This window comes from Ciceribacter azotifigens (assembly GCF_048159625.1).
GTDB classification, from domain to species: domain Bacteria; phylum Pseudomonadota; class Alphaproteobacteria; order Rhizobiales; family Rhizobiaceae; genus Allorhizobium; species Allorhizobium azotifigens.
Map to the genome: position 1 here is coordinate 1 of NZ_JBLQTA010000022.1, position 57270 is coordinate 57270.

Below are 57270 nucleotides of genomic sequence, written 5' to 3' on the forward strand. Positions count from 1 at the left end.
GCTTCTACCTGCTTTCGATCCAGCCGACCCTCTTCGGCGGCGTCTCCCTCGTCCGCAACTGGGGCCGGATCGGCACGGCCGGACAGGTCAAGATCGAGACCTACGACCGGCCTGACGACGCACACCGCGCCTATCGCCGCCTCGAACGCGTCAAACGCCGCCGCGGCTATGTCGACCCGCTTCCGGTGGGGTGCAATCTTATTTAGAACGAAGTATAGAATGGCGGTTGCACACGGTTTCTCCCGTATTCATCCTGATTCGGCGACAGATTGACGCTATACTGCAGCGAGCGATAAGGATCCGTATAGATGCATGAGAGTTCGGAGGTTGTTGCAGCCTTAGAAGACCTGATCATCGGCTATGCCGACGAAACGGGCCCGGTTGCACACATAGCCTTTCGAGCGAAGACCGCGATCGAGGAGCTGATGAGCGAAATCGAAGAACAGGAGGCTACGATCAAACGTCTGACCTCCCTGATGAAGCAGGCAGGAATAGAGGTTCTTCCATGAGTGTTGTTAGACCGCCCGACGACATCGGTTCCGGACAGTCTCGGCCAGATGGCAACGCGCAGGTGATCTTTCTCGCGATGGGCTATCCCTATGTTGTGATGGCCTTGAACGCCGCGCGCAGTTTGCGCGCTTCGGGAACAAATGCGCACCTGAAGCTGATCACTAACCTTCCGATCCGTCGTATCCTTCGCCAGGATCAGGCAGTTTTTGACTCCGTCGAGGCTGTGGACTGTGAGACGGATACAAACAGGTGGATCAAGACGAGCATCATCCATCGAGCGGAGGGCGACTGGAACGCATTCCTCGATTGTGACGTCGAGGTTCTAGCGCCTCTCAACCCTGTTCTGTCGCTCCTTGAGAACTTTGACGTCGCAGCACGAAATCTGCCCTTCGAGACCAAGGCCAATGTGGTTCTGGAAACGGGCCGAAGCATCCTTGATCTGTCGATGAGTGAGGTCAATACCGGCGTCGTGTTCTTCAGGAGAAGTGCCGGCGCGATCGATTTGTTCGATCGATGGCATCGCAACTTTCTCGAAGGCGGCCACCCCCGCGACCAGCCCTCCTTTCTCAAGGCACTGCTGGAAGCACGCGAAACGCGCTTTCTGGCTTTGCCCCCCATGTGGAACGCGACGCCTTTCAAGATCGTCGACCTGGCCCAGATGAAGCGGACACCCGACAAAATACGCATCCTGCACTATCGAGATCCGACCTTCTGGCCCACGGTCGCTCCAAGACTGGCTGCTGCCCATGACGAAGCGGTCTTCGAGTTGACCCATCCATCTTCGAGCTTTGTCGAACAACGTGAAAACTATGCGGACGTCGCACGACGTTACCGGAGCCCATTGTTCCAGCATGCGGCAGGTCGCGTCTCCATGTATCTCATGCGTCGCCTGACAAAGGATCACAAGGGCGCGCGCATACGGGTCTACGGATTGAAGAAGGTTCCGGTACCGGTGGAATGAGTAGACACGACAAGGTTGCGACTGCCTGTGCAAACGATATGCAGCTTAATTTACCTGAGCCAGGTATGACGCCACGGGGGCGATGCCGGTGATCACAAGGCGGTCCGACATTCAGGGTCTGCGCGCCGTTGCCGTGCTGGCAGTCATCTGCTTCCACGCCTTTCCCCGAGGCCCCCTGCCGGGAGGTTTCATCGGGGTCGACATCTTCTTCGTCATCTCAGGCTTTCTGATTACCAACGTCATCCGTTCAGCGCACAGAGATGACAAATTCTCGTTTCTCGATTTTTATCGGAGGAGGGCGCGACGACTGCTGCCGGCTTTGACGCTTGTGGTCTTTTGCACACTCTGCGCTGGCTATTTTCTGTTGTCGCCTGGTGGTTATCTGCATCTCGCCCGGTCGGTCCTTCCTGCATTTGCCTTCGTTTCAAACTTCTATTTCGCAAACAATGTCGGATACTTCGACGCTGCAGCAGAGACGCAACCGCTTCTCCATACCTGGTCGCTCTCGGTGGAGGAGCAGTTCTATCTCTGGTATCCCATCCTTCTGATCGCTGTTCTCAAGCGTGGTGAGAGCACACGTCTGCGCTCGCTTTTGGCACTCACGCTGGCGGGACTGGCCCTTTCTGAAGCTCTCGTGCGATATGACCCGGACTGGAGCTATTTTGCCTCTCCCTCGCGAGCATTCGAACTCTTCATCGGCTGCTTCGCGGCCCTTCTAACCTCGAGGACGGTTCTGACCGCTCGGGCCGCGGATCTTGTCTCTGCAGCGGGCGGAACCCTGGTCGCTGCCTCACTCTTGATTATCAGCGACAGCGCATCCTTTCCCGGACTTTCGGCTGCGATGCCCTGTATCGGAACCGCCGCCATTCTTGTCGCGGGAGCAACCCATCGACCGATCGTCTCACGAATCCTGTCGAACCCGGTGCTCGTGTCGGTCGGAAACGTCTCATACTCCATGTATCTCTGGCACTGGCCTTTCCTCGCCTTTGCGAGGACGTTCTGGGGACTTGACCTTCCCCTGGAGGTGGCGGGGAGCGCGGTCCTGATGACGATCGTTGCGAGCTATATCTCCTACCGGTGGGTCGAGCAGCCGTTTCTGAAACCGACAGCAAACCTTTTGCCGGTGTTCCGGCTCGCAGGCGCATCGTTTTTGGCAATGGCAATCCTGTCTCTCGCGATACGGCAAGCCGATGGCGTCCCCGGCAGGTTCTCACCAGAGGCCAACGCCTTGTTTGCATCCTCGAAGGACATCAGCCCCGAGCGGGCGCGATGCCACGCCTCGTCGCGGCGCCCGTTGAGGCAGGAGGATAACTGCGTCTTCGGTGATCTCCCGCCCGAGACTGCGGTCTGGGGAGACAGTCACGGCGTGGAACTGGCCTATGCATTGGGAGAACGTGAAAAGAGGCCTCATCACGGCGTCGTCCAGATCACATTGTCGGCCTGTCCGCCGGTCCTAGGGTACGAACAGCCGGGTCGCCCTCTTTGCGCTCAGCATAATGCCGCGTCCTTGAAGACAGTCGTCGCCACAGAGAGCATCCGTACCGTCGTCTTGTCCGCATATCTTCAGAACCCAAAATACGGGGATCGAGCTTTGCTTCTGGAAGGCTACGAAAAGACGGTGCGCGCGCTCGCGGACGCACATAAGGCTGTGGTGCTCGTCGTACCAATTCCAACTTATGACATCGATATTCCGGATCGGCTTGGCATATACAGCGCCATGGGACTTGATCCGGCCACGGTCGGAATGCCGCGTGACACCCATGAGCAGGCCATTTCCTCCATTCGCGACTTCATGCTGGGACTGGCCTCGAAATACCCGAACACGACCGTTTTCGATCCGGCTTCGGAACTTTGCGATGCGGTGATGTGTCATGCATACAGTGAGGCCCGCGGCGCACTCTACTTCAACAAGGACCATATCAGCCTTGCCGCGGCACGCAGTCTCGCAGATCGGCTTTCAACGACGATCGAAGGCGCTACAAGTGAAAGACAAGTTTCCGTCGCTCCACCTCTCGTTAGGTGATAACAGCGTAGCGAACGCGATTAGGGGCTCAAATCAGGATCTGCGAACATGGGCAGCAATGAGAAATTCCGAGACTTTGCCGAGATCTTGCCGAAGCTCGAGTTGAAAACGGTCTTCGATATCGGCGCGAATGTCGGCGACACTGTAGACGAGACTCTGGGTGAGTTTCCGCATGTGCGCATCCATGCGTTTGAGCCGGTCAGCGCGACGTACGAGCACCTTTGCCAGCGATTTCAAGGAAATGCGAGAATTACTTGCCATCACTTTGCACTTGGCTCATCCACGACATCAGCGCTGATTACCGCGCGAGGGACGGCAACCGGCAACCGTATCGTTAGCGACTTGGGCGAAGCCGCGGATGTTCCGGTCGAGACCGTAACCGTCCGCGACGGAGATTCTGTCCTGGCTGAGCTTGGCATCGATCGCGTATCGTTCATGAAGATCGACACGGAAGGCTTCGACCTGGAGACCCTCAAGGGCTTTGAGAAAGCGCTCGGCGAGCAGCGCATCGACGTTTTTCAGGTCGAGGTGGGGATGGGCCCACAGAACAACAAGCACGTTCCCCTCCACGCCATCCAGGATTTCGCGGGCGGTCACGGTTATTGGCTCTTCCGGCTCTATAACCAGGCCTGGGAGAAGAATGGAAAACCCGTGGCGCGGCGCGCGGATGCGGTCTTTATTTCAGACAAGGTCGCAACACAGAACATTAGAGCAAAGCGCCAGTCGTTGCTCAAGCGCATCGCTCCAATGTTCAAGCGTTGATCACCGTCTCGGCCGCCTGAGGAACCTGCCGCAGCGCTGATGAGCAGGATGCGCAGCAGGAAGAACGCTGTGCGCCCGGGTGGGCCGTTCCGCGGCTGAGCACGCGGCGGCGCGCTCGCTTTTGACCGGGCATAAAGGCAAGCCGTCAGAACTGCCGATACCGCTCCAGCGGCAGACCCTCTTGATCCGCCCAGACGTTTGAACTGGCGATCGCTTTGGCGTTTTCCCGTCGCCACCGGTCGGCAATCGACTCGACTTTCGCCTGCCGCGTGCAGGCGTCCCCAGCGTGTGAGAGGCGCGGTTCGAGTGATTTCGCTTCGTCCACAGAAGCATGTTTCGGCGAGATAGCAGCCGATGTCTTGTACGTGAGATCTGGCGACATTCGCTCACCCCCTTTGATTACGAATGATGCACGCGCATGTGCCTTTCGCGCAAGTACACTGTGGGGCTGTATGGCATCTTGCCCAATACTCCCATCTTGACTAATTCATTCGTTTGATTTAATTGTGTGCCATGAAGACGTCGAGCCCCTCCCCCCGAGACAAGCGCCCCGAGCGCGGAGATGCGACACGCGACCGCCTGCTGACGGCTGCGATCGACGTCTTCGGCCGCAACGGTTTCGACGCGACGACCACGCGTTCGCTCGCCGAAGCGGCGGGCGTCAATCTTCAGGCGATCGGCTATTATTTCGGCGGCAAGGAAGGCCTCTATCTCGCAGCCGCAGACCACATTGCGCAATCCGTGGCGACCCACGTCGGAACGGTCCGCGAGAGCCTAGAGGTCCGCCTCGCGGTGTCCGATGGTTCGGGCACCCTTCCCTCGAAGGAAGAGACGCGGGCCATGCTCGCCGACATCCTGGCCTCAGTGGGGAGGCTCTTCACCAGCCGCGAGGCGGAAGCCTGGGTGCGCTTCATGGTCCGCGAGCAGATGGCTCCGACCGAAGCCTTCGAGCGGGTCTATACGAACGCGATGAGGCCCATCCTCCAGGTGGTCGGCAGGCTCGTCGCCCGCCTGCTCGGCGAGGATACGGCATCCGAACACGTGCGGCTCAGGACCCTGTCACTCGTCGGTGGACTGCTGATCCTCCGCGTCGCGCAAGGTGCGGTAGAGGCCCATCTCGGCTGGAAGAATTTCGGAACTCACGAGACTGACGCTGTCCAGGAACTGGCACGGGAACTGGCCGCCAGTGTCGCCCGGGAAGGGGAAAAATCATGAAGAGAACAGTCGTCGTTCCCGCCCTGCTGCTCGTCCTTGGCGCGGGCCTCGCCGGAGCCTTATGGACGGACCTTCCGGCCAGGCTCGGATGGGAAAGCACGACGGCAAGCGATCTGACGCTTTACGGGAATGTCGACATTCGCCAGGTACAGCTCGGCTTCCGCGTCAGTGGCCGCATTGCCGGCATGAAGGTGGAGGAAGGCGACGCCGTCCATCGCGGCCAGACACTCGCCACCCTCGACGCCGGCCCCTACGAGGATTCCATGCATGCCGCCGAGGCGCAGGTCGCGGGACTGAAAGCCGCACTCGACAAGTTTGTCGCCGGTCCGCGGCCCGCCGAAGTCGATCAGACTCGGGCGGTGCATGAGGAACGAACCGCCGAATTGCAGCTCGCCCAACAGGCTTTCGACCGCGCCCGCCAGTTGCGGCCGTCGGACGCGATCTCGCAGGCCGATCTCGACCAGGCGGCGGCAAACCGTGCCGCGGCAACGGCCCGCCTCACCTCCGCACGGGAATCGCTGCGGCTTCTCGAAGAGGGCTCCCGTCCCGAAGATATTGCCGCCGCCCGCGCCAATCTCGAGGGTGCCGAGGCGAGCCTTGCCGGTGCGCGCACCGCGCTTGCCGATACCGAACTCAAGGCTCCGGCAGACGCGATCGTGCTCTCCCGTGTCCGGGAGCCGGGATCGATCATCTCGCCGAGCGACACCGTCTACGTGCTCTCGCTCGCCGAGCCGGTCTGGGTCCGGACCTATATCGCCGAACCAACGCTCGGGATGATCCGTCCGGGAATGCAGGTCTCGGTCCATTCCGACAGCGCGCCGGAGAAGCCCTATCGCGGCCGCATCGGCTTCATCTCGCCGGTTGCCGAATTCACGCCGAAGTCAGTCGAGACGCCGGAACTCAGGACCGACCTCGTCTACCGGCTCCGGGTGATCATCGACGACGCCGATCCCGGTCTCCGGCAGGGCATGCCGGTCACCGTCCGCATCCCGTCTCCCGCACCGGCGGAGTAAGACGATGGGTGAGACGCTCGCCCGCTTCGAGGCCGTCACGCGGCGCTTCGGCAAGGGGGCGCCCGCCCTTGATGGCGTGAGCGGCGAGATCGGCGGCGGCGAGATCACCGGGCTCGTGGGCCCTGACGGCGCCGGCAAGACCACCTTGATCCGGCTGATGACCGGGCTGATGCTGCCGGACATAGGTCGCGTCGAGGTGCTCGGCATCGATACCGCCCGCTCGCCGCAGCTCATCCAGAACCTGATCGGCTACATGCCACAACGCTTCGGGCTCTACGAAGACCTCTCCGTTCAGGAGAACCTCGACCTTTATGCCGATCTCCGCGGATTGCCGCGCGACGAGCGGCCGGCCGCCTTCGACGAGCTTCTGACCTTCACCGACCTCAAGCGCTTCACCGGGCGGCTCGCCGGCAAGCTCTCGGGCGGCATGAAGCAGAAGCTCGGGCTCGCCTGCGCGCTGCTGAAGAAGCCGCGGCTACTGCTGCTCGACGAACCGGGTGTCGGCGTCGATCCGATTTCGCGGCGCGAACTCTGGGCGATGGTCGAGGACCTGACGAAGGAAGGGATCGGGGTCGTCTGGTCGACCGCCTATCTCGACGAGGCGGAGGCCTGCGACCGCGTCCTCCTCTTGAACGGCGGCAGACTGCTCTTCAGCGGCGCGCCTTCCGAGCTGACCGGTCGCGTCGCCGGGCGCGTCTACAAGATTCTCGACATCGACGGGCGTCGCCGTCAGGTGCTGACGAATGTCCTGCAGCAGCCGGGCACGGTCGATGGCGTCATCCAGGGTGAGGCGATCCGCCTCGTTCTGGCAAGTGATGCGGTGCCCGCCGTCGCAGAGATCGCCGGCCCGGGCGCCCGCCTCCGGCCGGCAGAACCACGTTTCGAGGACGCCTTCGTCGACCTTCTCGGCGGCGGGCCTGACGGTCGCTCGAAGCTCGCAGAGGCGACGACACCCCTTCCCGCCGACGACGGCCAGCCGGTCATCGAGGCGCGCGGGCTCACCAAGCGCTTCGGCGATTTCACCGCCGCCGAGGACATCAGCTTTGCCATCCCCCGTGGGCAGATCTTCGGGCTGCTCGGGCCGAACGGCGCCGGCAAGTCGACCACCTTCAAGATGCTCTGCGGCCTCCTCAGGCCGACGAGCGGGGACGGCCGTGTCGCAGGCTTCGACCTCCGCCGCGACACGGCCGAAGCCCGCAACCGGCTCGGCTACATGGCCCAGAAATTCTCGCTCTACGGCGATCTGAGCGTCGCGCAGAACCTCGATTTCTTCGCCGGCGTCTACGGCCTCGGCAAGAACGGGCGGCGCGAGCGCATCTCGCTGATGACGGAGATTTTCGATTTCGGCAGCTATCTGAAGATGTCGGCGAAGGACCTGCCGCTCGGCCTCAAGCAGCGGCTGGCGCTCGCCTGCGCGGCGCTCCACGAGCCGCAGGCTCTTTTCCTCGACGAGCCGACCTCCGGCGTCGACCCGATTACCCGGCGCGAATTCTGGGCCCATATCAACGGCCTCGTCGAAAAGGGCGTCACCGTTCTGGTGACCACGCATTTCATGGAGGAGGCCGAGTATTGCGACCGGATCTCGCTCATCTATCGCGGCCGCTCGATCGCGCTCGGCTCGCCGGACGAGCTCAAGGCGCGCGTGGCGAGCACCGACAATCCCGACCCGACGATGGAGGATGCCTTCGTCACGCTGGTGCGCAATTCGGACCTGGAGGACGCGGCATGACGGATCTCCCTGTCCCCTCCGCTGCTACCGGCCGGCGCCGCCGCTTCCTCGCGCTGATGCGCAAGGAGACCTACCAGATCGTCCGCGATCCGAGCAGCATCCTGATCGCTTTCGTGCTGCCGCTCGTGCTGCTCTTCATCTTCGGCTACGGTGTGTCACTCGACGCGACCCGCACCCGCGTCGGCGTGGTGGTCGAGGCCTCGACGCCGCTTGCCGACGACCTCGCCGCGAGCTTCCGCGCCTCGCGCTATTTCGATGCAATGATCGGCCGCGACCGCCGCGCCTTCGAGGAGGACCTGGTGCTCGGCAAGATGCGCGGCATTCTTGTGATCCCCTCGACCTTCGCGCTCGACGCGGCAAGTGGCGGCAGTCCCCGGATACAGGTGATCGTCGACGGCACCGACCCCAACACCGCGAACTTCGTGCAGAACTATGCCAAGGGCGTGGTCGCCACCTGGGCCGCGATCCGCTCGGCCGAGACGGCGCTTCCCCCGCCGAAGATCACCGTCGAACAGCGCTTCTGGTTCAACCCGGAGCTCAGCAGCCGCTACTTCCTCGTCCCCGGCTCGGTGGCGATCGTCATGACGTTGGTCGGCACGCTTCTGACCTCGCTCGTCGTCGCCCGCGAATGGGAACGCGGGACCATGGAAGCGGTGATGGCGACGCCGGTCGGCGCGCTGGAACTGCTCGTTGGCAAGGTCGTTCCCTATTTCCTCCTGGGTCTGGTGGCGATGAGCCTCTGCGTCGCCGTCGCGGTGCTCCTCTTCGGCGTGCCCTTCCGCGGATCATTGCTGGCGCTCTACGCGCTGTCGGCGAGTTTCCTCGTGCCCGCGCTCGGCCAGGGACTCCTCATTTCCGCAGCCACCAAGAACCAGTTCCTCGCCTCGCAGCTCGCCCTGCTTTCCGCCTTCCTGCCGGCCTTCCTCCTGTCGGGCTTTCTGTTCGAGATCGATTCCATGCCGGCGCCGATCCGCCTCATCACCGCGATCGTGCCGGCTCGCTACCTTATCCCGTGTCTGGAGAGCGTCTTTCTCGCTGGCGACATCTGGCCAATGTTCCTGCGTTCGATGGCGATCATGCTCTTCATCGGAGCCGTCCTGCTCGCGCTTGCCGCCCGCAGCACCCGCAAGAGGATCTCCTGACATGTGGTGGCTCCGGCTGAAGGCCCTGATCGTCAAGGAACTGCTTGCGGTGCTGCGCGACCCCAAGGGCCGGGCGATTGTGATCGGTCCGCCAATCATCCAGCTCTTCGTCTTCTCCTATGCGGCGACGCTGGAAGTCCGCAATGTCGACGTCCTGTTGCTCAACCGGGATGCCGGACGATGGGGTTACGAACTCGTGCAGCGGATTGACGCCACCCCCTCCTTCCGCGAGATCATCCGCGTCAAGACGCCGGCCGAGATCAGGGAAGGCATCGACCGGCAGCAGGCGATTGCCGCGGTCGTCGTCGGCCCGACCTTCTCGCGCGACATCGAGAGCGGCAGGCCCGCCGACCTGCAGATCATCCTCGACGGGCGCCGCTCGAACGCCGCGCAAATCGTCGCCGGCTATCTCGGCGAAATCGTGGCTGCGCTCTCCGCAGACATCCCGGCGGGAGGCCGGCCGAAAGCGCGGGCGGTCGAAGTCGTGCCGCGTAACTGGTTCAACGCGAACCTCACCTATCAATGGTTCATGGTGCCCAATCTGATTGCCGTGATCGCGATGCTGATGGGGATCGTCGTGACCGCGCTGTCGATTGCCCGGGAACGTGAACTCGGCACCTTCGACCAGTTGATGGTCTCGCCGCTCAGGACCCACGAGATCCTTACCGGCAAGGTCATCCCGCCGATGCTGATCGGAGCCTTCCACACCACCGTCTACGTGCTCGCGGCCGTCTTCTTCTTCCACGTGCCGCTTGAAGGCTCGCTTCTCTATCTCTACGGCGCCGCCTTCTTCTACCTGCTTTCGGTGGTCGGCATCGGCCTCTTCATCTCGGCGATCTCGATGACGCAGCAACAGGCGATCCTCGGCGCCTTCCTGTTCATCGTGCCTGCGATCCTTCTTTCCGGCTTCGCGACCCCGATCGAGAACATGCCGGACTGGCTGCAGCCGGTGACGGCCTTTAATCCCGTCCGCTATTTCCTCGTCGTCGTCCGCGGCGTCTTCCTCAAGGATATTCCCTTCGGCGAGGTCGTGCGCAACACCCTCCCCCTCCTCGCGATCGCCTGCACGACACTCACCGCTGCTGCCTGGCTCTTCCGGAGGCGGCTGGAGTAGAGTGGATCAGGTGCAGTCGATGGCGGATGCCAACGCGATCCTGCGTTGTGCCCCCATAACAACCCTCTGCGAAATGGATGCACGATCTCTTGACTTTCACCGGCGATCGGACGAGACACTCACTCACTGAACGCTGTCGCTCATCGCCTGCATGCCCAACACCTGCGAACCGCTTGGTGCGCTGCCGCGGCGATGATGCTGAACGGTGCTTATTTTTGACACGAAAGCTGCTAAAAGAGCTATTGAGGTCGTCCACCAGCAGCTTGACGAGGGCACGTGTACTATCTTGCTACCCACCTACGTGTTGTCGCCGCGCTCGTGATCCGCGAGATGTCGACCCGTTTTGGGACAAAGCCAGGCGGATATATCTGGGCTTTTCTGGATCCGGCCGCCCACATCGCGTTCCTGTCGTTGATATTCATGGCCATCGCGCATGCGCCGCCGTTGGGAACAAACTTCCCCCTCTTTTTTGCCACCGGCTATATCGCCTTCCAGTTTTATCAGAGCATGGCGGGCTATCTAAATGGCGCGGTGAGCGCCAATCGCGCCCTCTTGAGCTATCCTAACGTAGCACCCATCGATACGGTGCTCGCACGATACGTCCTGCAATTTGGAACAACGGCCGTTGTCGGCTTCTGCGTGTTCTCAGTCCTGAGTCTCGAGCTGAAATCGCCCTTGGATATCCAATGGTCATTCATCATCGAGGCCGCGTTTGCCGCGAGCCTGATCGCTCTTGGTAACGGGCTGGCGAACAACATACTTTTCGCCAAGTACCCGCTCTATGAGAAGTTTTACGATATCATAACTCGGCCGCTGTTTATGCTGTCGGGGGTCTTCTATCTGCCGCATATGTTGCCGCACCCCGCGCGAGAGGTCATTCTGATGAACCCGCTCGTCCATGCGGTAATGTTGTTTCGGAGAGGATTCTATCCAGAATATCGAGCGATCGGATATAATGGCGTATACATGTACGGGGTGGCGTTCACGTTCCTGTTTTTCGGACTCTTTGTCTTCACCAGCTCAAGAGGCGTGTTGAGAGGAAGATGATAAAGCTGGAACGCGCGACGAAAACCGTTCGCATGAAGGGCGTGTCAAAGGCGATCATCGATGATGTCTCCTTCATGATTCCACGCGGAAAAAGTGTCGGTCTCCTAGGACGCAACGGCGCCGGAAAGTCGACACTCCTTCAAATCATCGCCGGCACGCTGGAACTGGACAAGGGCCGCGTCATTCGCCGCGGCAAGGTGTCCTGGCCGCTGGGTTTCCAGGGCAGCTTTCAAGGCAGCCTAACTGGGGAACAGAATGTTCGATTCGTGGCCAGGATATATGGAGTCGACACCAAGGAACTGGTCGAATATGTCGCGGACTTCGCCGAACTTGGCGCATTCTACCATGCGCCGGTACGTACATACTCATCGGGTATGAAAGCACGACTTGCTTTCGGCGTCAGCATGGGGATCAAGTTCGATTACTATCTTGTTGACGAGATTACGGCTGTCGGAGACACGAACTTCAAGCTGAAATCGCAAGAGGTCTTCAAGGGTCGCCTTTCCGATTCCGACGTGATCATGGTTTCACACAGCTCATCGACGCTGCGGGACTACTGCCAATCGGGAATAGTTCTCGAAGGCGGAAAACTCACCTATTATGACAATCTCGAGGATGCGATAACCGTTCACGAGAACAATATGAAAAGGCGATAGACGTGGCTGACCCGACCCAGAGCAAGAAGACCGGAGAGGCAACCGCCAGCCTTCGTGTGGTTACGCCTCAGAAGTCGCCGAAATCGAAGAGTCCTTTTCTACCCGAGAGATTTTTGAAGGTCTACTCGCGGCCCGACGATCCCTCTTTCGATAAAGCCGCGCCACGCGCGAAGAAGAAGAAGCTGGTACTTGGCAAGCTCCACAAACTGCGTCTCCGACATTTTGTCATTGCGGGAAGTTTCGTAGCGCTCGTCACCACACCCGCGACCATCGCATCGCTATACATGGCGTTCATTGCCGCTGACCAGTATCACAGTTCCGCTTCCTTTTCTGTTCGAAGCATGACTTCGGTACAACCGCTCGACCTGCTCGGAATGTTTTCGCAGGGCGCCGGCAGCAGCACTGCCGCCGACTCTTACATGCTGCTCGACTATATATTAAGTGAACGCATGGTCCGAGCCGTCGATGACGCCTTTAGCCTCGAAACAGTGTATGCGCCGCGCGGAATGGACTATTTCTACGGGATTGGCGAAGATCTTCCCATAGAAGAGAAGCTCAACTATTGGCGAGACATGGTCCGCGTGAACTTCGACGTGGCTTCCGGTATTATCAACCTCCAGGTCAGGGCGTTCACGCCGGAGGACTCGCAGAATATTTCGGCGTTCGTCATCGGTCAAAGCGAGAAACTCATAAACGATTTGTCGCTTTCGGCACGCGACGAAGTCGTCAAGATGGCCGAGGGCGAGCTCCAGACAGCAGAAGAAAGGCTGTCTCGTGCACGAAACGCGCTGAGGCTGTATCGAGACTCATCGCAAGAAGCCGACCCGGTAGAAGGCGCCAAACTCGCGATGGAACTCGTTGCGGGGTTGGAAAAGGAACTCGTCGCGCTGAAGACCGAGCTCTCCACTGCCTTGACCCAGATGGCCGGTGATACGCCGCGTATCCGCGTGATCCGGTCCCAGATAAGGAGCCTGGAGGACCAGATTGCGCGCGAGAAGCAGCGGTTCGGCAGCGGCATGGTTACGAAGCAGGCCCGCAACAGCGTGGACCCGCCTTCTGATGTAGCAGGACGAATACAGCAATACGAAACATTGGAGACGGATCGCGAGTTCGCGGAGCGTGCCTATACGGCATCGCTTGCTGGCCTTGAGAAGGCGAGACTGGAAGCAACGTCGAAGCAGCGTTATCTCGCCGTGTTCATCGAGCCGACCTTGTCGCAGCTCGCACAGTATCCCACAAGGATCCTGAATGTCGTCCTGGTGTTCCTTGCGGGGCTGTTCGCTTGGGGCGTAGCGGTCATGGGTTACTACAATATCAGGGACAGAAATTGAGAGCCGAAACTGTCCCGAGATACAACCCGATAGCTCGGGAGTTTGGATGGTGCTGCGCGCCGAAAGATAATGTGCTAGCGTTGGCTGAGTGAGCGTACGGAGAGCGTGATTGACTCTTTCTATTGCAGGAACGAAGAGAGGCGAAAGTCGTCGCGCAGAGAGAATTGCCTTCGTTTTCGGCTTTCGGCCTTGGCGAAGCCGCCTCAGGCACTGGCTTGATAATCGCAGCATCTACAGATTCGATAACAACCTGATCGCTGTCGCTTTCGCGCTCTTCATTATTCTGCTATTTCGAAATAAATCCGAAGTATATGTGTGGGGTTTCAAGCACCCTGCTTTTCTCGAAATATTCTGCTTGAGGCTTGGGGTTCCATTTATTCGTGTAGAGGACGGCTTCGTTCGATCAATAGCGCTCGGTCGGACCGGAAGCACCCCACTATCGCTGTGCTTCGACCGAACCGGCATCTATTTCGACCCGTCTCGGCCCTCTGACTTGGAAAACATCATCCAGAACTACAATTTCGGCGCGGACAGCGCCTTGAAGGATAGAGCCCAGCGGTGCCTAGGCCAATTGATCGCTCACCGTTTAAGCAAATACAATACTTCACCGCAAGCGAACGTTGACGACATCTACGGTCCGAAGAACGTCAAGAGGATACTGGTCCTTGGACAGGTCGAAGGAGACATGTCCCTGATCAAGGGGCTTGATCGGGCCATCGATAACAATGCGCTGGTCAGAATCGCAGTTCGCGAGAATCCAGGGGCACAGGTAATATACAAGCCTCACCCCGAAGTTCTCTATGGGACACGCCGCGAGCCACCGCAATCGAACCCCGATGACGTCCGCGATATCTGTCAGGTGCTAGAACAAGATATTGCATTATCGGACACACTCCAAACCATCGACCACGTATATACGATGACCTCGCTATCAGGTTTCGAAGCCCTGATCCGAGGAATCAAGGTCACCTGCTTAGGCGCGCCATTCTACGCTGGCTGGGGTGCAACCGACGACCGCCAGGCCATACCTCGGCGGACTGCTCGCCGCTCACCCTTGGAGATTTTCGCGGCGGCATACATCCTATATCCGCGGTACTTCGATGTCCGTACCGGGGTTCGAATAGAGGTGGAGGGAGCGCTGCAATTGCTAGGCGAGATGCGTTCCCCCGGGAGCACCAACACGGAAACGGACCATTTCCCCAGTTCAGTAGGCAAGCGGTACGTAGGCTCCAACAGATTATCTTGACGCGCTCGAAAAACGGATTATTAGACCTATCCAGAGGCTGACTCCACGAAAAAGAAACGACTTCTGATTGTGAATAGAACGAGCTTTGGCGTACGCCACAGGGGAGTCTCGCCGTGCGGATCGGATATACGCTTGTTGACTTGGACAAGCGACGATACGAAGAGCGTCTCTTCAGCGGAAATGCCAAACCTAACGTCACGAGAGGATAGACATGTCTGAAATCCGTCACCTCGTACCGCCGATTCATTCGGTTGAAGCGTGCCTTGTTGGTGGTGAGGCAACGGTCTTGGATGCGATCCGGGCGATAGACGCTGGCACCCAGCAGATCGCGCTCGCAGTCGATCCTGACAGAAGGCTACTGGGGGTCGTCACCGATGGAGACGTTCGTAGGTCTATTCTTCGCGGCCTCGCCCTAACCTGCCCCTTGAGCGAGGTTTTAAACCGAACGCCGGTCGTCTGTAAGTATCCGCCGACACATGATGAACTTGCGCAGATTTTGCTCGGACACCACGGCATTACGCGGGTTCCGGCAGTCGACGGTCAAGGGCGCGTCATCGGGTTGTATCGGACCGAGGATCTCGTAGAGGGGGAACTGAACCGCAACTTCCCTGTCGTGCTCATGGCCGGTGGTCTCGGCACACGACTACGGCCTATTACTGACACTGTACCAAAACCCATGATTGACGTCGGGGGTCGTCCGATACTCGAGCACATCATCAGACGCTTCGTCGACCAAGGCTTCAAGCGGTTCTACATATCAGTCAACTATCTCGCTCACGTCATCAAGGATCATTTCGGCGATGGAGAGGCGTTCGGAGCAGAAATTCACTATTTGGAGGAAACTGAGCGCCTAGGCACGGCAGGCAGTCTTCGCCTGCTGCCGAAGGAAGCAGAGGGGCCATTCTTCGTCATGAACGGCGACCTGTTGACGGCAGCGAATTTCGCAGCGATTGCGGACTATCATCTGGAATCCGGTGCGGACGCGACAATGTGCTTGCGAGAGTACACAGTCCAAGTGCCATACGGCGTGGTCGAGCAGATCGGCGGGCGTCTCGTCGGCATTCAGGAAAAACCTATGCACCGCCACTTCGTCAACAGCGGCATTTACGTTCTGAATTCCTCATTGCTGCAATTGCTGCCGGAAAAGGGCTATTTTGACATGCCGTCCCTTTTTGATCGACTGACGCAGAAGGACCCGGGCGCTGCGGCTGTGTTTCCTCTACGGGAATATTGGTGCGATATCGGCCAAGTGGCGGATCTCCAACGCGCTCGTAGTGAAGTTGCTAAACTAGCGGCTGTTTAGTGGCCCTATTTGGGAAATGTCCGCGATAGGCGGAACAAAAATTTACCAAAGCGGCGGCGGAACCCAGTTTTCTTAAATACGAACTCGGCGCAACCGGAAGTGACAGTGCACAAATGCGCCAATCAATTAGATACGTCAGAAGAATCATAATCCAGAAAGCTGTCAGAACAGAAATACGTGCCACGAAATTTGCGGCATCGATAATTTTACGTTGCTTCGGAGTGGATTTAGCCTCGATATACTTTATATATTCTCCGTTCGTCCGCCATGCGCCAGAAACGGCCATATGGCTCTATCACAAGATCCACGAACAATGCGGTTCAGCGGCGGCAGCTCACTTCGCCATTTCCTTTCTTTCGGTGCGTCCCCGCCCTAAAGATTACGGTTTGATGCTCGTCGCAACAGGAGAACGACGGCCGAGCTCAGCAATAATCGGCAAGAACATTCCTCATCTCGTCTCCGCTGCAAGTAGGAGTGCAGGCTCGCCGGTCGCGCTCGTTTCGTCCCTCATCTCTCGCGGGGAACTTAATCTTGCCATGGAGGTTATTGCCGAACACGGGAAAACCATTGGTGATCAAGACACAGTAGATTGGTCCGCGGTGCTCTATTCCCTAACTCCGCATCCGCTATCAGACGCAACGACCGCAACGCAAACATTCCGTCCACCACAAACAGCGACGTTTCCACGTGGAGAAAGCCGCCTCATTATTTTCGATGAGGAACTTCCCCCGGCTGTTATCAGGAGTCTTGCAACAGGCGCGGACAGCATTTCTCTTTTGCAGTATAGGGATCTCTACGGGCATGTGGATCTTTCATCTGTCCAGACGGAGATCCCTCACTGCGAGATCCTAATTGAACACGCTCGTTCTCGTGTCCATCGGTTTCACCAACGCTATTATGACATTCATCAAAAGACGCTACATGCTGCCGAGGAACTGTCCAAGAGCTTCATACAGAATTCACCATGGCTGAGACAGTTCGTTCGGGATCTCCAGAGCTTTGAGAAAGACCTAACACTCGAACTTAGCGACAAATTGTTCTTTAAGGCGCTCCGCCTTGAAGGAGTGCGTAGCGCAGCGCTCGACCCGAGCTTCGACAGCGTCATCGTTTTGTTCGGAAACGATCCGGAACTTTACAGGCTCTTCTTCGCCGACTCCATGCTGTGGCGCAATCGGCGTATAAAAGGTTGTTGCCGATCGCAAGATGTTGAGACGCTTGTCAACTATGCGAACCGCATCGCCGACTTGCAGAAAAACGCCAGAGATCACACCTCGACTGGTGACAGGGTCGCGCCCTCGCAAAACGACGAACGAGTGGTGAAGCAAGTTCACTTGCCCAAGACCGTGCGGGACTATCTCTTGTCGGCGAACCGCATTTCAACGCCTAAGGTGAGCCGAGCGTCGGGTCATGCCGATATTGCGTTCGTCATGCACGAGGGGAGAGCTTACGGCGCCACCGCCGTTCAACTGGCGACGCACCTTAACACGCACTTCAACGTGGACGTGGTTCTCACGGCAGGCAGTAAAGACAGACTACAGAAGGATCTAATTTCTGCCCAAAGCGATCCCCATCTCCGCTCGGAGCATAAGCGTCGTCCGCCAAGATATATGAAGTTGGCTCCCCCGTTCGCAAGCACAGCAACCAAAAGGGCCTTTTCAAGTCTATTTGCTATAGCGACCCGCGACGCTGCTAAGGCCGCCCTGGCGAAGACCAGAGACGACTGTGTGGTGAACTGCGCAATTGGCTTTCTGCTTTCTGACGAGTTGCCGCGAGCGGTACTGCACAGCATTGCAAACGCCCATGCGATTTCAGCCCTATTTGGCAAGCGGCAATACGCAGCCGTCGTGATCTCGCCGATTCGCGCACCTCGCAATTCGCAGTTTGCGAGTCTTGCGAGAGAGTTTGGCATCCCGACGCTAGCCGTGGAACCGCACCTTCTGAATGCTGCCTATTGCCGGTACGGCACAATCCCCAGCGACTACGCTGCGCTCTATTCAGAGTACTTTGCACAAGAATACGCGCGTCACTTCGGGATTCCAAGAGAACGATGCTACCTCGTCGGGTCACCCCGCATACTGCAGCCGATGAATTATAACCCTATTACGGGGCGAATCGAGGCGAGAGCGAGGATGGGATTTCAAGAGGGTGCCCCCCCGATCATTGCATTCCCGACCCAGCCGATGCCCTCGAAATACAGTCTCGCGATATGGCGAATGGTCATCCGATCGGTCAAGGCTCTCGACATACCCGTCCGCGTGGTACTAAAACCCCATCCGGAGGAAGGCGCGGGACACGTGGCGAGGTACGAGCAAGTTTTGTCGGAAGAAGGCGCCGCAGAACTTTGCGTCGTGAGAAGCGTAGATATCAAAGACCTTCTGATTGCGAGTGACCTCGTGCTGAGCTGTTACAGCACGACCGCAATCGAAGCGATCGTTTTGGAACGCAATGTTGCGGTTGTCGGTTTGGAAGGCGTCGATTATCCCATGCGATGGCATGAAATCCTTGATGTTCCGAAATGCAACGATTCTGAGCATTTGGCTCAGGTAATTCTCGAGTCTCTATCGACCGACGGTTCAACACGCCCATCTCTCTTCAAGGAGCAAAATCCGGCCCTCTTCACTGACGCGACCTTTGATCGTTTGGCCCAAGCCGTGGATCAGGTCGTCCATAAAGGCACAAGTGGCATCCGCGGTCGCGACGAACTCCCCACCTCCCTCTTTGTCACAGCTCCGTTCCGGGAATATCTGACATGAATACAACCTTCGCAATTGGTGATCGAGTGGTCGGCGCAGATCATGCCTGCTTCGTAATCGCTGAGATAGGCGTCAATCATAATGGCGATCCTGATCTCGCCGCCAGGCTGATTACGGCCGCGAAGGAAGCTGGCGCAGACGCCGTGAAGTTCCAAACCTTCCGCGCCGACCGGCTGGTCGTTCGCGCGACGCCTACTGCCGAATACCAGAAGGTCAATACTAGTCTCACTGACCAGCATGCAATGTTGGCAGCACTGGAGCTTAGCGAGGCCTCACATCAGAGGCTTCTTGAGCAATGTCGCACAGAAGGCATCATTTTCCTGTCATCACCCTTCGATGTGGACAGCATCGATATGCTGGACAGGCTTAATGTCCCGGCCTTCAAGGTGCCGTCACCCGACTGTGTTTCTCAGTCCTACCTGGAGCATATGGGCTCCAAGAGGCGCCCAGTGATCTTGTCTACAGGCATGTGCACACTCGAAGAAGTTGCGTTCGGCGTCGAGACACTGAAGAGCGCCGGCAGCGACCAGATCGTGCTTCTACACTGCACCAGCTGCTATCCGGCTCCACCCGAGGAGCTCAATCTCCGTGTTATTCCTGCGCTCTCAGAGATCACTGGCCTGCCAGTCGGCTATTCTGACCATTCCGACGGCATTGCGGTATCGATCGCCGCCGTTGCTCTCGGTGCCTGTGTGATCGAAAAGCACATGACGGTCGACCGGAATCTCCCCGGCCCCGACCACAAAGCCTCCCTCGAAGTCCACGAATTTGCCGCGATGGTATCCGGGATCCGCAACGTGGAGCGGGCCCTTGGCCGCCCCATTAAGGCTCCTCAGCCTTGCGAGCTCTCGTCGCGACAGCTCGGCCGGCGGAGCGTTGCGGTAACTCGCAATCTCCCTGCGGGACACAGACTCACAGCCGACGACCTGGCCTTGCTGCGGCCTGGAACAGGCCTTCCTCCGAGAATGGAACGCTTACTGCCAGGTCGTATCCTAAGTCGATCGATCGCAGAGAATACGCTTATTGCCCTCGAGGACCTGGGATGAGAAAACCGAACGGACTTATATTGCTTGGAGCCGGGGGCCACGCAAGAGTTGTCGCTGAACTTGCCCGTTCGACAGGTTGGGAGATCGCCGGCTTTCTTGCCCCAGATAATGGATTGCGTGGGGTTAGTCTTGCCTCGCCTTTGTTGGGCGATGGCAAAGATCTGATCGCCGATCCATCTTGGCTGAACGAGCACGACCTGTTTCCTGCAATCGGTGATGGCGAGATTCGCTGGCGGGAATTTGTGCGCCTCACTGCCGCCGGCGCGCGCATTCCCTCGCTCATCCATCCGAGCGCCGTTGTCTCTCCCTCGGCGCAGGTGGATGCTGGCGCCGTGGTCATGGCCGGCGCCATTGTCCAAGCTGGTAGCGTAATCGGACCAGCGGCAATCATCAATACAGGTGCGCAAGTCGACCATGATTGCCGGGTAGGAGCGGGCGCGATGATTGCACCCGGAGCCACTCTATGCGGCGACGTTCATGTCGGCGATCATGCATTCATAGGAGCGGGCGCTGTCTTAGTTCCACGCATCCGAGTAGGCCGTAGCGCGTTTGTAGGGGCAGGCACGGTTGTAGCGAACGACCTTGCCGACGGGTCGCATCTAAAGACGACTCGCCGCGTCTCCGCATTCCCAAAACCGGAGTAAACAGGATGATAGAGTTTCGGCCTTACAAGGATGGCGATGAGCTTGCGATCACCGAGCTGTTTGCCAAGGTGTTCGGTCGCCCCATGAGCACATCCTATTGGCGATGGCGCTTCTTACAGCATCCGTCAAGCGACCCAATGATCATGCTCGCTTTTGACGGCGAGACTCTGGTGGGAAACTACGCAGCTAGCCAAGCTCCGTTGAGTTTGGCTGGAGAGGTTTTTCCCGCTTGTCTTTCGATGACCACGATGACCCACCCGGATTGGCGGGGTCAGAAGCTGTTCGAGAGGACCGCTGAGGCGCTGTACGAAACATTGCCCTCCCGCGGCAAATTTGCGATCTATGGCTTCCCGAACAGCGTTTCTCATACGCTCTTCAGGAGCAAGGTCGGCTGGGCTGATTATTGCGACGTTGCAACCTTGGTCTTGGAGACAGACAAGCTTTTCAAGCTACCCATTGCCGATTCGGCTGTAAAGCAGGTCGAGAACGTTGATGAACGGTTCGGCCTGTTCAACGCCAAGGTTGCCGCCGGCCTACCCATTGTCGCCCACCGGAGCACTGAGATCCTTTCCTGGCGCGTCGATCGTAATCCTGACAATACCTACGCCCGGTTCGTGCTGGAGGAAGGCGACGAGATCGCCGGTTATGCGATAACCAAGGCGTATGGGACCGAGATGCTTGATCTTGTGGAACTGCGTTGTGCCGACACAGCCGTGACGCGCGCCTTGATCAACGCGGTCACTGCCCATGCCGTCGCAGAAAACCGGACGCGAATCGCCACTTGGTGCCTTCCCATGGACGTTCATCGCGTGCCCCTGGAAATGGCAGGCTTCAACGCGACCGCGCCGGTAACCTATTTCGGCGGCCGGACATTCACGACACTTCCGGCAGATCTGACCGATAGCCGGCTATGGCGGCTCTCGATGCTGGATTCCGATCTATACTGAATGAAAGCAATATGACCAGAACAGTCCATTTCCTGACCGGAATTCGCTCCGAATACGACATTCTCGCGCCCATCATCGCGGCGGTCGACGCGCAGCCGGACCTCGACGCCGGCGTGATCGTCACCGGAGCCCATCTGACTGGCCTGCACGGCCAGTCCGCGCGCCAGATCGAAGCCGACGGCTATCGCATCGCCGCCCGCATCGATTCGCTGCTCGCCTCCGATGGCCTGGGCGGTCGGGTTAAGGGCATGGCCCTGCAACTGGCCGGCCTCACCGATCTGTTCGCCCGCGAGCGTCCGGACTTCCTCGTCGTGATGGGCGACCGCGAGGAGGTCATGACCGGCGCCGTCGCGGCCATCTATCACCACATCCCGGTCGTCCATGTCGGCGGCGGCGACCATGCCGACGACGGCAATGTCGACAATCTCGTCCGCCACGCGGTGTCGAAGATGGCCCATCTCCACATGGCGACTACCGAAGTCAGCGGCCAGCGCCTGCGCCAGCTGGGAGAGGAGCCGTGGCGCATCCACGTCACCGGCGCCTCCGGCCTCGACCGGATCATCGCCACCCCGGACATGACACGTGACGAACTCGAGACCGCACTCGGCGTCGACTGGCATGGCGAGCCCTATGCGGTGCTGCTCTACCACCCGACGATCACCGACTTTTCCGAAGCGCGGGCGCACATGGCCTCGATCACGCGGGTGCTGGAGGCGAGCGGCCTGAACATCGCCGTGATGGCCCCTAACTCCGATCCCGGCAACCAGGCGATCAGCCTAGAGATTGACGCGCTGATCGCCCGCTGCCCGAGGGCGAAAGCCTTCAACTTCCTGGAACGCAAGGTTTTCATCAACATGCTGCGCCATGCGCGCGTGATGGTGGGTAATTCGTCGGCCGGCATTCTCGAGGCGCCGAGCATGGGCCTGCCGGTGGTCAATATCGGTGTCCGCCAGCGCGGGCGCGAGCATGGTGACAACGTGATCTTCACCGACTACGACGCCGGGGAAATCGCCGCGGCCGTCACCAGGGCCACGACGGACGAAAGCTTCCGCGCCTTGGTGGCACAGCGGCGAACGCCCTATGGCGATGGCAAGGCCGGGCAGCGGATTGCCGAGGTCTTGCGCGGCGTCGAGCTGGGCCGCGGCCTGCTCGATAAGAAATGGGTTCAGGGAGTACGATAATGCTGTTGGAGAGCGGACGTGGACCGATTCTAGTCGTGGCCCCCCATCCGGACGACGAAACCCTGGGCGCCGGCGGTCTCCTGCTGCGCGCGCGCGCGGCCGATCGGCCGATCCACTGGCTGATCGTCACCGGCATCACGACGGAACAGGGCTGGCCGGCCGAGAAGGTGGCGCGCCGTGAAATCGAGATCGACGCGGTCGCCAAGGCATTCGGCTTTGCCAGCGTCCATCGGCTCGACCTGCCGTCGGCCAAGCTAGAAACCCTTGCTCTCGGCGAGGTGATCGGCCGCATCGGCAAGGTCGTCAACACCGTCAAGCCGGAGATCATCCTGGTTCCGCATCGCGGCGACGCCCATTCGGACCACCACGTGGTCTATGCGGCGGCGACGGCCTGCGCAAAGTGGTTCCGCTATCCCTCGGTGCGCTGGACCCTAGTCTACGAGACCCTGTCCGAGACCGATGCCGGCCTGTTCGCCAGCGATCCCTTCCTTCCTAACATCTTCGTCGACATCAGCGAACAGCTGGAGGACAAGCTCCGCATCACCACGATGTTCAACGACGAGATCGGTGAGTTCCCCTTCCCCCGCAGCCTGGAGGCCATCCGGGCGCTGGCGATGACACGGGGCGCCGCGTCCGGAACCAGGGCGGCGGAAGCCTTCATGCTGTTGCGCGGCCGGTTCTGACCCCCAGGGCGCCGCGGGGAACAGCCCCCACGGCAAGCCCTCGAAACTTGCCACGCAACGATGCATCCACTAAGCCTTTGATCGTAGGAGAGGCGGCGCCTCGAAACGCCGCGCGCCGCGGCAAAGACCACAGGAACAACCCCGACGACATGCTTCCGACTTATTCCCACATACCCGGCAGACTCGGCCTGGAGGATAGCTTGCGCAAGATCGGCCAAACCGTGCGCTGGTGGATGGAAGGAGCGCCCGGCCGGCGCGAGCGCAAGAAGTATCTCCGACTCTATGAGCAGGGCGAGTTCGAGGAGGCAGCACTCGCCCTTCGCGATGCGTTGACCGCCGCGCCCAACGATCCGGAACTGATGCTGCGGGTGGCGAACCTCTCGCGCTTCGGCCTCCTGCCCCTGGAAGACGCCCTGCCCCTGCTCCGGACCGTGATCTCCAAGGCGCCGCCTGCTCTTTCACGCCGGGCGCTGATCCAGCTTTTCAACCTCCTGTGGGAACGCAAGGGGGCCGAGACGGCTATGGCCTGGTTTCCGCATCTCGTCCGCGAGAGCGAGAAATCGCCCCGCCTGCTCTTGCGCGCGGCTGCGTTTGCCAATGAAGCGGGACAGACGAGAGAGGCATTCGATCTCCTGGCCAGGGTCGGTCGCAGCGATCCTTCTGCGCTTGCCTCCATGGGCTACCTCGACCTCATCCTTGCTGCGGCGGACGCTGGCGCAGCCGAGCTTCCGCAAGCGCCGCGCGCACGCGCCATTGCCGCCCACCTGTCCCACTTCAAGGGCCGTTTCGCCCAGATGATCGCCGGCGCATCGGGCGACGTGGCGGTCGTCGCCAATGGCCCGTCGATCCTTGGTCTCGGTCTCGGCAGCACGATCGATTCGCACCAGCTCGTCATTCGTTTCAACAACCACGCCGCGCTGTCCGGACCGGCGGACTTGGGGCGTCGAACGGATATCTGGTTCCGCCCGACCGAATTCACCCACGTACCGCTTCCTGCAACACCGGCTGCCAATCTCGCAGTCCTAACTGGCTGCAATATCCGGAACCGCTATTCGAACGGCCTCCAGGTTCTCGAGCCCTATTTGCAGAACAGTATGGCCATCGAACTGGTTCCGACTGCGCTCTATGCACGGCTGTTCGCAGCGCTCGACGCCTCACCGAGCGCGGGTCTGATCGGGCTCGCTTGGACGCAGGAAGAGATCGGGAGAAAATTGTCTCCGAGACAGGTTTTCGGCTATTCGCTCGGCCAGAATACTTCCGCCGTTTCGCACTATTATGGTAGACGGCATGTGGGCTCCTGGCCGAGTCGGCATAACTGGCAAGCTGAACAGGTGTACTTCGGCACCCTGCTGCGTAACGATGATGAAGTTTCGAATCGCGCGACAAATCCAGAACATTTCCAACCCACCCGCAGCGACGACCGCTCGAACTTCGAAGGAGAGAACCGGACATGAGCAACCTGTCTGGTAAGACCATTCTTGTGACAGGCGCCGACGGCTTCATCGGCTCGCATCTGGTCGAGCATCTGGTGCGCCAGGGCCTCAAGGTCCGCGCCTTTTCGCTCTACAACAGCTTCGGCACCTGGGGCTGGCTCGATCGCGTCTCCCCGGACGCGCAGGGTTCGTTCGAGGTGTTCAGCGGCGATATTCGCGATCCGAACGGGGTCGCGACCGCCATGCGCGGTTGCGATGTCGTGCTGCACCTGGCAGCCCTGATCGCCATTCCGTATTCCTATCATTCGCCCGACACCTATATCGACACCAACGTAAAGGGCACGCTCAACGTGCTGCAGGCCGCCCGCCTGCTCGGAACAGATCGGGTCGTCCACACCTCGACCAGTGAGGTCTACGGCACTGCTCAGTTCGTACCTATCACCGAAGAACATCCGCTGGTCGGCCAGTCGCCCTACTCCGCCTCGAAGATCGGCGCGGACCAACTTGCGCTATCATTCTACCGCTCTTTCGGAACACCGGTGACGGTAATCCGCCCATTCAATACCTTCGGCCCGCGCCAGTCGACACGTGCGGTTCTGCCAACGATCATCACCCAGCTCGCCGCAGGCAAGAAAGAGGTCCGACTCGGCAAGCTGAGCCCGACGCGCGACTTCACCTACGTCGCCGACACCGTCAGGGCCTTCCAGGCCATGGCTGAAAGCCCGAACGTTCTCGGCGAGGTTGTCAACTTCGGCAGCGGCTTTGAGATCTCGATTGAAGACAGTGTCCGCACCATCATCGATATCATGGGCGTGGACGCGCAAATCGTCTCGGAGGAACAGCGTCAGCGTCCTGAACTCAGCGAAGTCGATCGCCTCTGGGCTGGCATCGAGAAGGCGAAGCGCCTGACCGATTGGAAACCTGGCTATTCGGGCCGCGACGGTTTTGCCCGCGGCATTCGCGAAACGATCGAATGGTTCAGCAATCCAAGCAATCTGGCCCTGTACAAGGCCGACACCTACGGAATTTGAGATGGCAAACCTGAATATCGCACGCGCCGTCCAAATCCTGCGCGAAACCGCCGCCCCCAACGGCCAGCCCGTCGTCCTGCACGAGCCGCGCTTTGCCGGCGCGGAATGGGAATATGTCAAAGACTGCCTCGACACGGGCTGGGTTTCATCCGTGGGCTCCTATGTCGACCGCTTCGAAATCGAACTCGCCGACGCGTTCGGCGTTCGCCGCGCGGTGGCCGCGGTCAACGGAACCGCCGCCCTGCACATCGCGCTGATGCTTGCCGGTGTGAAGGCGGGGGACGAGGTCCTGGTGCCCGCGTTGACCTTCGCCGCAACCGCCAATGCCGTCGCCTATTGCGGCGCCATCCCGCACTTCGTCGACAGTTCAATGGAGACGCTCGGGCTTGACCCAGACGCACTCGACGCCTGGCTGACCGAGATTGCTGAAAGAGGCGAGGACGGTCCGACCAATCGCGAAACGGGCCGCCGTTTGGCGGCCGTCGTGCCGATGCATGCCTTCGGCCACCCGATGGCAATCGATCGGCTACTCGAGGTCAGTGAAACGTGGGGCATTCCCGTCATTGAGGATGCTGCGGAATCGCTCGGCAGCCTCTCGAACGGCCGTCCGCTCGGCGGGCGCGGCAAGGTCGGCATCACCAGCTTCAACGGCAACAAGATCATCACGACCGGCGGCGGCGGAGCGATCCTGACCAATGACGAGGAACTCGGTGCGCGCGCCAAGTACCTGACCACGACGGCCAAACGCCCGCATCGCTGGGCCTTTTGGCATGACGAGCTCGGCTACAATTACCGCCTTCCGAACCTGAACGCGGCACTCGGTTGCGCTCAGCTTCAGCAATTGCCCACTTTCCTTGCCGCCAAGCGCCGACTCGCCGAACGCTATCGGAAAGCATTCGATCGCGTCGACGGGCTTCGCTTCTTCGTCGAGCCCGAGGGTGCAGAGAGCAATTATTGGCTTAATGCGGTGATCCTCGACGACGCCGGGCAACGCGACGACTTCCTCGCCGCCACCAACGATGCCGGCCTAATGACTCGTCCGTGCTGGGCACTGATGTGCGACCTGCCGATGTACGAGAAGAGCCCTTCCATGCCTCTGCCCGTCGCCCGCGACATCGAACAACGGCTCGTCAACATTCCGAGCAGTGCGGCACTTGCAGTGGAGACGACAGAATAGGTTCCAGACAACGAACGTCGCGGTTCGTGGAAACCGAGCAGCATTTATCTAAGATTGGAGGACTGCTGTCTGAAGGAAACAAGTCGAATCAGTATGAACAGGATCTGTTCGTGGACTTTACGACTATAGATTTTCAGATGGTTTAACTCTCAAATCCCTCCACTCCAGGCTCTTAAACGATCGAAATCTCGAGAAAGCATGATAATGGCGCCCACTCCCTCGTCCCCGAAATTCGTCTGCACGATCTGCGCCCGTGGTGGCTCAAAAGGTGTGCCGGGCAAGAACGTGCGCATGCTGATCGACAAGCCGCTCATCGCGCACTCGATCGCACAGGCGAAGGCGACCGGTCTTTTTGAAGCTGTAGCGGTCAGCAGCGACAGCCCCGAAATTCTTGAAGTCGCCGGGCGATACGGTGCTGATATCCTGATCCGGCGACCGGACGAACTGGCGACTGACGAATCCGGTAAGCTGCCGGCAATCCTGCACGCCCTCGGAGAAGTCGAACGCCAGCTAGGCTTCGAGACAGACTATCTGATTGATCTCGACGCCACGTCCCCGCTTCGTTTTCCTGAAGATATTAAGGCGTGCGCCGACATTCTCACAGACACCGGATGCAGTTGCGTATTGACCGGCTATCCCGCCCATCGGTCACCGTACTTCAATCTGCTGGAGCGAGCCAAGGACGGAAGCATTTCTCTCAGCAAACAACTTCCAGACCCCGTGTTACGCCGTCAGGACAGCCCGGAGTGCTTCGACATGAACGGCTCGGTCTATGGGTGGAAGCGCGATGCTCTGCGGGTGGATCCGGGCATCTTCTATCCCGACACGAAACTGTATGTCATGCCGCGGGATCGCTCGATCGACGTAGATGAAGAGCTGGACTTCGAAATCATCAGTATGATCCTGGAGCGTCGCGCGAAGAGCTGACAACTGGCAATGGCGACACTTTATCGTCGTGTCACGGCTCTCGGTTCATCTTCTCAAGTGGACATGCTCCGATTATCCCCCACCATTCGCTGCAGGAGCTCCAGAGCTTCTTCGAACTCGAGGGGCTCGCCCGAAGACGGATGCCGGTACTGCGGGTACAGAATGTACGCAGCCGCAAATATGGCCTCGACCGTCCGGCGCGCGGTGCGACGAGGACAAGACTCTCTGTCCTCCGTGGCTCCCCAGCCGGAATAGAACGGCGAGCCAAAACAGGTCACAGGAATACCCCGGATGAGAGCTTCAAAACCGGAGAGGGACGTCATTGTATAGACGCGATCGACCGTCTCGAACGCGTCGGCCAGTGCGATATCTTCGTTCAAAACGAGACAGATCTCGCGGACCTCGTCCGGATTTGACTGACGCGGTCGCCTGCGAAGACCCCTCAGGACTTCCGGATGCGGCTTGTAGATCACCTGGGCATGAGGATTTTCTGCGACGACCTCGCGGACAAACGCATTATTGGTTAGCTGCCGCCTCATCCCCTTCTTCATGGACATGTCACCTTCGACCTGCCCGACAATGAGGATGCGAGGCTTGGTCTTCGGCCCGTATAGTACCTGCACGTCCGCCGCTCGTCCCGCATTGTATTTGCTGATTCGTGAGGAGACGAGCGCGGATATTCCCCTACGTGCACGATGAATAAGCTCCGGACTGCTTTCGAAGTCGTACGACAGCAAAATGTGCTCCAGATCGCTTTCGACGGTCGCATCGAAGTAGAGCGCCTTCTTGGCGAAACAGAGAGAGAGTGGTGGCGTTTGCTCCGACCCAAATCCGACAGAGCGTAGAAAGCCGTCCTCGACTCGCACCAGGGGCACGGAATAAAAGCGGCAAAGGAGTTCGACGTACCAAGGTGCGGTATAGCTCCAGACGTAGATGGCAGACGACCTGCTTCTCAGTATCTGCGGGATTCGTCTGAGAAAGTCGGGCAAGGACAGTATCCCGGTCGCGCAGCGAACCACGTGGCTTTCTGGCAGCCAACGAGGCATGAACACCTTCCAAGGCTTGAATCCAACCAGGAAGACTGTGGGCGTGTTGCCTTGATCCGGTCGGTTGGAAGTACGATCGGGCGGGTTCTCGCTCATTCGGATCCAGTCTCTTCTGCCGCATCATGCAATTACCCACAGATGCGTCCGATGGCAACTAGCGCGGGGAACTCGGTGGGTCACGTTAGGACGGAATGTCGACGGATGACGCTTTGGAAGGATAAGCGGAACAATCCCCTATTCTCATCTCGTCGGCAACCTCATGGCTCAAGAGCTTCATTTCGTCGATATCTTGAGGTGCCACAATGCGAGAGCATTTCTACATCGGTGGACGCCGCTCTTGCGGCCTTGCCTATTGCCAAGTGTGCAAATGTCTGTAGGCATGACAAAAGATTCAAGTGGGTCGTGGAGTGCGTACTCCGGAGATGACCAGTAGAGCGCGGCGAACAAGCCGAAAATTCTCCTAGTGCCACGATCCCGGCGCAATCGACATTGGCGGATGAACTGAGGCCTTACATGCAATCAAAAAGCAAAATCACGACTGTCGAGCGCGCGCCCTTGTCCATGAGCGATTTTCGCAGCTTGATCGGCACGACTATCGGTGTTTCCACCTCGTATCGCATCGGCCAAGACAAGATCGACGCCTTTGCCGACCTTACTGAAGACGCCCAGTACATCCATGTAGACATTGAGCGGGCAAAAGCTGGCCCGTTCGGCGGTACCATCGCACATGGGATGCTGTCGCTGTCCATCATTAGCACAATGTTCTTCGAAGTAGTGCCTCCCTTAAAGGGCTGTGAGCGTCCGGCGAACGCGTTTTCGGGTGTCGAGAGATCGAAGCTATAGGCCGCGTTTCACCTCATCGGCCATGACGCGGTCGATTATTTCAGGATCGCACTGTGTGTCGATGAGGAACTCGCGGATACCGCCGTCCCACGTCCTGATGTCGGCGAGCAGAGCTTGAAGATCGTCAATTCCGTTTTCGGTCAGGCCTTTTGTGCCATCTTCACTGCCATCGCGGACATACACCAATTCGCCCTCGGCGATGTTGTCCGAGTTGGCGGTCACCTCCTCGATGAGTTCGAGGTTCTCGCCGATCATGACGGCGACTTCCTTCAGCGTGTAGATGAACCTTGAGCGTGCCATCAGGCGGCCTCGCATCGAGCGTTTGCTGGCGTCCAATTCCAGGGCAACAGGTCTTCAAGTCGGTCCTTGGGATGATCCTGGATCCGGGTCAGGACATCTGTCAGATAGACCTCCGGATTATGGCCGTGCAATTTGACCGTTTCGATGATGGTCAGGATATTGGCGATGCGCTCACCGCCCTTGTCCGAGCCGGCGAAGAGCCAGTTCTTCCTGCCGATTCCGAGCGGACGCATGGCTCGTTCAGCGATGTTGTTGTCGATTTCGACACGGCCATCATCGATGTAGACGCTTAACGCCGCCCAGCGCGAGAGGGCGTATCGCATCGCCTCGGCCAACCTCTGCTTCTGTGGCAAAGTTGAGAGCGTGGTTTCGATCCAGGCCTTGAGTTCGTCCAGAACGGGCCGGGCATGGTGTTGGCGCAGAGTACGCCGCTCGTTAGCCGACATGCCTCGGATACGGTTCTCGATATCGTAGAGAGCGCCGATGCGCGACAACGCTTCCTCAGCGATCGGAGATGGCTTCAGCTTGATCACATCATGGAACTTGCGGCGCACATGCGCCATGCAGGCGGCTTCGATAATCTGGTTGCCGTAGAGTTTCTTATAGCCTCCATAACCGTCGGCATGCATGACGCCGCTGAAGCTTGCGAGGTGGTCAGCCGGATGCGCGCCCTTGCGGTCAGGGCTATAGTAATAGGCGATGGCTGCGGGAGTGGCGGCTTGATAGCCACTCCCGTCGAAGACGTAGACCCAGACCCTCCCGGTTTTTGTCTTGCCCCGCCCGGGGTCGAGAACATCGACCGGGGTATCGTCCGTATGTATTCGATCGAGCGCGGCGATATGGGCCCGGATCAGCACGACGAGTGGTGTCAGCAAAGCGGATACGCGGCCGACCCAGTCGGCCATCACGGATCGGGAGATGTCTATCCCCAACCGGTCATACATCTCGGACAGGCGGTAGAGGGGGATGTGATCGTCGAATTTGGCGATCATGATATGGGCGAGCAGTCCCGGCCCGGGTTTGCCGCGCTCGATCGGCAAGGTCGGCATCTCGCCAGCCACTGTCGTATCGCATTCCCTGCAGATCATGCGCTTTTCGACATGTCGGACAATCTTGACCGACGCAGGCACGTGCTCCAACACCTGGACCACCCTGTCGGCCGCCTTCAGGAACGAAGTGCCACCGCAGGTCGGGCAATTACAGGGAGCCGCATAGACCAGTTCTTCGGCTGGAAGACCATCGGGCAAAGGCTTGCGCTTCGGCTTCTCGGATGCGTCGTCCAACTCCGGCAAAGGAGTTTTCCCGGAGCGCAGTTCAGCCTCGGCACGAGAGGCCTCGATCTCCTCCAGCATCAGCTCGAACTGCTCTATCTTCCGGTCGATCTTTTCCGAAGAGGCGCCATGCTGCCGATGTCGTAGCAGCTCCAGTTGCGCCCGCAGAAGCCCGATTATGGAGTCACGCTTGATGACCTCGGCTTCCTGGCTCTCAAGCTTTGCCGCCTGTTCCGCGACGAGTGCGCGCAAAGCAGTGAGCTCGTCCTGACTGTCCAGCGGCGCTGTTTCCATACCTGCAAATCTAGCCGATTTGCCTCTGACGCGCCAGCGTTAAGCCTCGGATGCCCCTGCAAAATATAGCTTTTATCCCGTTCGACCAGGGGCTGACGTCCATGCCGGACGTCGCCAATCGATCCCCTCAACGAGCATCGAAAGCTGCGCCTGCGTCAGGTGCGCTACGCCCTCTTTCGCCGTCGGCCAGGGAAAGTATCCGCGCTCCAAAATCTTGTAGAACAGGCAGAACCCCTGGCCGTCCCACCAGAGAAGCTTGATCCGATCGGCGCGCTTGCCGCGGAAGCCGAAGATCGCGCCGGAGCCCGGTGCCTCCTGCACGACCGTCTCGACCAGCGCCGACAGACCATCAATGCCACGCCGCATATCGGTCACCCCGCAGGCCAGATAGACCCTCACATTCCCGGACGGTCCGATCATGCCGCCTCCACGCAAGCGACCAGCGGACCAAGCAGCTTCAACTCAACGTCAGCCGGAACCTTCAAGCATCGACCGTTTCGTAGCGAGATCTCAATGACCGCTGGCGTCGGTCGCGTATCAGGTACCGAGGTAGCGCTCACCTCCTCGGTGATTTCCACCGGAAGGAACATCGCCGGACGACCGACATAGCTGAATGACTGTCGCCACAAACGGATCTGGGATGGGTAGATATCATGCCGGCGCGCCACCTCGCCAATGCGAGCACCGGGCTCATCAGCTTCCGCGAGTATCCTCAGCTTCGCCTCGTCCGACCAACGTCGTCTGCGTTCGGTACCGGACATGATCTCAATGCGAGCCATGCAACCTCTTTGTTCTGGTATTAATGTCAGCATTAATGCTGGTTCGAATGCCAGAACATCGCCTGATTTGCCCGATCAGCAAAAACAGCTCACCGGACGCTCACAAAGGGCTCGACAATGGTCGTGAACTACGGATTCGATAAAGTGCGCTTCATCTCTCCAGTCCCTTCCAGCGCCGATATCCGCGGTTCCTTTGTTCTCGACGCGATCGAAGAACGCGACACCGGACAATTCCTGTTCCGATACACGGTGACAATGAAAATTGCGGGCACAGCCAAACCGGCCGTGCACGCGGAATGGATCATACTCCACGTGCTTGCATGATTTCCTGCGTGGCGTCCTGCAGTTCAGAGAAACGGCCGATTGCTGAGCCTCAAAGACGAAGACATGCAAGGAAGTTCGCACATCAACAACAGCATAAAATTCACGCGCTGGGTGGAACGATCGCGGTGGCGTCCCCGAGAATATAGTCCGCCATCTTTTCGGCAGTACGGCTGACTTCCTTGGTGGATGGATGAAGAACCGGCGGCCACACTTCAGCATTGTACATGGACCTATTATTAAATCTGGAAGGCATCGTGTGGTTCGGATGCAACACGTAGGAGAGAAATGCGATCGTGTTGCTTCGGACGTCGGCGAGCAGTTCCTTGTCGATCTTGCCCAACAAGAACTCCTCGAACCTCTCCCTTGTGTCAGGCGTGAGGTGTCCTACGGGGACATCCATTGAGCCGTAGTATCCACAGATCATCGATGGGATCCCAAGCAGTCCCAGTTCTACCGAGGAATTGCCGCCCCACATGAGAACCCCGTCAGCCCAATCCCTGAGAGCAGGAATTGGATAGGCACGCCGATCCAATATTATGGGGTGAAATTCCTTTGGAACGTCTTCGAGCAGTTCGACGAACTCCTGGTTTACATAGAGAGATACCTGGCTCTTGGTCTCGTCTGGATGCGGTTTTAGGAGCAAATTGATCTGGTGTGTGTGAGCAAATTGGCAGCAATCCGCCAGCCATTCCTTTATATCGCTGTGCAAGAACCCGTAGTCGTTCGGCCTTGCCAAGTCCGGTAGGATCTTCCCCAAGAGTACGATAATCGGACGGCCGGGAAAACGAAGCTCCTCTGCGAGTGGTCTTCTGACGGCAGTCTCATCAACGCGCGTGGCATATGCAAGGGCTTCCGCCGACGCCTTCTGCTCGGGCGTAGCGTTGGTGAACCACTCACGATACACGTGAACAGATGGACGATAGGCCAGACTGACTTCGGGATGTCGACTAACGTTGGCTATACACTGAAACTGCGCCGATTGGGACCGTACTAGGTTGGAGTGATACGCCTCAAAGCCATTGCAGATGTGAAAGAGCTCAACGTAGTCGTGGCTCCCCGCCGTTTCCGCGATCAAACGCAACGCATGAGAAATACCCTGTTGGATCTCTGTCAGGATGACCTTCACCTTACGTCCGGTTTCCTGGGAAAAGCGCACCAGTCGCTCATGCTTGTCAAACATCGCCTCAATCGCGACCTGGTATCGACGTACATGACCCAAGACGATGGGATCACGCCACGCCACATCGTAGCAGCGGAAAATGATACCCATTGTATTATGAATCGTATAATAAAAATTAATTCCGTTGTACGCGATGTTTTTCTTCTCTGGATCAAATACCCACTCTTGCGAAGGCACCTTCTTCAACGTTGCCTTGTCGGAAAGGTAGTGTGGAAATATTGAATTGGACACGTTCTCGTCGATGTCCGGTGAGACCTCGTCTGACTGGATGCAGCCAGGCAATAGTGATATTATCGAGCAGCCGCGTGAGCGTAGCTCGGCCAAAGCATGGACGGGCATTTGGGTGAACGCACTGAAGCTCGACGGGCAGATTACGACGACGGAGTCATCGACAACGCCGCGGGGACACGATTGCAGCAACGTATGCACGGACCTGATGTATTCGAGTTCGTCGCTTGTACGGCTAGGCCAGAAGCGGGACATGATTGTAAACCTGTCAGCCGGAGGCTTGTCGCTCGCACGGGCTAAGAGGTTCTCTGCCGCATATGCGTCGATCTCGGCATATTTCTCGGCAGCTTCATCAAACCGTCCCATATAACGCAACAAGAACGCTTCATCGTTCTTGAGGCTTAGGGTGCTTCGTTTTCGCTTGCGCAGTAAGTTCAACGCGCGACCGTACCTACCAAAGCGCTGCAATTGTGCAACAATATAGGGACTGAACGTGTCGAACTTGTTGTTCAGGAGAAACTTCCTGTAGGTGTTGTTCCACAGGCCATAGAATTCATCATTCCCGGCGATCACCGACGTTTCCACCATCTGCGTTTGCAGGCGCCCGCGCCTAGTCTTGTCGGTCTCGCGGCGGCGTTGCCACTGCAGATAGTCGAGTACGGCCATGCCATACTGCGGCCGACCAATGGCAGTTGCTATGGCGACATCCTTGAGGAGGGTATTGGGGTTTCGGTGTCTCCGGCCGAGCCGGCTCATAATCTTTAACTCTGCTTCGCGGAACGCAGAAAAGAGCAGCCTCTCGATCTGATTCATCGTGCGGAACCTCGAGGGGACGAAGTACTCTCTTCTCGCAAAGAAGGCGCGGCCTATGTCGATGGCCAAAGGCTGGATGCGCGAATAGGTTTTGGGGTGCAGCCGAGCCGGATAGGCGAACCATCGTATGATCTGGTAGACGTGCTGAGCGGTCAGATGGCGCGTTGCATTGTCCCTCAGGATGGTTAAGACACGGACACAGATTGATTCGTAGAGGTGCCGCTCGACCGTGTCGAAGCGAGCGCGGCATAGCCCGAGCGTCAACATAAGATACCGAAAATCCTTAAATGGAAGGCTGCCCCTTCGGCTTTTGTCGTTCGGCGGGAGGTCCTGATAAGTGGTCTCAAGCGTGCGGCTGATCATCTCGAAGACTTGGGGTGCTGACACCAGCCTCGCTCGCCGAAAGCCGACATAACACAGCGCATCAAGGCTTTCCTCTAGGTCTTTCAGGATTTCCCTGGTTGCCGGATCGAGCGCATCTTCCTTCCGGCCGAGAATCTCGGCTACCGTATTGTCGATTAGATCGGCGACGTCCTGATGTCGGTCGTTGCTACGAGTCGCCAGGACTGCAAAAGGCAGAACCGACTTACGGCACCGAATATCGAGGAGATCGGTTGAGAAAGGCCTTTTGGTTGGCTTCCCGTCGGCGATCCAAGTCGCGAGGCCCTGAAAAAACTCGGCCACGGCAATGTCGGTTACTGTTTGCGCTGTCTGAGGCATCAGGATCCTTTCAGGCGGCTTGGGTAATCTTCGCTAGTTTCCGCAGCCCTATTGCCAGATAGGACGCCGCCGATCAACAATTCATGCGCGCGGTCGCGCAACTCCTGCCAGAGGGCTCGGCTCGCCGCGAAATCCAGAGTTTAAACAGATTCTCATGAGCATCGAGAAATCTCCGGAGCCGAATCTGTCGCCGCCCAACACATCGGGTGCTCAGCTACACAGTGATTGCTCCTACGAAAGGTGCGCGTTTGGAGGACTTGCCTAGTTTTCGCCACTGGTTATTGTCGTCATCATTCGGCGCAAGACGGGTGCTCCTGTGATGAGAAGGTCCGTTTGGCACCACCGCCTTCAGACTAGATCGCGGCCAAGACCAGATGAGAACCGCCGGCGGAAGAGTGTTGCCAACTTCCGACCGGAATCTACTACGATGAAACTACAATTGTCGGACGCAAAATATGTCATACCAACCATTCAAAGTCACACAGGCTCACCTCGATTTTCTTCGAGAGAATAGAATTTCGCATTCGACCAACGACGACGACGCAGGCTGGCTAAAGGTCGGAGCGATCTACAAGCCTGCACGCGAATGTCTCCTCGAACCCTATACGTGCCAACGTGTTGGCCCCTATTTCAATTCGATGGGGGCTTTCAGCTACAGCCGCTCACTCTTCGCAGGGCTCGCGACAATTGGTCGATATTGCGCAATCGGAGAGTGGGTGAGGGTCATGTTGGCGTCGCACCCGATGTCGCGCGTAGGGATGTGTGGTTTTGACTATGCCTACGCCTCTCCCTATAAAATGTTTGCCGATGACAGAGGCGTCACATTCGAGCGGACGCCTGTGATAGAGAGCGACCCAATGATCGAAATCGGTCATGATGTCTGGATCGGTAACGAAGCGCGCCTAGCGCGCGGCATCAAGATCGGGACGGGGGCGGTGGTGGCGGCCTTTGCCGTCGTCACCAAGGATGTAGAACCCTACACTGTCGTCGCAGGAAATCCGGCTAGGCCCAAAAAGCGACGTTTCTCAGACGAAATGTGCGAGCAACTTTTGGCTTCAGAGTGGTGGTGCTATGCTTTCACTGACTTTGTAGGGATGGATACCCTCCATCCCGAGCGGTTTCTTGACCAGTTCGGCGAAGCCGTTAGTTCCGGGGTGATCAAGCCGTTTGTCACTGAGAAGATCAATCTGCACCGAGAGTTCGCGCGCGTTACTGCGGAGCAGGAATCTCGTTCGAACGTTCCTGCGCCGCAGTATTCGAAGAAGAGGCCCGGGACGTCATTTCTGTCTGGCCTGAAGAAGTTCTATGGCCGCTCCTGACTGCTGCGCTCCCCTTTGTGGGGGGCGATTAACCAACTCGTTGGATTCCTGCCATAGACGGTTGGGCGGCAGGTCCAAGCAGCGCCCAAATAATCGACCGAGCCGTAGATTGCGCTCGTTCGGAACGAGGTGAAGAGCCGAGCGCCGTTTGCGGAAATAGCTCGACCCCGGGGAGATCAGCGCCGCCCACTATTTGACTCCCGCCCCATCCTCGGTATACCTTCTCCTCAAATTGGCTTGACCACCTGACGACCTGATTGGAAAGTCGACGCGATGGTGTCATCGATGTTCACGGTCATGGAGACACGGCGGCTCTATCGTCAGGTTGCGGACCAGATGCGCAGCCTGATCGAGCGGGGCGAGTTGCCGGCAGGTTCGCGGCTGCCGGCCGAGCGCGACCTCGCGCAGCGCCTCGGTGTTTCGCGTCCGACGATCCGCGAAGCCCTGATCGTGCTCGAAGTGGAAGGCCTGATCGACATCCGCATGGGCTCCGGCGTCTATGTCGCCGCCCGAAAGGCGCAGCCCACGGGTGCACCACCGGAAGATTTCGAAGGACCCTTCGAACTCCTGCGCGCGCGCGCGGTGGTGGAATGCGCGGTCGTCGAGGAGGCCGCACGTCTCGCGCGGCCCGAGCACGTCGCGCTCCTCGACCGGAACCTCGAAGAGATGGCGGCGGCGATCGACGACCGGCACCGGGCGCTGACGCTCGACCGGGAGTTCCACGTCATTCTTGCCAGCATCATCGCCAATGCGACGCTCAACCGCTTCGTCGGCAGCATGCACGACATGCGCATGACGCCCTATTTCGAGAAGCTCGCGAGCTATTTCGAGAACCGCCGGACGTGGCAGGCGGCGACGGAGGAACACCGCGCGATCCGCGACGCGATCGCAGCAAACGACCCGGCCGCCGCGCGCGCGGCAATGCGCGCCCATCTGCAACAATCCGAACTCCGGCTTTCGGAAAGCTTCGGGGAAGATCATATGCCTGACGCCGCAACTGCGACGGGAGGACAGGCCGGAGGACTTTAACGACACGTTTCAGCGACTTCAACTTGGGAGGAGAAGAAGATGAAGTTCAGACTGACGATGCTACTTGGTGCGACTGCTGCAATTCTCGCCTCGGCGATCACCGCCAACGCGGAAACGGTGCTCAAATGGGCCCATGTGTACGAAACATCAGAACCCTTCCACACAGAATCCGTGTGGGCGGCGGAAGAAATCGCCAAGCGCACGGACGGGCGCTACAAGATTGACGTCTTCCCGGCTTCCCAGCTCGGCAAGGAAGCTGACATCAACCAGGGCCTGAAGCTCGGCACCGTCGACATCATCATTTCCGGTTCGAGCTTCGCTTCGCGTGAATATCCACCGATTGGCGTCACTTACTATCCCTATACCTTCCGCGATCCGGCGCACCTGATCGCCTATACCAAGAGCGACGTCTTCAAGAAGCTTGCGGCCGGCTATGAGCAAGCCTCCGGCGGCAACCATATCACCGCCGTCAGCTATTACGGCACCCGCCAAACCACCTCCAACCGGCCGATCGCGAAGTGCGCCGACATGGCCGGCCTGAAGATCCGCGTTCCGGACGTTCCGGCCTACCTCGCAATGCCGCGCGCCTGCGGTGCCAACACGACACCGATCGCGTTTGCCGAAGTCTACCTCGCGCTGCAGAACGGCACGGTCGAGGCGCAGGAAAACCCGCTCACCACCATCGAGGCGAAGAAGTTCTATGAAGTCCAGAAGAACATCAGTCTCACTGGCCACATCGTCGATCACCTCAACACGGTGGTGTCCGGCATGCTGTGGGCGAAGCTCTCGGACGAGGACAAGAAGATCTTTACCGAGGTGATGCAGGAGGCCGCCGAGCGCAGCACCAAGATCATCGAGGAGCGCGAAAACGCGCTGGTCGAAAAGTTCAAGGAGCGGGGTCTCACCGTGACCGAGGTCGACAGGTCCGACTTCGAGAAGACCGTTATGGAGAAGGTAAGCTTCGAGGAGTTTGGCTACGACAAGGCCGACTGGGAAGCCATCCGCGCCGTGAAGTAGGCCGGCATGCCCATCGCGTCCGGTGCAGTGTCGCCGGGCGCCCTACCCCTTCCAGAAATCGGCGGAGTTCTCCGATGAACGAACGACAGCACGCCCAGGCCAGCGTCGAGGAAATGGCGCATGCCTTCGAGGAGGATGCCGGCCCGGCAGACCTCTCTTCCTATGCAGCGGAGGACTGGCTCAACATGGCCGTCTTCTGGCTCATGGCGGCCTGCGTCTTCCTGCAGTTCTTCACCCGCTATGCGCTGAACAACAGCCTCGCCTGGACCGAGGAGATCGCCGCGAACTGTCTCGTGGTGATCGTGTTCCTCGGCTCGGTGATGTGTGTTCGCATGGCACGGCACATCCAGGTGGACCTTCTCTACCGCTTCCTGCCGCCGGGGATCAGGCGGCCGCTGCAGCTCCTCGTCGATTTCATCGTAATCGGCTTCTTCGCCTACACGACCTGGCTGATGTGGCGGTATATCGCTATCGTCGGCAACGAGCGGATGGTGACGGTCAACCTGCCGCGCGGCTATGTCTTCTACACCGTGTTTGCCGCTTTCGCGCTGATGCTGGCGCGCGCCGTACAGAACTTCGTCAAAGACATGATCAACGAAAAGACCGTTCGCGAACAGGCGAGCGAATCCGGCATCGAGGGGATCTGACCAGTGCTGCTGCTTATCGGATCCTTCCTCGCCCTCATGATCATCGGCACGCCCGTTGCCGTCTCGCTCGGGGTCTCCTCGCTCCTCTACCTGCTGATTTCCGGCGTCGCACCAGACATCATCGCCGCCCAGCGGATGATTGCCGGCGTCGAGAGCTTCCCGCTGATCGCCGTCCCCTTCTTCATCCTCGTCGGCAACCTCATGAACATCGCCGGCGTCACCGGCCGCATCTATCACTTCGCGCTGTCCCTCGTCGGCTGGATGAAGGGCGGTCTCGCGCAGGTCAACATCATCGGCTCGGTGGTCTTCTCCGGCATGTCCGGAACGGCGCTCGCTGACGCCGCCGGCATCGGTACGATCGAGATCAAGGCGATGAAGGACCACGGCTACCCCGTCGAGGCCGCCGTTGGCGTCACCGCCGCCTCCGCCACGCTCGGGCCGATCTTCCCGCCGTCACTGCCCTTCGTCATCTACGGCATGATGGCGAACGTCTCGATCGGCGCGCTGTTCATGGCCGGCATCCTGCCGGGCATCGTCATGACGGTCCTGATGATGCTGACCGTCGTCATCTTCGCCCATCGCAAGGGATGGGGGTCCGATACGCCGTTTGAGCTCAGGAAGCTCGGCGCCGCCTCGCTGGAAGTCGGCATCGTGCTCTGCTTCCCGGCGGCGGTCTATCTGCTGGTTCTTGCCGGTCTGTCGATCAATATCGCCGTTCTCATCGCCCTCGCCGCGCTCATCGCACTTGACTGGTATTTAGATTTTCACGCGGTCATGGCCCTGATGACGCCGGTGCTGCTGATCGGCGGCATGACCATGGGCTGGTTTACCCCGACGGAAGCCGCGGTCGCTGCCGTCATCTGGTCGCTCTTTCTCGGGCTTGTGCGCTACCGCACCATGACCCTGCGTACGCTGGCGAAGGCGAGCTTCGACACGATCGAGACCACCGCCTCGGTGCTCTTCATCGTCACGACGGCGTCGATCTTCGCATGGCTTCTGACCGTCAGCCAGGCGGCCCAGCTCTTCTCCGACTTCATGTTCTCGCTGACGGACAACTGGTGGACCTTCCTCATCATCGTCAACGTCCTGCTCCTGATCGTCGGTGCCTTTCTCGACACGATCGCCGCGATCAGCATCCTGGTCCCGATCCTGATGCCGATTGCCGCGCGCTACGGTGTGGACCCGGTCCACATGGGTCTGATCTTCACGCTGAACCTGATGATCGGCCTCCTGACCCCGCCGGTCGGCATGGTGCTCTTCGTGCTGTCGCGAATATCGAAGCTGTCGATCGAACGGACATCGATGGCGATCCTGCCGTGGACGATCCCGCTATTCGTGGCCCTGTTGCTGATCACCTTCATCCCGGCGATCACCCTCTGGCTGCCGACCGAACTCGGTCTGTTGCGGTAGGGGTCGTCGGAATGCAGACACGGTTCGCGCGCCTTTACGGCCGTCATGATCTCAAGGTCGAGGAGGCGCCGCTTACGCCGCCCGGGCCCGGCGAGGTCCTGCTGAAGATGGCGGCCGGCGGCATTTGCGGATCGGACCTCCACTACTACCAGGACGGCGGCTTCGGCCCCGTCAGGGTGCGCGAGCCGATCATCCCCGGCCACGAGGCTGCGGCCCATGTCGCCGCCCTCGGCGCCGGGGTCACCGGCCTGTCGATTGGCGATCTCGTCGCCGTCAACCCGGCCAGGCCCTGCGGCGCCTGCCGCTTCTGCCGGGAAGGATTTCCGATCCACTGCCTCGACATGCAATTCATGGGAAGCGCCATGCGCCTTCCGCACGCGCAGGGCATGTTTCGCGACTGGCTCACCATGCCGGCACACCAGTGCCTGCCGGCGGGCACGCTTGTCGGCCCGGACGAGGCGGCGTGCGCCGAGCCGCTCGCCGTCTGCCTTCACGCGGCTGCGCAAGCGGGTGACCTCGAGGGCAAGCGGGTTCTAGTCACGGGCGCCGGCCCGATCGGGGTCCTCACCGTCGCCGCCGCCCGGTACGCCGGCGCCGGGGAGATCGTCGTGACCGACCTTGCCGACGCCGCGCTCGACCGAGCGCTCGCGATGGGCGCGACCCAGGCGGTCAACGTCCGCCGCGATCCTCACCGACTCGCCGCCTTTGAACGCGACAAGGGCTGTTTCGACGTCGCTTTCGAATGCTCCGCCGCCGAAGCCGCACTCCGCAACGCCATCGCGACGGTCCGCCCGCGCGGCACGATCGTCCAGGTCGGCGTGACCGGCGACATCACCCTCCCCCTCAACGCGCTGGTCGGGAAGGAGCTGCGGCTCGTCGGAACGCAGCGCTTCGACCGCGAGTTTGGGCTGGCCGTCGACCTCATCGCCGACCGGCGCATCGATGTCCGGCCGATCATTTCGCATAGCTTCCCTCTCGAGGACGCGGTCGCGGCCTTCGAGCAGGCCGGCGACCGCTCGCAGGCCTGCAAGGTCCAGGTCACCTTTTTGCCCTGAGGCAGTCCCAATCACGGCCGGATTTTGCGGTGACGGCGGAATTCAGGCCGCAGATTTGCGGCCGATGCAGGCCACCCATGCAAAATTTGATCTCCTGTTTTTTCGGCGAATGCCTAAATAGAGGGCGTCAGATCGAAGGACAAATGCTATGAAAATCGGCAGTGCAATCACCGAATACTTCCGCCTCCGCAAGGCCTATCGCGAACTCTCCCGTCTCGATGATGCGTCCCTGAAGGACATCGGCGTCTCGCGGTCGCAGATCCGCCAGGTCGTCTTCGGCCGCTGAGGCGAAGAGGCCCGGCGACGGGCTGACCAAAATTGCCGGCTGCATGCCCCCATCCCCGGCATACGACGAAAACCCGGCCATGGCCCTGAGAGCCAGCGGCCGGGATATTTTTTTGAAGTGTCGCCGAAACGGCTTGGGCCTCCCCCGCCCGTCCCCTTTTGCCATCCCGACCCGGCGCCCGTTCGCCCCCTTGTCCCTGCGGCATTCGGCCTCACAGGCTTCCGCCCGTCGCCTTTCCACTCATCGGCAGCCGCGACGACCCGTCGAAACCGGCACCGTCGGCAATTGTGGACAGCGCGAACCGGGCCAAAAACTCTTCCGCGAACCCCTCTTGCTTTGTCAGAATTCAAGTCGTAGCGTCGGCGCACGTGCAAGTATTAGCTGTCTTCCCCAAAAGGAAGCCAGCTTATTCAAGCATTTACGAACGTCAAAACCCCTGGGGAAGACGGCTCCTCAGGGCTGATCAACTGACGAAACAATAGGGGAAATAACAATGAATGCTTCAATCAGGCGTACCCTCAAGGCGGTTCTGCTTTCCAGCACGCTGCTTGCCATGACCGCCAGCCTCGCTTCCGCCGAAACGGTCATCCGACGCGGCAATGGCGGCGAACCGCAAACCCTCGACCAGGCGCATATTTCCATCGACATCGAAGGCTTCATCGTCCGCGACTTGTTCGAGGGCCTGACCATCTACAACCCGAAGGGTGAGGTCATTCCGGGGGCTGCCGAGAGCTGGACGATTTCGGACGATGGCACCGTCTACACGTTCAAGCTCCGCGAAGATGCCAACTGGTCGAACGGCGATCCGGTGACCGCCGATGATTTCGTCTTCGCCTGGCGCCGCATGGAAGATCCGAAGGAAGCCGCCGAATACGCCAACATCCTCTACCCGGTGAAGAATGCCGAAGCCATCAACACCGGCAAGGCCGCCGTCGATACGCTCGGCGTGAAGGCCGTCGACGCAAAGACCCTGGAAGTCACCCTGGAACGCCCGACGCCTTACTTCCTGCAACTCGCCTCGCACTACTCGGCGTTGCCGGTCAACCCGGCCGTCGTTCAGAAATTTAGTGCGGAATGGACGAAGGCCGGCAACATGGTCTGCAACGGCGCCTATTGCCTCACGGAAAACGTTCCGAACGACCACATCACCGCCGTCAAGAACGACAAGTATTGGGATGCGGCCAACGTCAAGATCGACAAGGTGATCTACAATCCGTCCGAGGACCAGTCGGCGACCGAGCGCATGTTCGAGGCCGGCGAGTTGGATGTCGTCTATAACTTCCAGACGGACCAGAAATCGTTCCTCGAAGAAAAGCTCGGCAAGGACCAGGTTCTGGCAAGCACCGACCTCGGCACCTATTACTACGTCTTCGACACCCGTCACGAGCCCTTCAGCGACGTGAAGGTCAGGCAGGCGCTGTCGATGGCCGTCGATCGCGACTTCCTCGCGGAGAAGATCTATGCCGGCGCCCAGCTCGCGGGCTATTCCTTCGTTCCGCCGGGCATGGAAGGCTATACCCCGGCCGCGCCCGAGTGGGCCACTCTGGATCAGCTCGACCGTGAAGACAAGGCCAAGGAACTGCTGAAGGAAGCGGGTTACGGCGAGGGCGGCAAGCCGCTGAAGATCGACATTCGCTACAACACCAACGAAAACCACAAGAAGGTCGCGACCGCGGTCGCCGACATGTGGAAGGCCGTCGGTGCGGAGGTCACGCTGCAGAACCTCGACGTGAAGTCGCACTATGCCTACCTGCAGGAAGCCGGCGCCTTCGATGTCGCACGTGCCGGCTGGACGGCCGACTACGCCGACCCGGAGAACTTCCTCAATCTGATGGTGTCGAGCAATACGAGCTTCAATTACAGCCACTGGTCGAATGCGAAGTATGACGAACTGATGAAGGCCTCCTACACGGAACGCGACCCGGCCAAGCGCATGCAGATCCTCCATGACGCCGAGCAGATCGCCATGGACGAACAGGCAAACGCGCCGTTGATGGTCCACGCCTCGACCTGGCTCGTCTCCCGCAAGGTGAAGGGCTTCGAGATGAATGCCGTCAACGAGCACCTGACCAAGTTCCTCTCCATCGAATAAAGCACATGCAGGACAGGCGGAATCCGGGACGACCGGTTTCCGCCTCTTCGCGTTTTTGCGCGTAGGCTGGAGGAACCCTCCGGCTTGTCCTGCTGTTTCCGGTTTTCAGGAGAGAGCTATGCTGTCATTCATCCTGCGACGACTGCTGTCGTCGATACCCACGATCTTTATCGTGATCACCCTTTCCTTCTTCATGATGCGGCTGGCGCCCGGCGGCCCATTCAACCTGGAGCGACCGCTCGAGCCGCAGGTCCTCGCCAATCTCAACAAGGCGTTCCTGCTGGATCAGCCATTGCCGGTGCAATACCTCCATTATCTCGGCAACCTCCTGCACGGCGACCTCGGACCGAGCTTCGTCTACCGGGATTTCACCGTCGGTGAGTTGATCGCCAAGAGCCTGCCTTACTCGCTGATCCTCGGCTCCTGGGCACTCGCCGTCGGCGTCACGGGCGGCATCATCCTCGGAAGCTACGCCGCCGTGCGGCAGAATTCGGCCTTCGATCATCTCGTCATGAGCTTCGCCAATATCGGCATCACCGTGCCGAGCTTCGTCGTCGCCCCCATTCTCTCGCTGGTCTTCGCCGTCATCCTGCGTCTTGCGCCGGCAGGCGGCTGGGGAGACGGCGGGTTCAACAATCTCGTTCTGCCGGTGATTGCGCTCGCCCTGCCGCAGCTCGGCATCTTCGCCCGTCTCACCCGCGGGTCGATGATCGAGATGCTGCGGGCCGACCACGTTCGCACCGTGCGTGCCTACGGCCTTCCCGCACGCAGCATCATCGTCGTGCATGCGCTGCGCGGCGCCCTGATGCCGGTCATCTCGTATTTCGGGCCGACGGCCGCCGCCGTCCTCACCGGTTCCGTCGTCGTGGAAACGGTGTTCTCGCTGCCCGGCGTCGGGCGCTATTTCGTCCTCGGCGCCCTCAACCGCGACTACACGCTGGTCATGGGAACGGTCGTTCTCATCTCCGTCTTCATCGTGGTCTTCAACCTGATCGTCGACATTCTCTATGCGCTGCTAGATCCGAGGGTCCGCTATGAGTGAACCACACATCCAAACCGGATCCGCGGCAGCTCCCTTCGAGACGGAGGCGCGAGAGGGGCTCAGCCTCTGGAAGCTGGCCCGCATCCGCTTCCGCCGGAACACCGCCGCCATGCTCTCGCTCGGCTATCTTCTGCTGATCGTCGTCTTCAGCTTCGGCGGGCCGATCTTCTGGCCGCATCGCTACGACGCGGTGTTCACGAGCTACGTTGCCGTGCCGCCGTCGCTCTCGCCGTACCCGCAGGAGGCGACGCTTGAACAGGTCATGACGAAGGCGGTCGAGCGGGCGCGGGTGAGCCTGAACGCCTTCGACGTGTCGGGCTCCACCTATACCGCCACGATCTCGTCCGACAAGGCGATCGACGAGCGCGTCCTGCGCTATCTCGACCGCCCGGACGAATTCGACGGCGCGGCGCTCCAAGAAACGCGGGACGACGGCAAGACCCTCGTCGTTACGGGCAGGGTCAACGGGCAATATTTCCCCTTCGGGACCGACCGCAACGGTCGCGACCTCCTGCCCCGCGTCATGCTCGGCGGACAGGTCTCGATCGTCGTCGGCCTGCTTGCGACCTTCGTGTCGCTGGTCATCGGCGTCACCTACGGCGCGACGTCGGGCTTCATCGGCGGGCGCGTCGACAACGTCATGATGCGGTTCGTCGAGATTCTCTACTCGCTGCCGTTCATGTTCTTCGTCATCATGCTTGTGGTGTTCTTCGGGCGCCATTTCGTGCTGATCTTCGCGGCGATCGGCGCCATCGAATGGCTGGATATGGCCCGCATCGTGCGCGGCCAGACCCTGTCGCTCAAGCGGCGCGAATTCGTCGAGGCCGCGCGTGCCATGGGGCTTTCCAACTGGCAGATCATCCGCCGTCACGTCATCCCGAACACGATCGGCCCCGTCGTCGTCTTCGTCACGGTGCTCGTGCCCAAGGTGATCCTGCTCGAGAGCTTCCTCTCCTTCCTCGGGCTCGGGGTGCAGGAGCCGATGACCTCGTGGGGCACGCTGATCGCCGAAGGCACGGCCAGCATGCAGTCCGCATCATGGCTGCTGATCTTCCCCGCGATCTTCTTCGTAAGCACGCTGTTCGCGCTCAATTTCGTCGGCGACGGCCTGCGCGACGCGCTCGATCCCAAGGACCGCTGACGATGACCAAAACGGATATGCTGCTGCAAATACGCGACATGCGGGTCTGGTTCGACACGCCGCTCGGCAAAGTCGAGGCGGTCAAGGCCATCAGTCTCGACGTCAAACGCGGCGAGACGCTGGCGATCGTCGGCGAGTCTGGCTCCGGCAAGAGCCAGACCATGATGGCGATGATGGGCCTGCTCGCCGCCAACGGCTCCGCCTCCGGTTCGGCGAAGCTCGACGGCGCCGAAATCCTCGGCCTGCCGCTGAAAGGGTTGAACCACATCCGCGGCGAGCGGGTGACGATGATCTTCCAGGAGCCGATGACGTCGCTCGATCCGCTCTACAAGATCGGCTACCAGCTCGCCGAACCGATGATCCATCACAAGGGCCTCTCGGCGAAGGAGGCGCGGGCGAAGGCGATCGAGCTGCTGAAGCTCGTCAAGATCCCCGACCCGGAACGTCGCATCGACTCGTACCCCTACGAGCTTTCCGGCGGCCAGCGCCAGCGTGTGATGATCGCCATGGCGCTCGCCAACGATCCGGAGCTTCTGATCGCCGACGAACCGACGACGGCGCTCGACGTCACCATCCAGGCGCAGATCCTGGATCTGATGCGCGAGCTGAAGGCGCGGATCGGTCTCTCGATCATCTTCATCTCGCACGATCTCAACGTCGTGCGGCGGTTCGCCGACCGCGTCGCGGTGATGAAGCTCGGCGAAGTGGTCGAGCAGGGTCCGGTCGAGGCGATCTTCTCGAACCCGCAGCACGACTATACGAAGATGCTGCTCGCCGCCGAGCCGACGGGCCACAAGGACCCGGTTCCGACCGACTCACCGAGGCTGCTCGAGGGTCGGAACGTCGCCGTCACCTTCACCGCCGGCGGCGGCTTCCTCGGGCGAAGAAAGCTGGAAGTGAAAGCGGTCCGCGACGTCAACATCACGCTCCGCAAGGGGCAGACCATCGGTATTGTCGGCGAATCCGGCTCGGGCAAGTCCACCCTCGGGCGGGCGCTTCTCCGCCTCTTCGACAGCGACGGCCGGATCATCTTCGACGGCCAGGACATCTCGAAGGCGAGCCCGCAGCAGATGCGCGCGCTGCGCCGGCAGATGCAGCTGGTCTTCCAGGACCCGTTCGGTTCGCTGTCGCCGCGCATGACCGCCGGCCAGATCGTGACGGAAGGCCTGCTCGTCCACGAGCCGCAGATCAGCCGTGCCGAGCGCGACCGGATCGCCGTCGAGGCGTTCAGGGATGTCGGCCTCGACCCGGCCTCGCGCAACCGCTATCCGCACGAGTTCTCGGGCGGCCAGCGCCAGCGCATCGCCATCGCGCGCGCCATGGTGCTGAAACCGAAGGTGCTGGTGCTGGACGAACCGACATCCGCGCTCGACCGCTCGGTGCAAAAGCAGATCATCGAGCTTTTGCGCGATTTGCAACGGAAGCACGGTCTTTCCTATCTCTTCATCAGCCACGACCTCGCGGTCGTGCGGGCACTCTCCGACTATATCGTCGTGATGAAGAATGGCGTGATCGTCGAGGAAGGCGAAACCGCGGCGATCTTCGACGCGCCGCAGCAGGCCTACACGAAGGAACTGATGGCCGCGGCCTTCTGAGAGGTGCATGAACTATCGCTGACGCCGGCGGCTACAGCGCCGGCGTTGGCAGATCGATGACAATGGAGGGCTCCCTGACCTCCACGGAGGGAGGTTCGTCAGCCCTTTGCACGCGGGCTGTTGTTGCCTGGATCGGAAACATCGTCCGAAATCGCGCAGACGGTCTCCAGGAGTTCGATCGTCATCGCCTGCGCCTGCTTCGGAACGTCGGAGAAGCGCTCACGATAGCGAAGGCTCATCATCACGATCTCCGCGAACTACGGGTCCATACGGGGGATCGGTCGCCGATACATGACGCCGATTGACGCTCAGGTGTCCTGAACGGCATGGCGCAGTCCAGTCTGCGATGTTCCTGCTCCTTCGAGATCATCGAGGTGCGCAGCGCAGATCGCGGCGGCGGTTTCCTGCAACAGCGTCACACGCTCGACCAGCCAGGCCAGTTCCTCGCCGGTGATTTCGTAGTCGCGCGAATAGCGGGCATCGACATAGGCCCGGTCGAGGCGGGCGAAGTACCGGCGGGCAAAACGGCTCTCTCTTGGCCAGACGGCGGTCAGCGTGGGTGCTGCCCTCTCCGCATGCGTTCGGAGGCAGGCCAGCCTGTGGGATTTCGGGCTATGGCGCGTCAGGACCTGCAAGACTACGTGATAGAGCCGTTCAACGGTCTGATGCAGATCGAATGCCGCTTCGTTGTCGTAGCCGCGTGCCATGGCCTCTTTCGCCAGTGCGAAGCGACGCGCGGCAATCGGGAACCAGTGCTCGAATTGCCGGCGCGCTTCGGCTTTGACGGCTTCCGGGTCCAGTGGCTTCGGCGTGACGAGCGGAAAACCCGGCGCCTCGTAGAGCATGATGCCGTCGCGGGCGATGTCGACGAAGAAGGGCCGGCCATGGGCGAGCTGGTCGTTGAGGTCCATGATCGAATGAACGATGAAGTTGACCGGCGTTGCCAGATGCCGGGTGACCGTCAATTCCCGTTGTATGCGCTCCGTGGCTCGATACCAGTAACGCGGATCGGCAAAGGTCTTCGTGCTGACGACGACGAGCAGGTCAAAGCTGGAACGATCATCGCTCTTGCGATCCTCGCCCCGATCACCCCGCGCATGGGAACCGAAGAGAACAAGCTTTAGGATACGACCGCCCTTCCTCTTGACCGACAGCTTGCCCCTTTGCGCGTCCTCGAACTCTTCGAAGAGGATTCGAGCGACCCGTTCCAGTTCGCGACGCTTGTTCCGGGGAAGATGGCCGAGGCGTTCGGTTAAGGTCACCTCCACCACAGTCCCCCGACCGGGCTGCTCATAGCGTAGCGCGGTCGGCCCCATGCCTCCCTATGCGCGCGAGGTCATCAAGCGCCGAGCGGATCTGCGGCCAGGGAAACTCGGAACCGTCTTCCAACACTTTGCCTTCGCGCAGCACGGCGTTGAGCTTGGCCGCTACACCGGCCAGCGATGATGCGGGTGTAGCGGCCATGGCGTCGAGCAGGTCCGACGCCCGATCACCGGCGTCCCGCTCGGCCCGCACGGTGGCCGAGTAGCCGATTTCCCGGTCGGCGCTGTCCCATTGCGACTTACGAGCCGCGAACTCCGCCTCGGCCTTCGCGCAGGCTGCTGCCTCCTCGGGCGCGAGACGGAGCACATCATGGATCGTCTCGCGGGAATAGGCCGCCACAGGTTCGCCGTCGGACAGTTGGATGATCGCAAAGGGAAAGCCGATGGTTTCCGCGAGTTGCCGTTCGAGGCCTTGCTGCCGGCGGCAAAGCCGTTCTGTGAGACGGTGGGCATCCTGCCATTCGCGCCAGAGTGCCAGGACCGGGTCGGCGGATGATTCTTCCGCTATCGAACCGCCGGCGAAGGCGCTGGAGCCCCACGCTCCCATTGCGATTGCGGTGCCCGCCAGCATCTTCCTGCGGGTGACGAAAGGCAAAGTCGTGGTATCGTCCGAATCAGCCATTGATCCGAGCTCCAATCAGCTTGGGTTGTGGTCAGGCTGAGTGGAGTGTTCCCGCACTCCGCTTAGCCGCTTGCATGAGCCAAATTATATCACAGGCATAATTTGGCGGCTCTACAAATTATGTCAAGGTAATAATTTTGATAACAGAAGAGCAAATCCGAATGGCACGAGCGGCACTAAAGTGGGGTGTCCGAGACTTGGCCCGCGAAGCTCACGTGACAGCAGCGACCATCACACGTGTTGAAGCGGGCAAATCGGCGCACGCTTCCACGCTAAAGGCCATCCAATTAGCGTTTGAGGCCGCCGGCATCGAGTTCATCCCGGAGAACGGTGGCGGTGCGGGCGTGCGACTGGCAAAGAAGATTACCCGCTAGGGCCTAGCTTTTTCCGCCCTTTGTACACGGCAGTACGATGACGGCTAAGTGCCGATCGCAAAAGGATAATTTCCTGTCCTGACTGGATCATGGGCAGTCAGAGATATCCAGCAAGAGGCGGCGCCGCCATGCCTGTGCCAGACCGCATCATCCGCCTGAACACCGTGCTTTCCCGCACGGGCCTCTCCCGCTCGACAATCTACCGCAAGATCGCGGACGGCACGTTTCCCGCCCAAATCAGGATCAGCGTCAACGGTGCGGGATGGCGGGAATCGGACATCGATCGCTGGATCGCAGATCCCGTCGCATGACGGCCTCGCAATGAGGTCTAATCTCCAATGACGATTGATCGCGGAGACAGCGACAAACAGAAGACGGTATCCGCCTCTCGTTGCACTATAAGACCTCCCACGGCTTCGGAGCAGCTTGAGGAGCTCTGAGGTATCCTTGGCCCTTTCCCGGCAGGCCGCCGAAACACGACCCCAGCACATGGATCGTCACAGACGACTGGCCCGATTCCGTTCCCGTCGCTGAGGCCCAGATCGAGGTCTTCGAACGATGGTTCGGCGATCTGTTCGATGAACTCTTCGGCTCATCCGATCCTTGATGCATCCGGCAATATGCCGTATATAATCTTGTCAAGGAGATCAGTCATGCCCAGACCCGCAAGTGAAATCGAAACCGCCCGCCTTGAGGCGCGCGTTCCCGTCCATGTCTATGAGCAGATGCAGCGAGCGGCCAAGCTGCGCGGCATGACGCTGACCGGCTATCTCATCGCCACGGCGGGCGAGGATGCCCGCCGCACAGTCGAGGAAGCCGACGTGCTGCGTCTGGCGACGGAGGATCAGGTGCGCTTTGCAAAGGCACTGATTGATCCGCCCGCGCCCAACGCTCGTCTGGCCCGCGCAGCGAAGCGTCATGCCGACCTGATCGCGCCCCGGTGAGTGCAAGGTTCGCGATAGAGGCGCTGACCAAGGCCCACCAGCGCAAGACGTTTTCGTGCGGCAACGAGCGGATAGACCGCTATTTCCGCGAGGCCGTCACGCAGGACATCAAGCGCCGATATGCGACCTGTTTCCTCGCCCGAGACCTTGAGGCTGACCGGGTCGCGGGCTTCTACACGCTCTCATCGAGCAACGTCCCGTTGATTGCTGTCCCCGAGCCGCTGGCAAGCCGATTGCCGCGCTATCCGACCGTCCCGGCCGTGATGATCGGCTGGCTTGGACGAGACGAGTCCTATGCCGGGCTCGGACTCGGCGAGGCGCTGCTGTTCGACGCCATCAGGACGGTCGCCGAAGCTCCGATAGGCGCTCACGCCATATTCGCCGATGCCATCGACGCGAAGGCCGCCGCCTTCTACGCGGCCTTCGGATTCGCGCCGCTGACTGATCGGCCACATACGCTGTATCTGCCTGTTGCGACGGCACAGCGCCTTTTGTCGGGAGAAACCCCATGACAACTTCCAACGACGGCTAATCTCAGCCTCGGGTGAGGTAGCGCGCCGCGCTTTATCTTCGCGTCTCGACCGCGCGGCAGGCCGAGCATGATGTCTCCATTCCCGCAACCCGAAAGTCATGCCCGCGCGTGTCGTCAGTGGCCCGACCATGCTGACGGGGCTCATCTATTGCGCCAAGTGCGGTGGGGCCATGACCACACGCACCGGCAAGGGCGGATGCTATCGCTACATGCCTGCTCGACCAAAGCGCGTCTGGGACCGACTGCCTGCGAGGGTATGACCGTGCCGATGGAAAAGCTGGACGACCTGGTTGCCGACCACCTTGAGAAGCAGCTGCTACGACCTGAGCGGCTGGAAACGATCCTTGCCGCCGTCCTCGACCGGAGAGATGAACATGCCGAGCGCCGCCGCGAGCATATCGCCGAACTCAACAAACGCTCTGCCGAATCGGACTTGACGCGGCTCACCGCAACCGGACCGATCCCCGTCTGGATCGTTCTCTCTGGCCCATGCCCGTGGCGCACCACACGGGCCCGCCCGTCGGCAAGGCGCTCATCGGCCATCGCGGCAAGAAATGCCTCGGCGTCCGCCTCCACGGCCTGAGCCAGAAGCCGGCGCGCGCCTTCGCGCAGTACCGATGTCAGAGGATCATCGAGCGTGTCGGGATGCGGAAAGGAAACAACTCTGCTATCTGTCTTCATGGCGTATCGCTCTCTCGCCCTGGCGGCGGCGACATGATCTTTCCGTCGAACCGCGTTAGGATCATGGTGGCGACCAAGGGCGATGGTCGCCTCGCTCATTGAGACCTGCAAACTCGACGGTGTCGATCCGCGGGTCTATCTGACCGCTACGCTCACTGCCATCGTCAACGGCCATAAGCAGAAGCAGATTGAGGGTCGATTGCCGTGTAATTATGCGGCGGCATTCCACGTGCACAAAGGCAGCAGCTAGCCCGAGCTGGATTAGAGACGAATCTGGTCGACCGCGCCGCCCTTATCGGCTTCCCAGGTGTTCACCATGGCAAGCACTTCATCCAATGGCTCATCAAGGTGCGATGTGGTGCAAAGAATCCGATCAGGCCGTGAGCCATCCCCAGTCACTAGCCAATCTATTTTCTCCTCGATAACGTCGGAGCCAGGCCCGAATATCGCTAACAGCGAAACGCCATCGGCAAGACATCTTTCCACGAAGGCCTCCAGGACAGCTTCGTCCGATACCGGCGAATGTAAAACGAGCTTTTGGGCGAGAGACATGGGTTAACGTTAGACCGAGACGGCGATAACTGCAATTTGCTGATAGTTTCCCGGTCGTCGAATCCAAATCTGCCGACAACGTGAGAGCAGCACATCGCTTACGGTTTTTGGCCTACCAAACGATTTGACGACTAGAGTTCCTCCCCTCACTAGGGAGTGATCAGGACCTTATATTTCGGTCCATCATCTCCGTACATCACGGCGCCGTCGATCAGAATGATATGCGGATCGCTCAGCCGCTCAAGCTCTGATGACTGATGCCGAAACTCGTAGTGACAGGTCGGACACTTCGGATTTGCTCCCGGCACAAATCTGCCGCCGCACTCGCAATCGGGAAGTGACGATGCAATGTTGTGCAAGACCTCCAGACTTGCGCCGTGTCAAGCGAACCGAGGAATTGACCCCCTTGCCGAATTGAAGAACTGACCCCTTCATTGGTTTGCGTTTTCGTTTGTTTCGAGCGCCGGTCCGGCCTTCTGCAGAAGGCCGGACCGGCGCTCGAAACAAACGAAAACGCAAACCAATGAAGGGGTCAGTTCTTCAATTCGGCAAGGGGGTCAATTCCTCGGTTCGCTTGACACGGCGCAAGTCTGGAGGTCTTGCACAACATTGCATCGTCACTTCCCGATTGCGAGTGCGGCGGCAGATTTGTGCCGGGAGCAAATCCGANCGAATGGTGATCACTGTCGAATGGTGAAGCAGGCGATCGAGGATCGCCGTGGCGACGACGGAGTCCCCGAAGACGCTGCCCCATTCTCCCACCGAGCGGTTGGAGGTGATCAAGATCGAGCCCTTTTCGTAGCGCCGGGACACCAATTGGAAGAAGAGGTGAGCGGCGTTGGCCTCGAAGGGAAGATAGCCCAGTTCGTCGATGATCAGCAGTTTCGGCCGCGACAGGATCGTCAACTGCTTGTCGAGCGTGCCGTCGCTGTGGGCCTTGGCCAGCATCGCCACCAGCGTCGCCGCCGTGACGAACTGCACGTTGTAATTCTGACGGATCGCCTCGCGGCCAAGGCTCACGGCCAGATGGGTCTTTCCCGTTCCGGGCGGGCCGAGGAACAGGACCGTGTCGCCGTGCGCGATCCAACGACACGTCGCCAGCTCCCTGATCTGCCCTGGGTCCAGCGACGGCTGCGCCTCGAAGTCGAAGCCGTCCAGTTCACGCACGAAGGGGAACTGCGCCAGCTTACTCGACATCGAGATGCGCCGCTCGTCGCGACGGGCTATCTCGCGCGACACCAGGAAGGCCAAAGCCTCCCGTAGAGTCATCTTCGAACGGGCCGCCTCGTCCAGCAGCGTGTCGAGCTGGTCGCGGATCGCCGTCAGCTTCAGCCGATCGAGGGTCGCGATCAGCACATCGTGGTCAATGTTCGCCATTACCATCCTCCCCCAACAACCGCTTCGTATTCCGCGAGCGGACGCAAAAGGGCGGGAATCGGAAGTTCGACGGGTGCGGCAGCTCGCGCCAGCCCCTCGGCGCCAGTCACACCGACAAAATGCGCCCGGTCCACGATCCGTTGTCGCCGTCCCCCGCACACGGCATGATCGGCCACCACTTGGCCAGCATGCCGGATGATGACACGGCCCGCCAGCACTACGACCTGCACGCTCTCGCCGATCAGGCGCCAGGGCACCGAGTAGCTGTTCGTGTCGAGGTCGATCGCGCAATCCGACTGAACCTTTCGAACCAGATCCCGCAATTGTCCAAACGGAGCCCGACCGGACAAGGGGCGGAGCGCCCTGGCTTCGTCGGCAAAGCGTTCCGCCGGCGCGACACCTGTCGTGCCGTGCTTGCGCCGGTCGGCAACCTCCCGCGTCCATCGATCCAGGTGCGCTTCGAACTCAGCCCAGCTTTCAAAGCGGCGGCCGGCGATCGCGTTCTTCTTGACGTAGCCGACCCCACGCTCGTCCTTGCCTTTCGTACGTGCCCGATATGGCGCGCAGGCCCGAGGCGTGAAGCCCCAGTACCGGGCGAAGGCATGGAGGCGCGCGTTGAATCTCACCTCCCGCGTCACCGCATCATGATGCTCGACGAGCGCCTTAGCATTGTCGATCAGTACTTCCGCCGGAACCCCGCCAAACCGCAGGAAAGCGCCTTCCATCCCCTCGAACCAGTCTGCCTGGCGTTCCCTGAGCGAGGCGCGCGTATGCAGGCGGCGCGAGTAACCCAGCGTTCCAACGAACAGGTGAATCCGAATACGCTCGCCGCCGATCCAAACCTTCGTATCGCCAAAGTCGATCTGCATCTGATGGCCCGGCGCCGTCTCAAAGCGGACCGTCGCACGCTGCTGCGCCTTCAATTCCCGCCGCCACTGCTTCACCCGCAACTCGACAGAACGAAGCCCGATCACGATCCCATGTTCGCTGGCCAGCTCCTGCCGGATGACATCGGCGTTGCCCTCGTGGCGGAAGAAACGTTCGCGAAGCCAGCCGTCCAGACCATCGAATGCAGTGCGCCGGGCAGGCTGTTTGAACGGTGCTGATCCGCCGTCCCGAACATACCGGCGGACCGTATTCCGGGCGCATCCGAATTCCTTCGATAAGCGTTTGGTGCCCCAACCAAGCTCATGCAGCCGCAACATTGCCACCACCTCATCAGCCTGAAGCATATCCCCATCCTGCATTGTTCGTGACAATGCAGCATGCGCGGAAATCTCGATCGTCATCTAATCACTCCTCGTTTGCACACGAGGGGTCTGTTCTTCGCTTCGTTAGGGGGTCAGTTTTTCATTTCGCCCGACACGCCGTTCCAGCTGAGGGCTTGGTCTTTCTCACGAAGAATTGCATTGCTACAATCAGAACAATAAAAATGCGGGCACATCTGGCTCATCCCAGATGATCTCCATGCTGGTATTTCCACCGCGCAATTGGGGCACATAAGCTTTCCAACGCCGGCATACTCGACCGTTTTCATCTTAGATTTTCCATGGATCGTTATGGCTAAATGCCTTAACATAGCCACTCGAAGCACTGAGGCAATAACACCAAAGTGGACCGCATGCCTGTATTGGGCCCACCACGGGCATGCGCTCGCGTTACGCCGCCGGATAATCCCACGGTAGGAGTTTCTTAATCCGGCTCTGTTTGTGTCCTTTGACGATGGCTGCGAGCGTGCTGGTCAAATAGGCCTGCGGATCAACATTGTTGAGCTTGCAGGTCTCAATGAGCGAGGCGATCATCGCCCAGTTCTCGGCTCCCGCGTCATGACCAGTAAAGAGTGCGTTCTTGCGATTGAGCGCTATCGGCCGGATTGTTCGCTCGACGCTGTTGTTGTCGATCTCGACGCGGCGTCGGTCAGGAAGAGCTTCAGGCCATCCCAGTATTTGGCGATGTAGGCCAAGGCCTCGCCGAGAGGGGACTTCGTCGCGACACGGGGCGGTGATGGACGAGCCAGCTCTGCATGTCGGCGACCAAGGGCCCTGATCGCTCCTGACGCCTAGCGAGACGAGCATCCGCATCAAAGCCACGCAATTCGGCCTCGATCCGATACAGATCACCGATCCGCTTCACGCCCTCCTCGGCAGTAGGTGCGGTTCCGTGGTGAGTAATCTCCACCAGCTTGCGACGAGCATGCACCCAGCAATGGGCAAGCCGAATGTCCGGGTCGACACGGTCAGGTGCGATCAGTCTGTTGTATCCCTGCATAGCCATCCACCTGCGGGATGCCGGAAAAGCCCTGCAATATCCGTTCGGCACGAATGCCTCCGCGACCAGGAGCATAGCTGAACGCGACGCCCGGGGGAGCGCCGCCATTCCACGACAATCTCGGCACGTGAGACTGCCTTGACCGTCGGTGGCTCCGCAGTAGGTGGATCGGCAACCACTGCTGCGAACTCCACCGCATCGATGCGTCTCACGGCGGCTCCGCCGCGTCGTGAGAACCTCCAGTGTAGTTTCCATGGAGAAACTCCCTTGGTCATCCATGGAAAGGGGATCAC

The 57270-nt window shown here is 60.0% G+C and carries 55 protein-coding genes and 4 pseudogenes; 44 read left to right on the forward strand and 15 right to left on the reverse strand.

Annotated elements, in window-relative coordinates:
* From ACM6UT_RS21295 to ACM6UT_RS21315, 5 genes are all read left to right on the forward strand, one after another.
* A partial coding sequence (locus ACM6UT_RS21295; protein WP_416799329.1) for a WGR domain-containing protein occupies positions 1-206 on the forward strand: 206 nt, incomplete at its 5' end.
* Positions 207-308: 102 nt separating this feature from the next.
* Positions 309-509 (forward strand): hypothetical protein, encoded by a 201-nt coding sequence (locus ACM6UT_RS21300; RefSeq protein WP_416799330.1) that lies wholly within the window; start codon positions 309-311, stop codon positions 507-509.
* Positions 506-1471: a hypothetical protein gene (locus tag ACM6UT_RS21305; RefSeq protein ID WP_416799331.1), complete on the forward strand. Its 966-nt coding sequence runs from the start codon at positions 506-508 to the stop codon at positions 1469-1471. The genes ACM6UT_RS21300 and ACM6UT_RS21305 overlap by 4 nt, the downstream gene beginning before the upstream one ends.
* 82 nt (positions 1472-1553) lie before the next feature.
* A complete protein-coding gene (locus ACM6UT_RS21310) occupies positions 1554-3494 on the forward strand; it encodes an acyltransferase family protein (RefSeq protein WP_416799332.1) in 1941 nt (646 codons plus the stop codon).
* A gap of 48 nt (positions 3495-3542) precedes the next feature.
* Complete coding sequence (locus tag ACM6UT_RS21315) at positions 3543-4256, forward strand: FkbM family methyltransferase (RefSeq protein ID WP_416799333.1); 714 nt, start codon at positions 3543-3545, stop codon at positions 4254-4256.
* A gap of 145 nt (positions 4257-4401) precedes the next feature.
* Here ACM6UT_RS21315 and ACM6UT_RS21320 read toward each other — a convergent pair whose 3' ends face one another.
* On the reverse strand, positions 4402-4638 hold the full coding sequence (locus ACM6UT_RS21320) for a type II toxin-antitoxin system CcdA family antitoxin (RefSeq protein ID WP_416799334.1): 237 nt from the start codon (positions 4636-4638) through the stop codon (positions 4402-4404).
* A 131-nt stretch (positions 4639-4769) separates the two neighbouring features.
* Between ACM6UT_RS21320 and ACM6UT_RS21325 the strand changes: the two genes are divergently transcribed.
* The 9 genes from ACM6UT_RS21325 to ACM6UT_RS21365 all read left to right on the forward strand — a co-directional run bounded on the left by ACM6UT_RS21325 (position 4770) and on the right by ACM6UT_RS21365 (position 14749).
* On the forward strand, positions 4770-5471 hold the full coding sequence (locus ACM6UT_RS21325) for a CerR family C-terminal domain-containing protein (RefSeq protein ID WP_416799335.1): 702 nt from the start codon (positions 4770-4772) through the stop codon (positions 5469-5471).
* On the forward strand, positions 5468-6484 hold the full coding sequence (gene hlyD, locus ACM6UT_RS21330; protein ID WP_416799336.1) for a secretion protein HlyD: 1017 nt from the start codon (positions 5468-5470) through the stop codon (positions 6482-6484). The genes ACM6UT_RS21325 and hlyD overlap by 4 nt, the downstream gene beginning before the upstream one ends.
* A 4-nt stretch (positions 6485-6488) precedes the next feature.
* Positions 6489-8213, forward strand: a complete 1725-nt coding sequence (locus tag ACM6UT_RS21335; protein ID WP_416799337.1) for an ATP-binding cassette domain-containing protein — start codon at positions 6489-6491, stop codon at positions 8211-8213.
* Positions 8210-9355, forward strand: coding sequence for an ABC transporter permease (locus tag ACM6UT_RS21340; protein WP_416799338.1), 1146 nt, complete (start codon positions 8210-8212; stop codon positions 9353-9355). The genes ACM6UT_RS21335 and ACM6UT_RS21340 overlap by 4 nt, the downstream gene beginning before the upstream one ends.
* Position 9356: 1 nt before the next feature.
* Positions 9357-10469: an ABC transporter permease gene (locus ACM6UT_RS21345; RefSeq protein WP_416799339.1), complete on the forward strand. Its 1113-nt coding sequence runs from the start codon at positions 9357-9359 to the stop codon at positions 10467-10469.
* A gap of 276 nt (positions 10470-10745) precedes the next feature.
* A complete protein-coding gene (locus tag ACM6UT_RS21350) occupies positions 10746-11516 on the forward strand; it encodes an ABC transporter permease (RefSeq protein WP_416799340.1) in 771 nt (256 codons plus the stop codon).
* Positions 11513-12172, forward strand: a complete 660-nt coding sequence (locus tag ACM6UT_RS21355; RefSeq protein ID WP_416799341.1) for an ABC transporter ATP-binding protein — start codon at positions 11513-11515, stop codon at positions 12170-12172. The genes ACM6UT_RS21350 and ACM6UT_RS21355 overlap by 4 nt, the downstream gene beginning before the upstream one ends.
* A 2-nt stretch (positions 12173-12174) precedes the next feature.
* Positions 12175-13503 (forward strand): KpsE/RkpR family capsule polysaccharide export protein, encoded by a 1329-nt coding sequence (locus tag ACM6UT_RS21360; RefSeq protein WP_416799342.1) that lies wholly within the window; start codon positions 12175-12177, stop codon positions 13501-13503.
* Positions 13504-13612: 109 nt separating this feature from the next.
* The gene (locus tag ACM6UT_RS21365; RefSeq protein WP_416799343.1) at positions 13613-14749 is read left to right on the forward strand and encodes a capsular polysaccharide export protein, LipB/KpsS family; all 1137 of its coding nucleotides are present in this window, start codon (positions 13613-13615) and stop codon (positions 14747-14749) included.
* Here ACM6UT_RS21365 and ACM6UT_RS21370 read toward each other — a convergent pair.
* The gene (locus tag ACM6UT_RS21370; protein WP_416799344.1) at positions 14741-14848 is read right to left on the reverse strand and encodes a hypothetical protein; all 108 of its coding nucleotides are present in this window, start codon (positions 14846-14848) and stop codon (positions 14741-14743) included. The two genes, ACM6UT_RS21365 and ACM6UT_RS21370, sit on opposite strands and share 9 nt — an antisense overlap.
* Before the next feature lie 112 nt (positions 14849-14960).
* Between ACM6UT_RS21370 and ACM6UT_RS21375 the strand changes: the two genes are divergently transcribed.
* From ACM6UT_RS21375 to ACM6UT_RS21425, 11 genes are all read left to right on the forward strand, one after another.
* Positions 14961-16052, forward strand: a complete 1092-nt coding sequence (locus ACM6UT_RS21375; protein WP_416799345.1) for a nucleotidyltransferase family protein — start codon at positions 14961-14963, stop codon at positions 16050-16052.
* 221 nt (positions 16053-16273) lie between these two features.
* A complete protein-coding gene (locus ACM6UT_RS21380; protein WP_416799346.1) occupies positions 16274-18805 on the forward strand; it encodes a hypothetical protein in 2532 nt (843 codons plus the stop codon).
* Positions 18802-19851 carry an N-acetylneuraminate synthase family protein gene (locus tag ACM6UT_RS21385; RefSeq protein ID WP_416799347.1) on the forward strand — a complete coding sequence of 350 codons (1050 nt, stop codon included), beginning with the start codon at positions 18802-18804 and terminating at the stop codon, positions 19849-19851. The genes ACM6UT_RS21380 and ACM6UT_RS21385 overlap by 4 nt, the downstream gene beginning before the upstream one ends.
* Positions 19848-20495: an acetyltransferase gene (locus ACM6UT_RS21390; protein WP_416799348.1), complete on the forward strand. Its 648-nt coding sequence runs from the start codon at positions 19848-19850 to the stop codon at positions 20493-20495. The genes ACM6UT_RS21385 and ACM6UT_RS21390 overlap by 4 nt, the downstream gene beginning before the upstream one ends.
* A gap of 5 nt (positions 20496-20500) precedes the next feature.
* A complete protein-coding gene (locus ACM6UT_RS21395; RefSeq protein ID WP_416799349.1) occupies positions 20501-21442 on the forward strand; it encodes a GNAT family N-acetyltransferase in 942 nt (313 codons plus the stop codon).
* 11 nt (positions 21443-21453) lie between these two features.
* Positions 21454-22623: a UDP-N-acetylglucosamine 2-epimerase gene (gene neuC / locus ACM6UT_RS21400; RefSeq protein ID WP_416799350.1), complete on the forward strand. Its 1170-nt coding sequence runs from the start codon at positions 21454-21456 to the stop codon at positions 22621-22623.
* The gene (locus ACM6UT_RS21405) at positions 22623-23306 is read left to right on the forward strand and encodes a PIG-L deacetylase family protein (RefSeq protein WP_416799351.1); all 684 of its coding nucleotides are present in this window, start codon (positions 22623-22625) and stop codon (positions 23304-23306) included. The genes neuC and ACM6UT_RS21405 overlap by 1 nt, the downstream gene beginning before the upstream one ends.
* 200 nt (positions 23307-23506) lie before the next feature.
* Positions 23507-24760: a glycosyltransferase family 29 protein gene (locus ACM6UT_RS21410; protein ID WP_416799352.1), complete on the forward strand. Its 1254-nt coding sequence runs from the start codon at positions 23507-23509 to the stop codon at positions 24758-24760.
* Entirely contained in the window at positions 24757-25770 is a 1014-nt protein-coding gene (locus tag ACM6UT_RS21415; protein WP_416799353.1) for an NAD-dependent 4,6-dehydratase LegB, read from the forward strand. Before ACM6UT_RS21410 ends, ACM6UT_RS21415 begins: the two co-directional genes overlap by 4 nt.
* A 1-nt stretch (position 25771) precedes the next feature.
* On the forward strand, positions 25772-26947 hold the full coding sequence (locus ACM6UT_RS21420; protein WP_416799354.1) for a LegC family aminotransferase: 1176 nt from the start codon (positions 25772-25774) through the stop codon (positions 26945-26947).
* Between the two features lie 204 nt (positions 26948-27151).
* Complete coding sequence (locus ACM6UT_RS21425) at positions 27152-27874, forward strand: acylneuraminate cytidylyltransferase family protein (protein WP_416799355.1); 723 nt, start codon at positions 27152-27154, stop codon at positions 27872-27874.
* Between the two features lie 53 nt (positions 27875-27927).
* Here ACM6UT_RS21425 and ACM6UT_RS21430 read toward each other — a convergent pair whose 3' ends face one another.
* A complete protein-coding gene (locus ACM6UT_RS21430) occupies positions 27928-29016 on the reverse strand; it encodes a capsular polysaccharide export protein, LipB/KpsS family (protein WP_416799356.1) in 1089 nt (362 codons plus the stop codon).
* A gap of 417 nt (positions 29017-29433) precedes the next feature.
* On the opposite strand from ACM6UT_RS21430, the gene ACM6UT_RS21435 reads away from it, so the two are divergent.
* Positions 29434-29763 (forward strand): MaoC/PaaZ C-terminal domain-containing protein, encoded by a 330-nt coding sequence (locus tag ACM6UT_RS21435; RefSeq protein WP_416799357.1) that lies wholly within the window; start codon positions 29434-29436, stop codon positions 29761-29763.
* Here the strand turns inward: ACM6UT_RS21435 and ACM6UT_RS21440 are convergent.
* The 4 genes from ACM6UT_RS21440 to tnpA all read right to left on the reverse strand — a co-directional run bounded on the left by ACM6UT_RS21440 (position 29758) and on the right by tnpA (position 32407).
* Entirely contained in the window at positions 29758-30063 is a 306-nt protein-coding gene (locus ACM6UT_RS21440) for a hypothetical protein (RefSeq protein WP_416799358.1), read from the reverse strand. The two genes, ACM6UT_RS21435 and ACM6UT_RS21440, sit on opposite strands and share 6 nt — an antisense overlap.
* Complete coding sequence (tnpC, locus tag ACM6UT_RS21445) at positions 30063-31628, reverse strand: IS66 family transposase (protein WP_416799359.1); 1566 nt, start codon at positions 31626-31628, stop codon at positions 30063-30065. The genes ACM6UT_RS21440 and tnpC (ACM6UT_RS21445) overlap by 1 nt, the downstream gene beginning before the upstream one ends.
* A gap of 72 nt (positions 31629-31700) precedes the next feature.
* Positions 31701-32048: an IS66 family insertion sequence element accessory protein TnpB gene (gene tnpB / locus ACM6UT_RS21450; protein WP_416799360.1), complete on the reverse strand. Its 348-nt coding sequence runs from the start codon at positions 32046-32048 to the stop codon at positions 31701-31703.
* Complete coding sequence (gene tnpA, locus ACM6UT_RS21455) at positions 32045-32407, reverse strand: IS66-like element accessory protein TnpA (RefSeq protein ID WP_416799361.1); 363 nt, start codon at positions 32405-32407, stop codon at positions 32045-32047. Before tnpA ends, tnpB begins: the two co-directional genes overlap by 4 nt.
* Positions 32408-32524: 117 nt before the next feature.
* Between tnpA and ACM6UT_RS21460 the strand changes: the two genes are divergently transcribed.
* Entirely contained in the window at positions 32525-32731 is a 207-nt protein-coding gene (locus ACM6UT_RS21460) for a hotdog family protein (RefSeq protein ID WP_416799362.1), read from the forward strand.
* 100 nt (positions 32732-32831) lie between these two features.
* Here ACM6UT_RS21460 and ACM6UT_RS21465 read toward each other — a convergent pair whose 3' ends face one another.
* Positions 32832-35672 carry a hypothetical protein gene (locus ACM6UT_RS21465; protein ID WP_416799363.1) on the reverse strand — a complete coding sequence of 947 codons (2841 nt, stop codon included), beginning with the start codon at positions 35670-35672 and terminating at the stop codon, positions 32832-32834.
* Between the two features lie 455 nt (positions 35673-36127).
* On the opposite strand from ACM6UT_RS21465, the gene ACM6UT_RS21470 reads away from it, so the two are divergent.
* The 11 genes from ACM6UT_RS21470 to ACM6UT_RS21520 all read left to right on the forward strand — a co-directional run bounded on the left by ACM6UT_RS21470 (position 36128) and on the right by ACM6UT_RS21520 (position 48305).
* Positions 36128-36991, forward strand: coding sequence for a CatB-related O-acetyltransferase (locus tag ACM6UT_RS21470; RefSeq protein WP_416799364.1), 864 nt, complete (start codon positions 36128-36130; stop codon positions 36989-36991).
* A 285-nt stretch (positions 36992-37276) separates the two neighbouring features.
* Positions 37277-38020: a FadR/GntR family transcriptional regulator gene (locus ACM6UT_RS21475; RefSeq protein ID WP_416799387.1), complete on the forward strand. Its 744-nt coding sequence runs from the start codon at positions 37277-37279 to the stop codon at positions 38018-38020.
* A gap of 39 nt (positions 38021-38059) precedes the next feature.
* Positions 38060-39037 carry a sialic acid TRAP transporter substrate-binding protein SiaP gene (locus ACM6UT_RS21480; protein WP_416799365.1) on the forward strand — a complete coding sequence of 326 codons (978 nt, stop codon included), beginning with the start codon at positions 38060-38062 and terminating at the stop codon, positions 39035-39037.
* Between the two features lie 74 nt (positions 39038-39111).
* On the forward strand, positions 39112-39684 hold the full coding sequence (locus tag ACM6UT_RS21485) for a TRAP transporter small permease (RefSeq protein ID WP_416799366.1): 573 nt from the start codon (positions 39112-39114) through the stop codon (positions 39682-39684).
* A 3-nt stretch (positions 39685-39687) separates the two neighbouring features.
* Positions 39688-41094: a TRAP transporter large permease gene (locus ACM6UT_RS21490; RefSeq protein ID WP_416799367.1), complete on the forward strand. Its 1407-nt coding sequence runs from the start codon at positions 39688-39690 to the stop codon at positions 41092-41094.
* A gap of 11 nt (positions 41095-41105) precedes the next feature.
* A complete protein-coding gene (locus ACM6UT_RS21495) occupies positions 41106-42149 on the forward strand; it encodes an L-idonate 5-dehydrogenase (protein ID WP_416799368.1) in 1044 nt (347 codons plus the stop codon).
* 148 nt (positions 42150-42297) lie between these two features.
* Positions 42298-42435, forward strand: a complete 138-nt coding sequence (locus tag ACM6UT_RS21500) for a DUF1127 domain-containing protein (RefSeq protein ID WP_416799369.1) — start codon at positions 42298-42300, stop codon at positions 42433-42435.
* Between the two features lie 493 nt (positions 42436-42928).
* Complete coding sequence (locus ACM6UT_RS21505; protein ID WP_416799370.1) at positions 42929-44527, forward strand: peptide ABC transporter substrate-binding protein; 1599 nt, start codon at positions 42929-42931, stop codon at positions 44525-44527.
* 118 nt (positions 44528-44645) lie between these two features.
* Positions 44646-45569 carry an ABC transporter permease subunit gene (locus ACM6UT_RS21510; protein WP_416799371.1) on the forward strand — a complete coding sequence of 308 codons (924 nt, stop codon included), beginning with the start codon at positions 44646-44648 and terminating at the stop codon, positions 45567-45569.
* Positions 45562-46710 carry an ABC transporter permease gene (locus tag ACM6UT_RS21515; protein WP_416799372.1) on the forward strand — a complete coding sequence of 383 codons (1149 nt, stop codon included), beginning with the start codon at positions 45562-45564 and terminating at the stop codon, positions 46708-46710. Before ACM6UT_RS21510 ends, ACM6UT_RS21515 begins: the two co-directional genes overlap by 8 nt.
* Positions 46711-46712: 2 nt before the next feature.
* Positions 46713-48305, forward strand: coding sequence for an ABC transporter ATP-binding protein (locus tag ACM6UT_RS21520; protein ID WP_416799373.1), 1593 nt, complete (start codon positions 46713-46715; stop codon positions 48303-48305).
* Positions 48306-48403: 98 nt separating this feature from the next.
* On the opposite strand, the gene ACM6UT_RS21525 is transcribed toward ACM6UT_RS21520, so the two are convergent.
* The 3 genes from ACM6UT_RS21525 to ACM6UT_RS21535 all read right to left on the reverse strand — a co-directional run bounded on the left by ACM6UT_RS21525 (position 48404) and on the right by ACM6UT_RS21535 (position 50249).
* Complete coding sequence (locus tag ACM6UT_RS21525; protein WP_416799374.1) at positions 48404-48544, reverse strand: hypothetical protein; 141 nt, start codon at positions 48542-48544, stop codon at positions 48404-48406.
* Between the two features lie 69 nt (positions 48545-48613).
* On the reverse strand, positions 48614-49567 hold the full coding sequence (locus ACM6UT_RS21530) for a HEPN domain-containing protein (protein WP_416799375.1): 954 nt from the start codon (positions 49565-49567) through the stop codon (positions 48614-48616).
* Positions 49568-49595: 28 nt separating this feature from the next.
* The gene (locus ACM6UT_RS21535; protein ID WP_416799376.1) at positions 49596-50249 is read right to left on the reverse strand and encodes a hypothetical protein; all 654 of its coding nucleotides are present in this window, start codon (positions 50247-50249) and stop codon (positions 49596-49598) included.
* A gap of 161 nt (positions 50250-50410) precedes the next feature.
* On the opposite strand from ACM6UT_RS21535, the gene ACM6UT_RS21540 reads away from it, so the two are divergent.
* The 5 genes from ACM6UT_RS21540 to ACM6UT_RS21560 all read left to right on the forward strand — a co-directional run bounded on the left by ACM6UT_RS21540 (position 50411) and on the right by ACM6UT_RS21560 (position 52359).
* The gene (locus tag ACM6UT_RS21540; protein ID WP_416799377.1) at positions 50411-50623 is read left to right on the forward strand and encodes a helix-turn-helix domain-containing protein; all 213 of its coding nucleotides are present in this window, start codon (positions 50411-50413) and stop codon (positions 50621-50623) included.
* 128 nt (positions 50624-50751) lie between these two features.
* Complete coding sequence (locus ACM6UT_RS21545) at positions 50752-50934, forward strand: helix-turn-helix transcriptional regulator (RefSeq protein WP_416799378.1); 183 nt, start codon at positions 50752-50754, stop codon at positions 50932-50934.
* A 342-nt stretch (positions 50935-51276) separates the two neighbouring features.
* On the forward strand, positions 51277-51567 hold the full coding sequence (locus tag ACM6UT_RS21550) for a type II toxin-antitoxin system TacA family antitoxin (RefSeq protein WP_416799379.1): 291 nt from the start codon (positions 51277-51279) through the stop codon (positions 51565-51567).
* Entirely contained in the window at positions 51564-52079 is a 516-nt protein-coding gene (locus ACM6UT_RS21555; RefSeq protein WP_416799380.1) for a GNAT family N-acetyltransferase, read from the forward strand. Before ACM6UT_RS21550 ends, ACM6UT_RS21555 begins: the two co-directional genes overlap by 4 nt.
* A gap of 190 nt (positions 52080-52269) precedes the next feature.
* Positions 52270-52359, forward strand: a complete 90-nt coding sequence (locus tag ACM6UT_RS21560; RefSeq protein ID WP_416799381.1) for a hypothetical protein — start codon at positions 52270-52272, stop codon at positions 52357-52359.
* 172 nt (positions 52360-52531) lie between these two features.
* On the opposite strand, the pseudogene ACM6UT_RS21565 reads toward ACM6UT_RS21560, so the two are convergent.
* Positions 52532-52780: pseudogene (locus ACM6UT_RS21565) on the reverse strand (IS256 family transposase); the annotation flags it as partial.
* A 79-nt stretch (positions 52781-52859) separates the two neighbouring features.
* On the opposite strand from ACM6UT_RS21565, the pseudogene ACM6UT_RS21570 reads away from it, so the two are divergent.
* Positions 52860-53030 (forward strand): annotated as a pseudogene (locus tag ACM6UT_RS21570) (transposase domain-containing protein); the annotation flags it as partial.
* A 965-nt stretch (positions 53031-53995) separates the two neighbouring features.
* Here the strand turns inward: ACM6UT_RS21570 and istB are convergent.
* The 3 genes and pseudogenes from istB to tnpC (ACM6UT_RS21585) all read right to left on the reverse strand — a co-directional run.
* Positions 53996-54709: pseudogene (gene istB / locus ACM6UT_RS21575) on the reverse strand (IS21-like element ISSme2 family helper ATPase IstB); the annotation flags it as partial.
* A complete protein-coding gene (gene istA / locus ACM6UT_RS21580) occupies positions 54709-55998 on the reverse strand; it encodes an IS21 family transposase (protein ID WP_416799382.1) in 1290 nt (429 codons plus the stop codon). The gene istA and the pseudogene istB, both read right to left, overlap by 1 nt.
* Before the next feature lie 369 nt (positions 55999-56367).
* A pseudogene (gene tnpC, locus ACM6UT_RS21585) lies at positions 56368-57089 on the reverse strand (IS66 family transposase); the annotation flags it as partial.
* Positions 57090-57270: the final 181 nt, after the last annotated feature.

Coding starts and splice junctions, on each gene's coding strand:
- ACM6UT_RS21305 (WP_416799331.1), top strand. CDS start 506: ATGAGTGTTGTTAGACCGCCCGACGACATCGGTTCCGGACAGTCTCGG.
- ACM6UT_RS21300 (WP_416799330.1), top strand. CDS start 309: ATGCATGAGAGTTCGGAGGTTGTTGCAGCCTTAGAAGACCTGATCATC.
- neuC (WP_416799350.1), top strand. CDS start 21,454: ATGACCAGAACAGTCCATTTCCTGACCGGAATTCGCTCCGAATACGAC.
- ACM6UT_RS21460 (WP_416799362.1), top strand. CDS start 32,525: ATGGTCGTGAACTACGGATTCGATAAAGTGCGCTTCATCTCTCCAGTC.
- ACM6UT_RS21510 (WP_416799371.1), top strand. CDS start 44,646: ATGCTGTCATTCATCCTGCGACGACTGCTGTCGTCGATACCCACGATC.
- ACM6UT_RS21505 (WP_416799370.1), top strand. CDS start 42,929: ATGAATGCTTCAATCAGGCGTACCCTCAAGGCGGTTCTGCTTTCCAGC.
- ACM6UT_RS21435 (WP_416799357.1), top strand. CDS start 29,434: ATGCAATCAAAAAGCAAAATCACGACTGTCGAGCGCGCGCCCTTGTCC.
- ACM6UT_RS21340 (WP_416799338.1), top strand. CDS start 8,210: ATGACGGATCTCCCTGTCCCCTCCGCTGCTACCGGCCGGCGCCGCCGC.
- ACM6UT_RS21325 (WP_416799335.1), top strand. CDS start 4,770: ATGAAGACGTCGAGCCCCTCCCCCCGAGACAAGCGCCCCGAGCGCGGA.
- hlyD (WP_416799336.1), top strand. CDS start 5,468: ATGAAGAGAACAGTCGTCGTTCCCGCCCTGCTGCTCGTCCTTGGCGCG.
- ACM6UT_RS21390 (WP_416799348.1), top strand. CDS start 19,848: ATGAGAAAACCGAACGGACTTATATTGCTTGGAGCCGGGGGCCACGCA.
- ACM6UT_RS21375 (WP_416799345.1), top strand. CDS start 14,961: ATGTCTGAAATCCGTCACCTCGTACCGCCGATTCATTCGGTTGAAGCG.
- ACM6UT_RS21480 (WP_416799365.1), top strand. CDS start 38,060: ATGAAGTTCAGACTGACGATGCTACTTGGTGCGACTGCTGCAATTCTC.
- istA (WP_416799382.1), bottom strand. CDS start 55,998: ATGACGATCGAGATTTCCGCGCATGCTGCATTGTCACGAACAATGCAG.
- ACM6UT_RS21405 (WP_416799351.1), top strand. CDS start 22,623: ATGCTGTTGGAGAGCGGACGTGGACCGATTCTAGTCGTGGCCCCCCAT.
- ACM6UT_RS21440 (WP_416799358.1), bottom strand. CDS start 30,063: ATGGCACGCTCAAGGTTCATCTACACGCTGAAGGAAGTCGCCGTCATG.
- ACM6UT_RS21520 (WP_416799373.1), top strand. CDS start 46,713: ATGACCAAAACGGATATGCTGCTGCAAATACGCGACATGCGGGTCTGG.
- ACM6UT_RS21545 (WP_416799378.1), top strand. CDS start 50,752: ATGCCTGTGCCAGACCGCATCATCCGCCTGAACACCGTGCTTTCCCGC.
- ACM6UT_RS21335 (WP_416799337.1), top strand. CDS start 6,489: ATGGGTGAGACGCTCGCCCGCTTCGAGGCCGTCACGCGGCGCTTCGGC.
- ACM6UT_RS21425 (WP_416799355.1), top strand. CDS start 27,152: ATGGCGCCCACTCCCTCGTCCCCGAAATTCGTCTGCACGATCTGCGCC.
- ACM6UT_RS21515 (WP_416799372.1), top strand. CDS start 45,562: ATGAGTGAACCACACATCCAAACCGGATCCGCGGCAGCTCCCTTCGAG.
- ACM6UT_RS21485 (WP_416799366.1), top strand. CDS start 39,112: ATGAACGAACGACAGCACGCCCAGGCCAGCGTCGAGGAAATGGCGCAT.
- ACM6UT_RS21385 (WP_416799347.1), top strand. CDS start 18,802: ATGAATACAACCTTCGCAATTGGTGATCGAGTGGTCGGCGCAGATCAT.
- ACM6UT_RS21320 (WP_416799334.1), bottom strand. CDS start 4,638: ATGTCGCCAGATCTCACGTACAAGACATCGGCTGCTATCTCGCCGAAA.
- ACM6UT_RS21535 (WP_416799376.1), bottom strand. CDS start 50,249: ATGGCTGATTCGGACGATACCACGACTTTGCCTTTCGTCACCCGCAGG.
- ACM6UT_RS21345 (WP_416799339.1), top strand. CDS start 9,357: ATGTGGTGGCTCCGGCTGAAGGCCCTGATCGTCAAGGAACTGCTTGCG.
- ACM6UT_RS21310 (WP_416799332.1), top strand. CDS start 1,554: ATGCCGGTGATCACAAGGCGGTCCGACATTCAGGGTCTGCGCGCCGTT.
- ACM6UT_RS21540 (WP_416799377.1), top strand. CDS start 50,411: ATGGCACGAGCGGCACTAAAGTGGGGTGTCCGAGACTTGGCCCGCGAA.
- ACM6UT_RS21355 (WP_416799341.1), top strand. CDS start 11,513: ATGATAAAGCTGGAACGCGCGACGAAAACCGTTCGCATGAAGGGCGTG.
- ACM6UT_RS21395 (WP_416799349.1), top strand. CDS start 20,501: ATGATAGAGTTTCGGCCTTACAAGGATGGCGATGAGCTTGCGATCACC.
- ACM6UT_RS21525 (WP_416799374.1), bottom strand. CDS start 48,544: ATGAGCCTTCGCTATCGTGAGCGCTTCTCCGACGTTCCGAAGCAGGCG.
- ACM6UT_RS21420 (WP_416799354.1), top strand. CDS start 25,772: ATGGCAAACCTGAATATCGCACGCGCCGTCCAAATCCTGCGCGAAACC.
- ACM6UT_RS21495 (WP_416799368.1), top strand. CDS start 41,106: ATGCAGACACGGTTCGCGCGCCTTTACGGCCGTCATGATCTCAAGGTC.
- ACM6UT_RS21315 (WP_416799333.1), top strand. CDS start 3,543: ATGGGCAGCAATGAGAAATTCCGAGACTTTGCCGAGATCTTGCCGAAG.
- ACM6UT_RS21430 (WP_416799356.1), bottom strand. CDS start 29,016: ATGAGCGAGAACCCGCCCGATCGTACTTCCAACCGACCGGATCAAGGC.
- tnpB (WP_416799360.1), bottom strand. CDS start 32,048: ATGATCGGACCGTCCGGGAATGTGAGGGTCTATCTGGCCTGCGGGGTG.
- ACM6UT_RS21500 (WP_416799369.1), top strand. CDS start 42,298: ATGAAAATCGGCAGTGCAATCACCGAATACTTCCGCCTCCGCAAGGCC.
- ACM6UT_RS21475 (WP_416799387.1), top strand. CDS start 37,277: ATGTTCACGGTCATGGAGACACGGCGGCTCTATCGTCAGGTTGCGGAC.
- ACM6UT_RS21550 (WP_416799379.1), top strand. CDS start 51,277: ATGCCCAGACCCGCAAGTGAAATCGAAACCGCCCGCCTTGAGGCGCGC.
- tnpA (WP_416799361.1), bottom strand. CDS start 32,407: ATGGCTCGCATTGAGATCATGTCCGGTACCGAACGCAGACGACGTTGG.
- ACM6UT_RS21465 (WP_416799363.1), bottom strand. CDS start 35,672: ATGCCTCAGACAGCGCAAACAGTAACCGACATTGCCGTGGCCGAGTTT.
- ACM6UT_RS21470 (WP_416799364.1), top strand. CDS start 36,128: ATGTCATACCAACCATTCAAAGTCACACAGGCTCACCTCGATTTTCTT.
- tnpC (WP_416799359.1), bottom strand. CDS start 31,628: ATGGAAACAGCGCCGCTGGACAGTCAGGACGAGCTCACTGCTTTGCGC.
- ACM6UT_RS21560 (WP_416799381.1), top strand. CDS start 52,270: ATGACCACACGCACCGGCAAGGGCGGATGCTATCGCTACATGCCTGCT.
- ACM6UT_RS21415 (WP_416799353.1), top strand. CDS start 24,757: ATGAGCAACCTGTCTGGTAAGACCATTCTTGTGACAGGCGCCGACGGC.